This is a genomic window from Citreicella sp. C3M06, assembly GCF_018860705.1.
In the GTDB taxonomy this organism is placed as follows: domain Bacteria; phylum Pseudomonadota; class Alphaproteobacteria; order Rhodobacterales; family Rhodobacteraceae; genus Salipiger.
Window position 1 is genome coordinate 54,003 of record NZ_JAHKQA010000093.1, and the last position, 55,975, is coordinate 109,977.

58 protein-coding genes (2 of these 58 only partly in view) are annotated in these 55,975 nt (G+C 64.0%); 34 read left to right on the forward strand and 24 right to left on the reverse strand.

From position 1 onward, the window contains the following. The 5 genes from argS to KO516_RS21760 form a co-directional block, all read right to left on the reverse strand. Positions 1–755: the 5' end (the start) of an arginine--tRNA ligase gene (gene argS, locus KO516_RS21740; RefSeq protein WP_216005880.1), read on the reverse strand. It extends 988 nt beyond the left edge of the window; 755 of the gene's 1,743 nt are visible here — the first part of the coding sequence; it begins with the start codon at positions 753–755; its stop codon lies off the left edge, out of view. A gap of 81 nt (positions 756–836) precedes the next feature. After that, positions 837–1,583: a PEP_CTERM-anchored TLD domain-containing protein gene (locus KO516_RS21745; RefSeq protein WP_216005881.1), complete on the reverse strand. Its 747-nt coding sequence runs from the start codon at positions 1,581–1,583 to the stop codon at positions 837–839. A gap of 98 nt (positions 1,584–1,681) precedes the next feature. Then, positions 1,682–3,547, reverse strand: a complete 1,866-nt coding sequence (locus KO516_RS21750) for a sodium:proton antiporter (RefSeq protein ID WP_216005882.1) — start codon at positions 3,545–3,547, stop codon at positions 1,682–1,684. After that, positions 3,534–4,184 (reverse strand): SDR family NAD(P)-dependent oxidoreductase, encoded by a 651-nt coding sequence (locus tag KO516_RS21755; RefSeq protein ID WP_216005883.1) that lies wholly within the window; start codon positions 4,182–4,184, stop codon positions 3,534–3,536. Before KO516_RS21755 ends, KO516_RS21750 begins: the two co-directional genes overlap by 14 nt. A gap of 104 nt (positions 4,185–4,288) precedes the next feature. Beyond that, complete coding sequence (locus KO516_RS21760; RefSeq protein WP_216005884.1) at positions 4,289–5,461, reverse strand: deoxyguanosinetriphosphate triphosphohydrolase; 1,173 nt, start codon at positions 5,459–5,461, stop codon at positions 4,289–4,291. 109 nt (positions 5,462–5,570) lie between these two features. Between KO516_RS21760 and KO516_RS21765 the strand changes: the two genes are divergently transcribed. Continuing rightward, the gene (locus KO516_RS21765) at positions 5,571–5,894 is read left to right on the forward strand and encodes an iron-sulfur cluster assembly accessory protein (protein WP_216005885.1); all 324 of its coding nucleotides are present in this window, start codon (positions 5,571–5,573) and stop codon (positions 5,892–5,894) included. A 69-nt stretch (positions 5,895–5,963) separates the two neighbouring features. Here KO516_RS21765 and KO516_RS21770 read toward each other — a convergent pair whose 3' ends face one another. From KO516_RS21770 to KO516_RS21790, 5 genes are all read right to left on the reverse strand, one after another. Further along, positions 5,964–6,473: a CarD family transcriptional regulator gene (locus KO516_RS21770; protein WP_216005886.1), complete on the reverse strand. Its 510-nt coding sequence runs from the start codon at positions 6,471–6,473 to the stop codon at positions 5,964–5,966. Between the two features lie 299 nt (positions 6,474–6,772). After that, positions 6,773–7,111 (reverse strand): ferredoxin FdxA, encoded by a 339-nt coding sequence (fdxA, locus tag KO516_RS21775; RefSeq protein WP_216005887.1) that lies wholly within the window; start codon positions 7,109–7,111, stop codon positions 6,773–6,775. Positions 7,112–7,170: 59 nt separating this feature from the next. Continuing rightward, the gene (locus tag KO516_RS21780) at positions 7,171–7,545 is read right to left on the reverse strand and encodes an RNA-binding S4 domain-containing protein (RefSeq protein ID WP_216005888.1); all 375 of its coding nucleotides are present in this window, start codon (positions 7,543–7,545) and stop codon (positions 7,171–7,173) included. Beyond that, on the reverse strand, positions 7,546–10,542 hold the full coding sequence (locus KO516_RS21785) for a helicase-related protein (protein WP_216005889.1): 2,997 nt from the start codon (positions 10,540–10,542) through the stop codon (positions 7,546–7,548). It abuts the gene before it with no gap. Between the two features lie 54 nt (positions 10,543–10,596). Continuing rightward, entirely contained in the window at positions 10,597–11,106 is a 510-nt protein-coding gene (locus KO516_RS21790; RefSeq protein WP_216005890.1) for a tetratricopeptide repeat protein, read from the reverse strand. Positions 11,107–11,229: 123 nt separating this feature from the next. On the opposite strand from KO516_RS21790, the gene KO516_RS21795 reads away from it, so the two are divergent. From KO516_RS21795 to KO516_RS21820, 6 genes are all read left to right on the forward strand, one after another. Then, a complete protein-coding gene (locus KO516_RS21795; protein WP_216005941.1) occupies positions 11,230–11,520 on the forward strand; it encodes an SCP2 sterol-binding domain-containing protein in 291 nt (96 codons plus the stop codon). A 1-nt stretch (position 11,521) separates the two neighbouring features. Further along, a complete protein-coding gene (locus KO516_RS21800) occupies positions 11,522–12,487 on the forward strand; it encodes an alpha/beta fold hydrolase (RefSeq protein ID WP_216005891.1) in 966 nt (321 codons plus the stop codon). A gap of 37 nt (positions 12,488–12,524) precedes the next feature. Further along, positions 12,525–13,535 (forward strand): ligase-associated DNA damage response exonuclease, encoded by a 1,011-nt coding sequence (locus KO516_RS21805; protein WP_216005892.1) that lies wholly within the window; start codon positions 12,525–12,527, stop codon positions 13,533–13,535. Then, entirely contained in the window at positions 13,532–15,121 is a 1,590-nt protein-coding gene (locus KO516_RS21810) for an ATP-dependent DNA ligase (protein WP_216005893.1), read from the forward strand. The genes KO516_RS21805 and KO516_RS21810 overlap by 4 nt, the downstream gene beginning before the upstream one ends. Before the next feature lie 302 nt (positions 15,122–15,423). After that, positions 15,424–17,262, forward strand: a complete 1,839-nt coding sequence (locus KO516_RS21815) for a M3 family oligoendopeptidase (RefSeq protein ID WP_216005894.1) — start codon at positions 15,424–15,426, stop codon at positions 17,260–17,262. A 102-nt stretch (positions 17,263–17,364) separates the two neighbouring features. Continuing rightward, entirely contained in the window at positions 17,365–17,631 is a 267-nt protein-coding gene (locus KO516_RS21820; RefSeq protein ID WP_216005895.1) for a hypothetical protein, read from the forward strand. Here the strand turns inward: KO516_RS21820 and KO516_RS21825 are convergent, their stop codons facing one another. Beyond that, complete coding sequence (locus KO516_RS21825) at positions 17,632–17,901, reverse strand: DksA/TraR family C4-type zinc finger protein (RefSeq protein ID WP_216005896.1); 270 nt, start codon at positions 17,899–17,901, stop codon at positions 17,632–17,634. A gap of 108 nt (positions 17,902–18,009) precedes the next feature. On the opposite strand from KO516_RS21825, the gene KO516_RS21830 reads away from it, so the two are divergent. Then, entirely contained in the window at positions 18,010–18,522 is a 513-nt protein-coding gene (locus KO516_RS21830; protein WP_216005897.1) for a glutathione peroxidase, read from the forward strand. Positions 18,523–18,537: 15 nt separating this feature from the next. Here KO516_RS21830 and KO516_RS21835 read toward each other — a convergent pair whose 3' ends face one another. The 4 genes from KO516_RS21835 to KO516_RS21850 form a co-directional block, all read right to left on the reverse strand. After that, complete coding sequence (locus tag KO516_RS21835) at positions 18,538–19,200, reverse strand: thermonuclease family protein (RefSeq protein ID WP_216005898.1); 663 nt, start codon at positions 19,198–19,200, stop codon at positions 18,538–18,540. Positions 19,201–19,315: 115 nt separating this feature from the next. After that, positions 19,316–19,513 carry a hypothetical protein gene (locus tag KO516_RS21840; RefSeq protein ID WP_216005899.1) on the reverse strand — a complete coding sequence of 66 codons (198 nt, stop codon included), beginning with the start codon at positions 19,511–19,513 and terminating at the stop codon, positions 19,316–19,318. 117 nt (positions 19,514–19,630) lie between these two features. Next, positions 19,631–20,530, reverse strand: a complete 900-nt coding sequence (locus KO516_RS21845) for a DMT family transporter (RefSeq protein WP_252737792.1) — start codon at positions 20,528–20,530, stop codon at positions 19,631–19,633. Between the two features lie 48 nt (positions 20,531–20,578). After that, the gene (locus KO516_RS21850) at positions 20,579–21,175 is read right to left on the reverse strand and encodes a LysE/ArgO family amino acid transporter (RefSeq protein WP_216005900.1); all 597 of its coding nucleotides are present in this window, start codon (positions 21,173–21,175) and stop codon (positions 20,579–20,581) included. Between the two features lie 82 nt (positions 21,176–21,257). On the opposite strand from KO516_RS21850, the gene KO516_RS21855 reads away from it, so the two are divergent. Further along, complete coding sequence (locus KO516_RS21855; protein ID WP_216005901.1) at positions 21,258–22,124, forward strand: LysR family transcriptional regulator ArgP; 867 nt, start codon at positions 21,258–21,260, stop codon at positions 22,122–22,124. 452 nt (positions 22,125–22,576) lie between these two features. Here the strand turns inward: KO516_RS21855 and KO516_RS21860 are convergent, their stop codons facing one another. Further along, positions 22,577–22,846: a hypothetical protein gene (locus KO516_RS21860; RefSeq protein WP_216005902.1), complete on the reverse strand. Its 270-nt coding sequence runs from the start codon at positions 22,844–22,846 to the stop codon at positions 22,577–22,579. 118 nt (positions 22,847–22,964) lie between these two features. Here KO516_RS21860 and pepN point away from each other — a divergent pair, with 118 nt between their 5' ends. Next, a complete protein-coding gene (pepN, locus tag KO516_RS21865) occupies positions 22,965–25,514 on the forward strand; it encodes an aminopeptidase N (protein WP_216005903.1) in 2,550 nt (849 codons plus the stop codon). A gap of 138 nt (positions 25,515–25,652) precedes the next feature. On the opposite strand, the gene KO516_RS21870 is transcribed toward pepN, so the two are convergent. Beyond that, on the reverse strand, positions 25,653–26,471 hold the full coding sequence (locus KO516_RS21870) for a transglycosylase SLT domain-containing protein (RefSeq protein WP_216005904.1): 819 nt from the start codon (positions 26,469–26,471) through the stop codon (positions 25,653–25,655). 250 nt (positions 26,472–26,721) lie between these two features. Between KO516_RS21870 and KO516_RS21875 the strand changes: the two genes are divergently transcribed. The 18 genes from KO516_RS21875 to KO516_RS21960 all read left to right on the forward strand — a co-directional run bounded on the left by KO516_RS21875 (position 26,722) and on the right by KO516_RS21960 (position 45,780). Further along, complete coding sequence (locus tag KO516_RS21875) at positions 26,722–27,939, forward strand: hypothetical protein (RefSeq protein ID WP_252737794.1); 1,218 nt, start codon at positions 26,722–26,724, stop codon at positions 27,937–27,939. Positions 27,940–28,009: 70 nt separating this feature from the next. Then, entirely contained in the window at positions 28,010–29,524 is a 1,515-nt protein-coding gene (gatB, locus tag KO516_RS21880) for an Asp-tRNA(Asn)/Glu-tRNA(Gln) amidotransferase subunit GatB (RefSeq protein ID WP_216005905.1), read from the forward strand. Positions 29,525–29,992: 468 nt separating this feature from the next. Continuing rightward, positions 29,993–30,406 carry a response regulator gene (locus KO516_RS21885; protein WP_216005906.1) on the forward strand — a complete coding sequence of 138 codons (414 nt, stop codon included), beginning with the start codon at positions 29,993–29,995 and terminating at the stop codon, positions 30,404–30,406. Between the two features lie 31 nt (positions 30,407–30,437). Continuing rightward, complete coding sequence (locus KO516_RS21890; protein WP_216005907.1) at positions 30,438–32,996, forward strand: ATP-binding protein; 2,559 nt, start codon at positions 30,438–30,440, stop codon at positions 32,994–32,996. Positions 32,997–33,266: 270 nt separating this feature from the next. Beyond that, positions 33,267–33,803: a cytochrome b gene (locus KO516_RS21895; RefSeq protein ID WP_216005908.1), complete on the forward strand. Its 537-nt coding sequence runs from the start codon at positions 33,267–33,269 to the stop codon at positions 33,801–33,803. A 62-nt stretch (positions 33,804–33,865) separates the two neighbouring features. Further along, the gene (locus KO516_RS21900) at positions 33,866–35,041 is read left to right on the forward strand and encodes a DUF1566 domain-containing protein (protein WP_216005909.1); all 1,176 of its coding nucleotides are present in this window, start codon (positions 33,866–33,868) and stop codon (positions 35,039–35,041) included. Positions 35,042–35,065: 24 nt separating this feature from the next. Beyond that, positions 35,066–36,085 carry a YHYH protein gene (locus KO516_RS21905; protein ID WP_216005910.1) on the forward strand — a complete coding sequence of 340 codons (1,020 nt, stop codon included), beginning with the start codon at positions 35,066–35,068 and terminating at the stop codon, positions 36,083–36,085. Between the two features lie 25 nt (positions 36,086–36,110). Beyond that, complete coding sequence (locus tag KO516_RS21910) at positions 36,111–36,752, forward strand: PEBP family protein (protein ID WP_216005911.1); 642 nt, start codon at positions 36,111–36,113, stop codon at positions 36,750–36,752. Positions 36,753–36,938: 186 nt separating this feature from the next. Further along, positions 36,939–37,472: an RICIN domain-containing protein gene (locus KO516_RS21915; RefSeq protein WP_216005912.1), complete on the forward strand. Its 534-nt coding sequence runs from the start codon at positions 36,939–36,941 to the stop codon at positions 37,470–37,472. Positions 37,473–38,130: 658 nt separating this feature from the next. Continuing rightward, positions 38,131–38,946 carry a creatininase family protein gene (locus KO516_RS21920; protein ID WP_216005913.1) on the forward strand — a complete coding sequence of 272 codons (816 nt, stop codon included), beginning with the start codon at positions 38,131–38,133 and terminating at the stop codon, positions 38,944–38,946. Then, positions 38,943–39,716: an ABC transporter ATP-binding protein gene (locus KO516_RS21925; RefSeq protein WP_216005914.1), complete on the forward strand. Its 774-nt coding sequence runs from the start codon at positions 38,943–38,945 to the stop codon at positions 39,714–39,716. The genes KO516_RS21920 and KO516_RS21925 overlap by 4 nt, the downstream gene beginning before the upstream one ends. Continuing rightward, a complete protein-coding gene (locus tag KO516_RS21930) occupies positions 39,694–40,545 on the forward strand; it encodes an ABC transporter permease (RefSeq protein WP_216005915.1) in 852 nt (283 codons plus the stop codon). The genes KO516_RS21925 and KO516_RS21930 overlap by 23 nt, the downstream gene beginning before the upstream one ends. Further along, a complete protein-coding gene (locus KO516_RS21935) occupies positions 40,535–41,707 on the forward strand; it encodes an amidohydrolase family protein (RefSeq protein ID WP_216005916.1) in 1,173 nt (390 codons plus the stop codon). Before KO516_RS21930 ends, KO516_RS21935 begins: the two co-directional genes overlap by 11 nt. Continuing rightward, the gene (locus tag KO516_RS21940; RefSeq protein ID WP_216005917.1) at positions 41,704–43,071 is read left to right on the forward strand and encodes an FAD-binding oxidoreductase; all 1,368 of its coding nucleotides are present in this window, start codon (positions 41,704–41,706) and stop codon (positions 43,069–43,071) included. The genes KO516_RS21935 and KO516_RS21940 overlap by 4 nt, the downstream gene beginning before the upstream one ends. Before the next feature lie 20 nt (positions 43,072–43,091). Continuing rightward, positions 43,092–44,081: an ABC transporter substrate-binding protein gene (locus KO516_RS21945; protein WP_252737797.1), complete on the forward strand. Its 990-nt coding sequence runs from the start codon at positions 43,092–43,094 to the stop codon at positions 44,079–44,081. An 11-nt stretch (positions 44,082–44,092) separates the two neighbouring features. Then, positions 44,093–44,686 (forward strand): NAD(P)H-dependent oxidoreductase, encoded by a 594-nt coding sequence (locus KO516_RS21950; RefSeq protein ID WP_216005919.1) that lies wholly within the window; start codon positions 44,093–44,095, stop codon positions 44,684–44,686. A 9-nt stretch (positions 44,687–44,695) separates the two neighbouring features. Continuing rightward, on the forward strand, positions 44,696–45,148 hold the full coding sequence (locus KO516_RS21955) for a RidA family protein (protein ID WP_216005920.1): 453 nt from the start codon (positions 44,696–44,698) through the stop codon (positions 45,146–45,148). After that, positions 45,145–45,780 (forward strand): TetR family transcriptional regulator C-terminal domain-containing protein, encoded by a 636-nt coding sequence (locus KO516_RS21960; protein WP_216005921.1) that lies wholly within the window; start codon positions 45,145–45,147, stop codon positions 45,778–45,780. Before KO516_RS21955 ends, KO516_RS21960 begins: the two co-directional genes overlap by 4 nt. Positions 45,781–45,829: 49 nt before the next feature. Here the strand turns inward: KO516_RS21960 and KO516_RS21965 are convergent, their stop codons facing one another. The 4 genes from KO516_RS21965 to KO516_RS21980 form a co-directional block, all read right to left on the reverse strand. Beyond that, positions 45,830–46,474 carry a DsbA family protein gene (locus KO516_RS21965; protein ID WP_216005922.1) on the reverse strand — a complete coding sequence of 215 codons (645 nt, stop codon included), beginning with the start codon at positions 46,472–46,474 and terminating at the stop codon, positions 45,830–45,832. Continuing rightward, complete coding sequence (locus KO516_RS21970) at positions 46,471–46,617, reverse strand: hypothetical protein (RefSeq protein WP_216005923.1); 147 nt, start codon at positions 46,615–46,617, stop codon at positions 46,471–46,473. Before KO516_RS21970 ends, KO516_RS21965 begins: the two co-directional genes overlap by 4 nt. Positions 46,618–46,692: 75 nt before the next feature. After that, positions 46,693–47,898, reverse strand: a complete 1,206-nt coding sequence (locus KO516_RS21975) for a multidrug effflux MFS transporter (protein WP_216005924.1) — start codon at positions 47,896–47,898, stop codon at positions 46,693–46,695. Positions 47,899–48,236: 338 nt separating this feature from the next. Further along, positions 48,237–49,115, reverse strand: a complete 879-nt coding sequence (locus KO516_RS21980) for a LysR substrate-binding domain-containing protein (protein WP_216005925.1) — start codon at positions 49,113–49,115, stop codon at positions 48,237–48,239. Between the two features lie 97 nt (positions 49,116–49,212). Here KO516_RS21980 and KO516_RS21985 point away from each other — a divergent pair, with 97 nt between their 5' ends. Then, the gene (locus KO516_RS21985; protein WP_216005926.1) at positions 49,213–49,917 is read left to right on the forward strand and encodes an SDR family oxidoreductase; all 705 of its coding nucleotides are present in this window, start codon (positions 49,213–49,215) and stop codon (positions 49,915–49,917) included. After that, on the forward strand, positions 49,907–50,158 hold the full coding sequence (locus KO516_RS21990; protein ID WP_216005927.1) for a DUF6552 family protein: 252 nt from the start codon (positions 49,907–49,909) through the stop codon (positions 50,156–50,158). Before KO516_RS21985 ends, KO516_RS21990 begins: the two co-directional genes overlap by 11 nt. 116 nt (positions 50,159–50,274) lie before the next feature. Here KO516_RS21990 and KO516_RS21995 read toward each other — a convergent pair whose 3' ends face one another. Then, positions 50,275–51,165: an AraC family transcriptional regulator gene (locus tag KO516_RS21995; protein ID WP_216005928.1), complete on the reverse strand. Its 891-nt coding sequence runs from the start codon at positions 51,163–51,165 to the stop codon at positions 50,275–50,277. A gap of 165 nt (positions 51,166–51,330) precedes the next feature. On the opposite strand from KO516_RS21995, the gene KO516_RS22000 reads away from it, so the two are divergent. Further along, a complete protein-coding gene (locus KO516_RS22000) occupies positions 51,331–52,278 on the forward strand; it encodes an SDR family oxidoreductase (protein WP_216005929.1) in 948 nt (315 codons plus the stop codon). A 79-nt stretch (positions 52,279–52,357) separates the two neighbouring features. After that, a complete protein-coding gene (locus KO516_RS22005; RefSeq protein ID WP_216005930.1) occupies positions 52,358–52,864 on the forward strand; it encodes a hypothetical protein in 507 nt (168 codons plus the stop codon). Positions 52,865–53,181: 317 nt separating this feature from the next. Here the strand turns inward: KO516_RS22005 and KO516_RS22010 are convergent, their stop codons facing one another. Further along, positions 53,182–54,252 (reverse strand): alcohol dehydrogenase family protein, encoded by a 1,071-nt coding sequence (locus tag KO516_RS22010; RefSeq protein WP_216005931.1) that lies wholly within the window; start codon positions 54,250–54,252, stop codon positions 53,182–53,184. An 82-nt stretch (positions 54,253–54,334) separates the two neighbouring features. Here KO516_RS22010 and KO516_RS22015 point away from each other — a divergent pair, with 82 nt between their 5' ends. Then, complete coding sequence (locus tag KO516_RS22015; protein ID WP_252737799.1) at positions 54,335–54,844, forward strand: TetR/AcrR family transcriptional regulator; 510 nt, start codon at positions 54,335–54,337, stop codon at positions 54,842–54,844. A gap of 101 nt (positions 54,845–54,945) precedes the next feature. On the opposite strand, the gene KO516_RS22020 is transcribed toward KO516_RS22015, so the two are convergent. Further along, complete coding sequence (locus KO516_RS22020) at positions 54,946–55,527, reverse strand: TetR/AcrR family transcriptional regulator (RefSeq protein WP_216005933.1); 582 nt, start codon at positions 55,525–55,527, stop codon at positions 54,946–54,948. Between the two features lie 174 nt (positions 55,528–55,701). On the opposite strand from KO516_RS22020, the gene KO516_RS22025 reads away from it, so the two are divergent. After that, positions 55,702–55,975: the 5' portion of a hypothetical protein gene (locus KO516_RS22025; protein ID WP_216005934.1), read on the forward strand. 89 nt of this gene lie beyond the right edge of the window; 274 of the gene's 363 nt are visible here — the first part of the coding sequence; its start codon is at positions 55,702–55,704; its stop codon lies beyond the right edge, outside the window.

A 55,975-nucleotide genomic window follows, 5' to 3' on the forward strand; every position in this document is an offset into this window, starting at 1 on the left:
AGCATCGCCAGATCGGCGCGGATCAGCTCCATCATCTCGGCGGTGGCAAAGTTGCGCACCTCTTCAAGCCAGAATTGCTCGCCGGTGTCGAGGAACTTGTCACCGACCTGATCCTTGAGCTTTTCGCCAACCGCGATCAGGTACTCACCCGGATAGGTGCCATCGGGGAATTCCACCTCTTGCCCATGCGCTTCGAGATAGCGCAAGTAGACCGACCGTGCGAGCACATCGACCTGCGCCCCGCCGTCGTTGATGTAGTATTCGCGCGTGACATCATAGCCAGCAAAATCCAGCAGGCTGGCGAGCGCATCGCCAAACACCGCGCCGCGGGTGTGGCCCACGTGCATCGGGCCGGTGGGGTTGGCCGAGACGAATTCGACGTTGACGCGCGCGCCCTGCCCCATGTCCGAGCGGCCAAAGCCGGTGCCCTGCGACAGGATTGCGGCGGGCAGTTGCTGCCAGACGCCAGGGGCAAGCCGCAGGTTGAGAAACCCCGGCCCGGCCACTTCAGCGGCGGTAATGCGCGGATCGGCAGCGATCTGCGCCGCCAGCGCTTCGGCAATGTCGCGCGGCTTCAGCTTTGCGGGCTTGGCCAGCACCATCGCGGCATTGGTGGCCATGTCGCCGTGCAGTGCGTCTCGGGGAGGCTCCACCGTCACGGGCGCGGTGTTCAGATCGCCGGGCAGCATACCCGTGGCCTGAAGCGCTTCGATCGCGGAAATCACGAGCGCGCGAATGTCGGTGAAGAGGTTCATCTGTCTGGTCTCCTAACGGTCGAGCAGACCTGTACCACCTGTGCGCCCGACGTCAAATGGCCCGCGCACCGGGACAGGCCGCTACCGCCTGAGGCGCAGGGCGATGAGCGCCGCGAGCAGCAACGGCAGACCCGCAGGCAAAGGCACCGGCATCGGCGCGGGCACCGGATCGGGCTCGGGCGCGGCGTAGCTGTAAACCTCGAGCGCCTCGACCCGCCACGCATCGTAGCCATAGCCCGAATTGCCCCAGCCACCGCCGGAATCCCCATGGATGGCGATCTGCCCCTGCGCCGTATCGTAGCTATAGGAGGCGCTGTACCCGTCCTGCTGGATATTGCTGCCCGGATCGGCCACCCCAAGCGTGCCGATGCCGGCGAACAGATCGTGCCCGCCGCCAAAGGTCGAGAAATAGGCCGGATCAGTGTAAACGGCCTGAAGACCGCTCAGCGCAGCGGAAGGGCGCTGAATCTCGATCTCGGTCAGATTGAAGATGAAGGCTTGGGAATCGGCGTGAAACCCGCTTTCGGTGCCCCAGTCGATGGTGCTGTGCCCGCCGATCAGGGCAGAACTGCCATCGTAAAGCGTGATCTGGAAGATCGACACCGTCGGCCCCATGCCATCGACGCCGACATGAAACGACTCCGCACTCGCGCTGCCCGCGACACCGCGCCAGATACGGGTGAACCCCTGATCGCCAAGGCCGATCCAGCTTTGCAGCTGCGCCTGCCCCGCGGCATCAAGCAGCTGCGGCCCGGCCTCCACGGTCGATGATTGCGCCACCCCCGGCGCGGCAACGCAAAGCACAAAGGCCAGCCGGGCAAAATACATTCAAGCCTCTCCAATGTGCGGCGGGCCACACAACACCCGCCGGAAAAAACGCACATCTTGGGCTATCAGCAGAAGGTTAAGCGATCATTAACCTCGATTCAGCTCTTCGGGTTGGCGGCTTTCAACGTATCCTGCCCGTTCTCGTCGCGCCGATCATCCTTGCGCTCTTCGCGCTTGGGGCCAAAGAACAACAGACGCGTGCCATCGGTGGATTTGACCTTATCGTCGGGGCCCAGCAGACGCAGCGTGCCGCCCGGCCCCAGATCGGCCACCGGAACCGCATCGGGGTGGCGTGCGCGCCATTGTTCCAGCGTGAATTCCTCTGAAAGCTTGGTGACACGGAATTCCCAGCCCTCGGCAAGGCGGGCGTTGGCCTCGAAATAGGTCTCGTCGGCGGCGATCTTCTGGCCGCCCAGCGTGGCGGGCAGCGCATGGCGGGCAGACTGGCGCAACCGCTTGAGCTGAAAGACGTGCTCGCGGCCAAATTCCGGCGCGAGGTCGGTCGCGACCAGCGTATTATAGGCATCGTTGTCCGACGCCGCGATCACCTTGTCATAGGTCACAAGGTCAAGATTGTGCTCGGCGGCTTCGGACAGGATATCACCCCAGAAGGTTTCCAGCCCGGCATCGCGGGCGCGGCGCAGATGCGCGTGGTTGGGATCGGCGATCATCACCGGCAGTTCCAGCTTGCGAAACGCCAGCCCCAGCGCCGTCGACCAGCGCGAGCCACCGACGATCAGAACCCCCGGCGTTTCGGTCGCGGTCAGACCCAGCCAGCGCGCCATCGGGGTGAGGGTAAAGCCGTGCAACACCACCGTCGCCGCGACCAGAGCGAAGGCCAGCATTGTCACCTTGGAGCCGTCTTCGATCCCGACCTGAACCAGCAGGTCTCCGAACAGCCCTGCCACCGCGACCAGCACCACGCCGCGCGGGCCGGTGAAGGCGACAAGCAGGCGTTCCTTCCACGGGATATCCGAGAACGCCAGCGCCGCCAGCACCGGCAACGGCCGCGCCAGCAGGATCACCGACGCCACAAAAGCCAGCGTGCGCCAGTCCATCGCCAGCAGCGTGGCGCGATCCATGTTGGCGGCGAGCAGGATGAACACCCCCGACACCAGCAGAATCGTCGCGTGTTCCTTGAAGCGGCGCAGCTCGACATAGCTCGGCAGATTGGCATTGGCGATCCACAGCCCCATGACGGTGACCGCGAGCAGCCCGCTTTCGTGCAGGATCGCATCCGACACCGCAAACACCAGCAGCAGCAGCGCGAACAGCACCGGCACCTTCATGTATTCCGGCACCAGCGCATTGCGGAAGGCCTTGGCCAGCCCCCAGCCCGCGGCGACGCCGAACAATGTCGCAGCGCCGACGCCCACCAGCATCTCGACAATCGCGGCGCCCGCCGAGGCGCCATTGGCGAACACCACGACCACCTCGAACGCCAGCACAGCGGCCAGCGCGCCGACCGGATCGTTGACGATAGCCTCCCATTGCAGCAGCGCGGCGGGGCGCTTGCGCAGCCGTGCCTGCCGCAGCAGCGGCGCGATGACCGTCGGGCCGGTGACGATCATGATGCCCCCGAACACCGCCGAGCTCTGCCAGCTGAGCCCTGCCGCCCAGTGCAACGCGGCGCTGGACGCCGCCCAGCCCAGCGGGCCGCCGATGAACACCAGCCGCCGCACGCCAACGGCGGCATCCGACAGCGAGCGCATGTTCAGCGTCATGCCACCTTCGAACAGGATGATCGCGACGGCGATGGCCAGCATCGGCTGCATCAGATCGCCGAATTGCTCGGACGGGCTAAGCACACCAAGGCCCGGCCCGGCCACAAGCCCGGCGGCCAGCATCAGCACGATGGCCGGCATCCGCAGCCGCCACGCCAGCCACTGCGAGCCAACGCCAAGCGCGCCCACCAATGCAAATCCCAACACAGGGCCAAGCCCCGCGGTTTCAGCTACCGCCATCCTCGTCCTTTCCAGTGACCTCGGCCCATGACGTATCCTTTAGCACACCGCCCCCCGACAGGGCGCGGGTGATCGGATGCGACAGGGCCAGCATCAGATCACCAGATGAGGTGCATCGCGTCGCTGTCCAGTGCTTTGAGGCTTGAGGGATCATCACACCGTGCAATTTTGCCGGGGAAAGCGCCACATTCCACTGCCGCACCATCGCCCCGAGCATCCCGGACACCGCGCCGTCATCATCGCCCGGCAGCCCGACGATGGCGCGCCCCATGCCGACCCGAAGCCCCTGCGCGATCGACGACAGCAGCCCTTCGCTGCGTTCGGCCACCTTGCCGATGCTATCATTGCGCAGTGACAGCGCCGAGAAATCATAAACCAGATGCAGCGGCTCGACCCCCCAGCTTTCGCCGAGGATCAGGCAAGCTTCGGGATCGGCCAGATCCAGCGGCAGGGTTTCGATGCGATCCGGGCAATGGGCGGCGAGCCCGTGCATCGCCTTGGCCTCGGTGTCGATGGCCACAACCATCGCCCCAAAGCTGGCAAGACGTCGCACCAGCGCCCGGCCCAGCGGATGCCCTGCCCCGGACACGAGAACCACCTTGCCGGTGAATGCCGACACTCCGAATAGGCGCGTCATGCCTGCCCCTGCCTTTCCTCGAAGCCTGGTCCCGGCTCCTTGAGGCACAATGGCTGCATGTTTTTCCGCCCCGTGCAAGGGCGCTTCATGCCCGCGAGGCGAAATCAGTGCCGCTCGTGCAGCACATCCTTTCCGGTCAGCCGCGCATGCGCCTGAAGCGCGTAGCGGTCTGTCATGCCGGCGATGTAATCGGCGACGATGCGCGCCAGCGCCGCCTTGTCGACGCAAGCGGCGATCTCGGGTTGCCAGCGCTGAGGCAGCTGCGCCGGATCGTCCATATACAGCGGGAACAGCTCTTCGACGGCCTGTGTCACCATGGCCCGCACCTGCATCACAGAGGGGGCGCGATACATGCGGGTGAACAGGAAATGCCGGATTTCCCTGAGCATGGCCCACATCTCGTCGGAAAAGGCGATGATCGGGCGGCCAAGATGGCGGATGGCATCGGCACTGTCCGGCGCGGCGGCATCGATGCGCGCGCGGGACGTGTCGATCACATCGGACACCATATAGCCGAACACCCGCCGCAGCGCCTCGTGGCGACGCCGATAGCTGTCGAGGCCGGGATAGAGCCGATCGACCTCGACATAGGCGGGGCCGATCAGGGCCAGCTCGGCGATTTCGTCTTCGGAGAACAGCCCGGCGCGCAGCCCGTCCTGCAGATCGTGGTTGTTGTAGGCGATATCGTCCGACAGCGCCGCCACCTGCGCTTCGGCGCTGGCATGGGTGTGCAGTTCCAGATCGTGCCGCGCGTTGTATTCCGCCAGCGTGACCGGCAGCGCCTTGCCCGGTGCCAGCGGCAGCAGCGGGCCATTGTGCTTGGCGATGCCTTCCAGCGTGTCCCAAGTCAGGTTCAGCCCGTCAAATTCGGCGTAATGGCATTCCAGCGAAGTGACGATGCGCAGCGCCTGCGCATTGTGATCAAAGCCGCCATAGGGCGCCATCAGCGCGTGCAGCGCGTCCTCGCCCGTGTGGCCAAAGGGCGTGTGGCCCAGATCATGCGCCAGCGCCACCGCCTCGGTCAGGTCGGTGTTCAGCCCCAGCGCCCCGCACATGGTGCGGGCCACCTGCGCCACCTCGATGCTGTGGGTCAGGCGGGTGCGGTAGAAATCGCCCTCATGCTCGACAAACACCTGCGTCTTGTGCTTGAGACGCCGGAATGCCGAGGAATGGATGATCCTGTCCCGATCGCGCTGAAAGCACGAACGAAAGGCGCTTTCCTCTTCCGGAACCCGCCGCCCGCGCGATTGCTGCGGAATGCATGCGTAGATCTCCATGCCAAGCCCTTTCCAATTCCGGGCCAAGCGCCCTGAGCCCGGTTGCCGCCCGGTCCGACCCTTCCTATATTGGCAATACGCCCCAAGTGAAACACCTGCGAGACCCTTGATGAACCTGCCTCCCAAAGTAACCGACCGCGCCTTTGCCCGCCTCGAAGAGATCGGCGCAGCCTCGCAGGGCAAGGCCCTGCGCGTTGCGGTCGAAGGCGGCGGCTGTTCCGGCTTTCAATACGAGATCAAGCTGGACGACCCCGCCAGCGACGATCTGATCCTGTCGCATGGCAGCGAGCGCGTGGTGATCGACGAGATCTCGCTGCCGTTTCTGGCCGGCGCGACCATCGATTTCACCGAAGAGCTGATCGGCGCGCGCTTTGTCATCGAAAACCCCAATGCCAGCAGTTCCTGCGGCTGCGGCACCAGCTTTTCGATGTAACCGACCGATACGGCATGAAAAAAGGCGGGCTCCTCGCGGGGCCCGCCTTTTTCGTGGTCTGAAAACCGATCAGGCGGCGCGCAGGCCAAGCACCTCGTCGACCTGACGTGCGGCAGCAACCTCGTCTCCGCCAGCAACGGCGGCGACTTCACGGGTCAGACGCTCGAGCGCGGCTTCGTAGAGCTGACGCTCCGAATAGGATTGCTCGCGCTGATCGTCGGCGCGGTGCAGGTCGCGCACCACTTCGGCGATGGCGATCAGATCGCCCGAGTTGATCTTTTGTTCGTATTCCTGAGCACGGCGCGACCACATCGCCCGCTTGACCTTGGCCTTGCCCTTCAGGGTCTTCATCGCCTGGCTGACGACATCGGGGGTCGACAGCGAACGCATCCCGATTTCGGTCGCCTTGTGCGTGGGCACACGCAGGGTCATCTTGTCCTTTTCAAAGGAGATCACGAAGAGTTCCAGCTTGAGGCCGGCGATTTCCTGCTCTTCGATCGACATGATCTGGCCCACGCCATGCGCAGGGTAGACAACGTAATCGTTGGGGTGGAATTCGTTTTTCTTGGTCTTGGTCATACAACAGGGTCCTTAGCAGCCAAGCCCTATAGCAACAGGAAAACGGATCGATCAAAGACGACAAAGACGGACGGAAATGCAACGTGCATCCCGTACGTGAGAACTTTACCGTTCCTAGATCAACCTTTGGGGCGCAAAGAGGCCCTGATTTCTGTGCGTGGCTTCGTCATGTGGGGTGAGTATACCACAAGAATCGTGACTTTCCCACAACCTTGCTTACCCACCAATATGTCGCGACAAATCAGATGCTTGCGCAGGGCCGTCTGACCCTGTGTTCACACTGGATGGCGAATCAAGTCTCAGCCGCCCTCGCCCGGCGCTTCCGAGAAATACTTTTCCATCTTGCCGGACTCGCCGTCGCGCTCTTCGGCCTCGGGCATCGGATCTTTCTTCGAAATGATCACCGGCCAAAGCTCGGAATACTTGCGATTGAACTCGACCCATTTTTCCATGTCCGGCTCGGTGTCGGGCCGGATCGCATCGGCGGGGCATTCGGGTTCGCACACGCCGCAGTCGATGCATTCGTCGGGATGAATCACCAGCGTGTTCTCGCCCTCGTAAAAGCAATCCACGGGGCATACCTCGACGCAATCGGTGTATTTGCAGGCGATGCAGTTCTCAGTGACCACGTAAGTCATGGGCGTCCATCCGTCAGGGTGTCAATCTGTATCCTGCGCAACTAGACCAGCGCGCCGGATCATTCAAGCCTATCCCGCTGCCGATCCATGATCCGGCGGTCACGCTTTGTTGGCCGCCCGCCCGCCTCGGCCACGGGCAGCGACGGATCGGGCACGCGGGCCTTGGGCGGATCGAGGTCGGCGTAAAGCGCCTGCGCCTCTGGCGCCGGGCCGCGCCGCTCGCCCAAGGCGAGGATGCGGATCACCCGCACATCCCGGCCCTGCGCAAAGGTCAGCACGTCGCCCGGACCCACCGCAAAGGCCGGCTTGGCGATGGACTGCCCGTTCACGCGCAGCCCACCACCAATCACCTTGGCGGCAAGGCTGCGCGTTTTGAAGAACCGCGCCTGCCACAGCCACTTGTCGAGGCGCAGCTTTGACGGTGCCTCGCTCACTCAGGACTTGTTCTTGAAGCCCATGAGCGCGGCGGCAAAGGGGTTGTCCGGATCGATGCGGTCCGCCTTGCGGGGGCCCGATTCGTAGGACTTGGACTTGTTGCCCGGCCCGCCTTGCGGCTTGCCACCCTTGCCCTTGCGCGGACCCTTGCCCTGAGCGCCGCGGTCTCCCCGCTCGCCGCCCTGCCGTTCCCCGGCCTGACGTTCGCCCTGAGGCTTGCCCTTGCCGCGCGGTGCGCCGCTGCGGGCCCCGCCCTGCTCACGGCGGTTGCCACCGCGTGCGCCGCGGTTGCCACCCCATGTGAAGGTATAGATCACCTCGATCTCGGGGCCCGACAGCGCCTCGTCGGGCGCGGTGCCCGGAAGCAGCTCTTCCTCGGGGGTTTCGGCGATGTTGTCATCGTCCTTCACCGGTGCGGGGTCTTCATTGATCGGGGCATAGCCCGCATCGTCGATCGACTCGGTCCCTGCGACCACATCCGCAGCCGCCGGGGTTTGCGCCATGTCAGGCGCAGCGCCGGGGCTGGTTTCCTCGATCTGAGCGGCATCGAAGACGGGGATATCCTCGCCCGACTCGCCCTCGGGGGTGGCGCTTGTGGTAACGACCGTATCGGCGGCGCGCACCTTGCTGCGTTCGGCCTTTTCGGCCTTGTAGCCCAGCCCGCCCATCAGATCAGAGAACTGTTCCAGCGTCATGCCGGTGATCGACAGCATGTCGGGATTGGCCTCAAAGCCGCCCCGGCTGTCCTGCGCGCGCAGAAGATCGGCCAGCCGTTCCAGCATGTCGATGCGGATCGCCCGCTCGCCCGACGGACGATAGCCCGCCAGCGTATAGTGCTGCATCGGCACGTCGCGGATGTTGGGCACGGTCACCAGACCCGGCGGCGGTGCCTCGGGGAAATGATCGAGATCGTTGAACAGCGACCAAAGCACCAGCCGCAGCCGCGTCGGCGCCGGCTTGAGCAGCAGCGGCATGAAGATGGTGTACTGCCCGAAGCGGATGCCATGCTTGCGCAGCGCGCCGCGCGAGTCCTGATCCAGCTGCTTGACCTCGTCGGCGACCTGCGCCCGCGGCACGATGCCCATGGATTCGACCATGCGGAAGGCAAAGCCCCGCGCCAGCCCGGTCAGCGCCTCGTCATCGCGCAGGTTGAGCAGCGGCTCGAACAGCGCGGCGATCTTGCGGTCGATGAAATGCTGCAGGCGGCGTTCCACCTTTTGCACCACATCCGCGCCCGCCGTATCGTCGACAAACGCCACGATGCGCGGCTTGAGCGCGTCATCGCCCTTGGCCAGCCGACCCACTGCCTGGTCGCCCCACATGAGGCCCCCCTGCTCGGTGAAGTCGATCTCGGTATCCGGCGCGTTGTAGAAACGGTCCGCCCTGAGATGGAAATGCGGCGCGAGCGCCTGCAACGACGCCTGTTTCAGCGTCTTGGCTTCCTGCCCTGTCGCGCCCTGGTCCTGACGGAACCGGAACCCTTCAAGCCGACCGACGAATTCGCCTTCGACGGTCACTTCACCCTTGTCGTTCACATCGGCCAAGAGGGCCTCCTTCTGCTTCAACCGGCGAAGCAGCACTGATGTCCGCCGGTCAACAAATCTTTGAGTCAGTCGCTCGTGGAGCGCATCCGACAGTGCGTCTTCTACAGCGCGGGTCGCGTCGCGCCAATGCATTTCGTCATCGACCCATCCCTTGCGCTGCGCCACGTATGTCCATGTGCGGATATACGCCAGCCGTTTCGACAGCGCGTCGATGTCTCCGTCCGTCCGGTCGATGCGTTTGACCTGCCGGGCGAAGAAATCCGCCGGGATGCTGCCCCGCTCGTGCAGGTGCTGGAAGATAACTTGCAACAGCCCCGCATGTTCCGCATGAGAGATACCCCGGAAATCGGGCACCCGGCAGACATCCCACAAAAGCTGGACAGAGGCGGGATTGCTGGCGCGGGCAAAGACCTCTGCCTCTCTCGACAGCGACTTGAGCACCTGAAGGTCATCCGCCTCGCGCGCCTTCATCAGCCATTCGTTGTCGGGCGACATCTCGAGCGATTGCACCAGCGCGTCGATCGAACCAAACCGCAGATCGGAGTTGCGCCAGCCCAGCTTGCGGATCGGCGTGAAGCTGTGAGAGGTGATCGCCTCGACCCAGTCATCGGGGATCTGCCCCGCATCGCCGGTGGTGCCGAAAGTGCCGGGCTTCATGCCCCGCCCCGCGCGCCCGGCAATCTGCGCCAGCTCGTTGGGCTGCAACTCGCGCATCCGCCGCCCGTCGAACTTGGTCAGCGAGGAAAACGCCACATGGTCGATATCAAGGTTGAGCCCCATGCCGATGGCATCGGTGGCGACGAGGTAATCGACCTCGCCGTTCTGGTACAAATCGACCTGCGCGTTGCGCGTGCGCGGGCTGAGCGCGCCCATCACCACCGCCGCGCCGCCCTTGGTGCGGCGGATCAGCTCGGCGATGGCATAGACGTTGTCGACCGAAAACCCGACGATGGCCGAGCGCGCCGGCATCCGGCTGATTTTCTTAGAGCCGAGATAGCTCAGCTGGCTCATCCGCTCGCGGCGGATGAATTCGACGCCCTTGACCAGCTGCGAGATCGGGCCGCGCATGGTGTCGGCCCCCATGAACAGCGTCTCGTGCAAGCCGCGCATCCGCAGGAGACGGTCGGTAAACACATGGCCGCGTTCGGGATCGGCGCAAAGCTGGATCTCGTCGATACCGACAAAATCGGTGCCCATGCCTTCGGGCATCGCCTCGACGGTGCAGACCCAGTAGGCGGCACGCGGCGGCACGATGCGCTCCTCGCCGGTGACAAGCGCCACCACGCCGGGGCCGCGGGCGGCGACGATCTTGTCATAGACCTCGCGCGCGAGCAGCCGCAGCGGCAGGCCGATCATGCCTGTGCGATGGCCAAGCATCCGCTCGATCGCGTAGTGGGTCTTGCCGGTGTTGGTCGGGCCGAGAACGGCCGCGATCCTTGCGCGCTGGGGCATGTGGGCCCTGGTCCTTCTCGCCGTTCCTTGCCGTCGGGGGTTCCGGGGCCGGGCTCAGATCTCGATACCCTGAACGCGGCCCGCGAGCCGCTCCAGCGCATCTGTCACCGCTTCATCGAACGGCCTGAGCTCCAGTACCCGTGCATAGGCCTCATAGGCAAGCGCCTCGTTGCCGATCTGTTCATGGATCGCGGCGACTCCGCGCAGCGCCCCGAAATGCACCGGGTTGAGCGCAAGGGTGCGTTCCAGCGCATCCATCGACGGGCCAAGCATTTCCGCCTGAAAATAGGCCAGTGCCAGCACGTACCAGCCTTCGGCGAAATCCGGCGCATGGTCGGTCAGCGCGGTCAGATGCTGGATGGCCGGGCCGGTCTGCTGCAGCTCGAGCGCATCGCGCCCACGCTTGAGCAGAAGGTCCATCACCGCAGAGCCGCTTTTGGACCATTCCATGTCCAGCGCGCGTTCGGCCCGCGCCGCCGCCTCTGGGGACTGGGCCGCGCCCAGCTCTTCCAGCAGCTCGCCCGCGCGATCCTGCGCCTGCGCAAGACCGGGTATGGAAAACATGACTGTGGCACAAACTGCCGTCACGATAGAATTGCTTATGGGGACACGCATGCTCATACCTTCCGAGTGTAGACTGAAGATGCTGAATTGCCAGCACAGGATTTCGTGAAGGAAGAACAGGACATGAGCGACGTTATATCAGCAGCGGTGGATGCCCTGAACGCAAGGCTGGACGGAACAGGTTTTGACGGCATTGCCAAATTCGTCATCGAGGACGAAGGCAGCATCATCATCGACGAAAACGGCGCCCGCGCGGGCGACGACGAGGCCGATGTGACACTCACCGCCGAGACTGACACTTTCCAGCAGATCATTGAAGGAGATCTTAACCCAACCAAGGCATTCATGTCGGGTCGGCTGAAGATCGACGGAGACATGGGCGCGGCGATGCGTCTTGGAGGAGTATTGTCCTGAGATGATGTCAGACGCGCCTTTTTACGCCGAGCTTGCCGAGGGGCCAAAGGGCACGCGCGCCTTCTGGGTGACAACATCGGATGGCCTGCGCCTGCGCGTGGCGCATTACCCGTCCGCAGATGCCAAGGGCACCGTGCTGCTGTTTCCCGGCCGCACGGAATATGTCGAGAAATATGGCCGGGTTGCTGGCGATCTGACCGATCGCGGCTATTGTGTGCTGACCATCGACTGGCGCGGACAGGGGCTGGCCGACCGGATGCACACCGATCCGCGCACCGGGCATGTGATGCAGTTTCAGGACTACCAGCAAGACGTCGACGCGATGATGCACGCGGCGGCGGCGCTGGAGTTGCCAAAGCCGTACTACCTTTTGGGTCATTCCATGGGCAGTTGCATCGCCCTGCGGGCGCTGATGCGCGATCTGCCGGTGGTGGCGGCGGGCTTTACCGGCCCGATGTGGGGGATTCGCATGGCGGTGCCGCTGCGCCCCGCCGCGTGGGCGCTTGGCTGGGGCAGCTCGCGCGTCGGGATGGGGCATGTCTATGCGCCCACCACCGGCCCGCTGAGCTATGTGACCTCGGCCCCGTTCGAAGGCAACCTGCTGACCACGGACCGCGACGGCTGGGATTACATGCACCGTCAGGTGAGCGAGGTGCCCGAGCTGCAATTGGGCGGTCCGTCGCTGCAATGGCTGCATCAGGCGCTGATCGAATGCCTTGCGCTGGCCCGGATGCCCTCGCCGCAGGTGCCCGCCATAGTCTTTGTCGGCTCGAACGAGCGCATCGTCGATGTTCCCCGCATCGTCCAGCGCATGTCGATGTGGCCGGGCGGGCGGCTTGAAACGGTGAGCGGCGGTGAACACGAGGTGCTGATGGAAAGCGCCCCGGTGCGCCGCCGCATCCTGACAGAGATGCTGGATTTTTTCGAAACCGCCCGCGCCTCTGACACCCCTGCCCTCAGCGCCTGATCTGGTCGACATCACGGCGCGGGCTAACTCCGCAGGTATGAGCGAGCCGGTCCTGATCTTTACCGACAAGGGCATCTATTGCCCCGCGGGCGGTTTTTACATCGACCCATGGCGCCCGGTCGACCGGGCGCTGATCACCCATGGCCACGCCGATCATTCGCGCTGGGGCCACGCGCGCTACCTGTCGAGCGATGCCGCCGCCCCGGTGATCCGCCACCGGCTCGGCGAGATCGCCATCGAAACGCTTCCCTACGGCGAGGCGCGCCGCATTGGCGATGCACAGGTCAGCTTTCACCCCGCCGGGCACATCCCCGGCTCTGCGCAGATCCGCGTCGAGGTCGGCGGCGAGGTCTGGGTGGTGTCAGGCGATTACAAGGTCTCTCCCGACGGGCTGTGCGAAAGCTTCGAGCCGCTGCGCTGCCACGCCTTCATCACCGAATGCACCTTTGGGCTGCCGGTCTTTAACTGGGCCCCGCAGGCAAAGATCGCCGCACAGATCAACGCATGGTGGGGCGCCAATGCCGCCGAGGGCCGCCCCTCGCTGCTGGGGGCCTATTCGCTGGGCAAGGCGCAACGGCTGCTGGCACTGCTCGATCCAGCCATCGGCCCGATCCTGACCCACGGCGCGGTGGAAAACACCAACGAGGTGCTGCGGGCCCAAGGCTACGCGCTGCCCGACACCCTGCGCGTCACGCCGGATCTCGACGTCAAGGCTCATCCGGGCGCCATGGTCATCGCGCCGCCCTCGGCATTGGGGGCAAGCTGGGCGCGGCGGTTCCGGGGGGCGCAGGTCGGCATGGCGTCGGGCTGGATGGCGCTGCGCGGCGTGCGCCGTCGCCGAGGCGCCGACCGGGGCTTTGTGCTGTCGGACCACGCCGATTGGGGCGAATTGCACAGCGCCATCCGCGGTACCGGCGCGGAAAAAATCTTTGCCACCCATGGCTATACCGAGATCTTTGCCCGCTGGTTGACGGCGCAGGGCTATGACGCGCAGATCGTGCCGACCCAATTCGGCGGTGACGAAGACACCGACGGCGAGGCGCCATGAAAGCCTTTGCTGCGCTGTTCACCGCCATCGACCAAAGCACCAAGACCACCGTCAAGACCGCCGCGCTGGCCGAGTATTTCCGCACCGCCCCGGATGACGACCGGCTGTGGACGGTCGCGCTGTTCTCAGGCCGTCGGCCGAAACGCGCCGTCACCACCACGCAGCTGCGCGAATGGGCCGCCGAGCGCGCCGGGTTGCCGCTCTGGCTGCTCGAGGAAAGCTACCCCATCGTCGGCGATCTGGCCGAGACCATCGCGCTGATTCTGCCGCCGAACGAGCACACCTCCGACCGCCCGCTCAGCGCATGGCTGGGCGATCTGCTGAACTACCCCTCTCTCGATATCGAAGCGCGCAAGGTGCGAATCCTTGATGCGTGGAACCGGCTCGATGCCACTGAACGGTTCCTGTTCAACAAGCTGATCACCGGCGGCTTTCGCATCGGCGTGTCGCGCAAGCTGATGACCCGCGCGCTGGCGCAGGCCACCGGGCAGGACGAGGCCGCCATGGCGCTGCGCCTGATGGGCGACTGGACGCCACAAACCACCACGTGGCAGCGGCTGGTGGCCGCCCCCGAGCCCGAAGAAGACGACAGCCGCCCCTACCCGTTTTACCTAGCCTACCAGCTGGAAAGCGCGCCGCAGACGCTTGGCCCGGCGCAGGACTGGCTGGCGGAATGGAAATGGGATGGCATTCGCGGTCAGCTGATCCTGCGCGGCGGCGCGCATCATGTCTGGTCGCGCGGCGAAGAGCTGATGAGCGACCGCTTTCCCGAACTGGCCGCCGCAACGGATTTCCTGCCCGAGGGGTTGGTGTTTGACGGCGAGATTGTCGCGTGGGATGGCCGTCAGCCGCTGCCCTTCAACACGCTGCAACAACGCATCGGGCGCAAGAGCGTGCCGAAAAAGCTGCTGCGCGACGCGCCGGTGGTGATGCTAGCCTATGACCTGCTCGAAGACGGGCAAGACCTGCGCGACACCCCGCTGCATGCGCGCCGCGCCCGGCTGGAAACGCTGCTCGCGGGTCTGCCGCCCGAGGCCAACATCCGCCCCTCGCCCCGCATCCCGTTCGAAACATGGGAAGATCTGGCACAGACCCGCAACATGGCGCGTGATCACCGCGCCGAGGGGGTGATGCTGAAACGGCTCGATGCGCCCTATCTCGCAGGGCGCAAAAAGGGCGACTGGTGGAAGTGGAAGCTCGATCCGCTTTGCGTCGATGCGGTGATGATCTACGCCCAGCAGGGGCACGGGCGGCGCGCCAATCTGTTCACCGATTTCACCTTTGCCGCGTGGAACGGCAACGAGCTGGTGCCCTTTACCAAGGCCTATTCCGGCCTCACCGACGCGGAATTCGCCAAGATCACCGCATGGGTGCGCCGCAACACGCTGCAGCGCTTTGGCCCGGTGCGGCAAGTCAAACCAGAGCTGGTGTTCGAGATCGCCTTCGAAGGTATCCAGCCTTCGCCCCGGCACAAATCCGGCCTGTCGCTGCGGTTTCCCCGCATGGCGCGCTGGCGCCACGACAAGCCCGCGCAAGAGGCCAACACGCTGGACGATCTGCGCGAGATGCTGGCGCTTTACGGCTAGGACCAGTCTGGCTCGGGGTCAGCCCGGCTGCTCCGGCCAGCATGCGCGCAATAATGACCGGGCGCTCGATGCCTTCCGGGCCTCTTCCCGCTTACACACCCCGTCTTGGCAATGACAAAGCCCCCACGGGCCGCGGTACAAGGCCCATCGCGCCGCCGCCTCGCCAGCAGAGGATCACGCCAGAGCGCATCGGAAGCTCCGGGCGCGCCGGGGCGCTCGCCTTCAAAATCCGCGCTGAACCATTGCTTTCCGCAAGGCGCGCCCCCTATGTCTTGGGTCAAACCTTCACGACGAGGACCCCCATGCTTCCATTTTCCCTGCCCCGCCCCGGTCATGATCGCCGCACTTTCGATGCCCGCGTCTCCGGAGGCCGCGATCTGGGCGAGCTGCCGGAATGGGATCTGTCCGACCTGTATCCCGCCGTCGACGCGCCCGAGCTGAAGCGCGACATGGACTGGCTCGAAGATGCCTGCGCCCGCTTTGCCGAGGATTACGAAGGCAAGCTGGCGACGCTGGATGCCCCGGCCTTCCTCGACATGGTCAAGCGCCACGAGAAGATCGAGACCATCGGCGGGCGGCTGATGTCCTTTGCCGGGCTGCGCTATTACCAGCACACCACCGACGCCGAGCGCGCCAAGTTCCTGTCGGACCTTCAGGAAAAGGTGACGATCTACACCACGCCGCTGGTGTTCTTTTCGCTCGAGCTGAACACGCTGGAAGATGATGCCTATGCGGCGCTGTTCACCGCCAGCGATGATCTGGCCCGCTACAAGCCCGCCTTCGACCGGGTGCGCGCGATGAAGCCCTACCAGCTGTCTGACGAGCTGGAACGGTTTCTGCATGACATGGGCGTGGTCGGCGATGCGTGGATGAAGCTGTTCGATGAAACCATCGCCAGCCTCAGCTTTACCATCGACGGCGAAGAGATGGGCATCGAATCGACGCTGACCCAGATGACCGAACAGGATCGCGCGAAGCGCGAGGCCGCCGCGCGGGAACTCGCCCGCGTCTTTGGCGAGAACATCAAGACCTTTGCCCGCGTCCACAACACGCAGGCCAAGGAAAAGGAAATCATGGACCGTTGGCGCGGCATGCCCTCGGCGCAGATGGGCCGCCACCTGTCCAACGATGTTGAGCCCGAGGTGGTCGAGGCGCTGCGCAACGCCGTTGTCGCCGCCTACCCGCGCCTGTCGCACCGCTATTACGCGCTGAAGGCCAAGTGGCTTGGCCTCGACACCATGCAGATCTGGGACCGCAACGCGCCGCTGCCGATGGAGAGTGACCGCATCGTCGGCTGGGATGAGGCGCGCAAGACGGTGATGGAGGCTTATGCCGGGTTTGATCCGCGCATGGCCGAGATCGCCGAGCCGTTCTTTACCAAGGGCTGGATCGACGCCGCCGTGAAGCCGGGCAAGGCGCCGGGGGCCTTTGCCCATCCCACCGTCACCGAGGTGCACCCCTACGTGATGCTCAACTACCTCGGCAAGCCGCGCGACGTGATGACCCTCGCGCATGAACTGGGCCACGGCGTGCATCAGGTTCTGGCCGCCGGGCAAGGCGAGATGCTGGCATCAACCCCGCTGACCCTTGCCGAAACGGCCTCGGTCTTCGGCGAGATGCTGACCTTCCGCGCCATGCTTGACGGGGCAAAGACGCAGAAGGAACGCAAGGTCATGCTCGCCGGCAAGGTCGAGGACATGATCAACACCGTGGTCCGGCAGATCGCGTTCTACGATTTCGAATGCAAGCTGCACGAGGCGCGGCGCGGCGGGGAACTCACCCCCGATGACATCAACGCGCTATGGATGTCGGTTCAGGCGCAAAGCCTTGGCCCGGTGTTCGACTACATGCCGGGATACGAGACCTTCTGGGCCTATATCCCGCATTTCGTGCACTCGCCGTTCTATGTCTACGCCTATGCCTTTGGCGATGGCTTGGTGAACGCGCTGTATGCCGCGTTCCAAGAAAATCCCGAGGGCTTTCAGGACAAGTATTTCGACATGCTCAAGGCGGGCGGATCGAAGCACCACAAGGCGCTGCTCGCGCCCTTCGGCCTTGATGCGTCGGACCCCAGCTTCTGGGACAAGGGCCTGTCGATGATCGAAGGCTTCATCGACGAGCTGGAAGCCATGGAAGAGTGATCGCGCGGCGCGGCCTTAACGGGCCGCGCCACCTCGGCCGGGGAACCTGATCCCGGCTTGCCGCGTTTCGCTACAACACCCGACACAAGATTTCAGGAACAAATGCCCAACCCGCTAAAGCCCAATGGCCGCAGCCTGAAAGGCCGCCTCATGCGGTTTCAGGTGCATGTGCGCAGACGCGTGCCGCCCGGACTGCGGCTCTTGCTGGGCGCGCTGCTGATGGTCGGGGGCGTGCTGGGGTTTCTGCCCATCCTTGGCTTCTGGATGATCCCGCTGGGCGTGGCGGTGGCCGCGCTTGACGTTGTGCCGCTGTGGCGCGCCGGGCTGAAACATGCCGGGATCACGCCGCAAGACCGGCACAGCGACTGATCACTTCAGCTGCGAATCCTTGGAGCCGCGCCGGTTGATGCCACCGCGCGCCTTGAACGCGCCGTCGCGGTCCTGCTGACAATCGATACACAGCTTGACGCCGGGAATGGCGACTCGCCGCTTTTCGGGAATCTCTTCACCACATTCGGCGCATTCCGTCAGGCTCTCGCCCTGCGGCGCGCGCCGAGAGCGCAGGCGCTGCAACTCGTCGGAAATCGACGCTTCGATCTGTTCGCTCACCGCTCCGTCGCGGCTCCAGCCTCCGGCCATGGCGGCACCTCCTGATGGATCAAGGATAGCGCGGGAAATGCACTCTCGCCAGCCTCGTTGAAAAGCGGCGGGCCCACGCTACCCTGAGGAACCAGAGGAGAACCAGAGATGTTCCGCAGGATCGCCATCATCATCGCCCTGCTAGGCGCCGCTCCGGCCTTTGCAGACAGTTTTACCTTTGACAGCATCGACGGCAGCACCCTGTCGCTGGACGATTGGAAGGGCCAACCGGTGCTGGTGGTCAACACCGCCTCGCGCTGCGGATTCACCCCGCAATACGACGGGCTTCAGGCGCTGTATGATACCTATCGCGACAAGGGGCTGGTGGTGCTGGCGGTGCCATCCAATGATTTCCGGCAGGAACTGGCCAGCGAGGCCGAGGTCAAGGATTTCTGCGAGCTGAACTTCGATCTCGATATCCCGATGACCACCATCACCCGCGTTACCGGGCCGCAGGCGCATCCGCTGTACAAATGGCTGGCGACGCAAGGCTTTGCGCCGGGCTGGAATTTCAACAAGGCGCTGATCGCGCCCGATGGCCGCTTTGTCAAAGGCTGGGGGGCCACCACGCGGCCCATGTCGGCGCCGATCACCGCCCAGATCGATGCTGCGCTGAACTGAGCGGCCTTAGCGGCCTTAGCGGCGGGCGGGGCGCCAGCCGGCAGCGCGCGCCTCGGCTTCGGAACAGAACCAGCGCTCGCCCTTTTCCGGGGCAATCCGCGTGCCGTCGTACCATGCCTGCCCCGGCATGTGGTAGATGCGGCCGCTCTTCGAGATGTTGCCCTTGATCGTGCAGCCCTGCGGCGCTGTCGCAAGGTTAACCTGCGCCCGAGCCGCGCGCCCGGCGGCGCGGTATTCCGCTGGCGGCATTACCCCGGCCCCATGCAGGCCAACATCGTTCACCGCAGCGATCTTTTCATCCAGATCGTAGATCATGGAATATTTGCGATAGGCAAAGGCCAGCCCGTTTTGCACCAGATGGCGCCCGATATCCTCGCCGTCGACATCGCAGGTCGCCACCGTGCGCCCATAGCGATCGGTGTCATGCACGGTGCAATGCGCGGTGCGCCCCTCGTATCGCGCGCGCACGGTCTGGGTGACCCACGATCCGCAGGCCCACATCGGCACCCCGTCGCCGCCGCAGGACTGGTCGGCCTCGGGGGCATCAACGCCCAGCAGGCGCACGCGGATTGCGCCAACATCGATCGTGTCACCATCGATCACGCGGACACGCCCATCCGGCCCGGCAAGGGCAGAGGTCGCAACGCAGATCATCAGAACAGAACAGAGCTTGAACATGCCCTGTAGCTGAAGCGAAAATCGCGACTCATCAAGACGGAACGGGCCAAAAAGGTTAACAAATCGTTAATCTCTTGACGTCAGTTCAAAATAAATAGGCGCAGCCGGTCTTCGTTCAGATCTGGAAGACCCCAAGCATCTGGTTTTGCGGCAGACGCGCAACCTCGACCCCCGCGTCAGTGCGGCGCAGGTTGTAGCCGTAGCCGCGCATGCGGAAACGCCAATCGGAGTCGCTCAGCGACTTGGCCCGCTCGGCGCGCAGAAACTCCTGAATCTCGGTGATGTCGTCGGTCAGCTTGTTCTGGGCAAACATTGCGCTCTCCTGTTGGGCGGCGCCATGCCGCCACGCCAGGCTGCGGGCCAAATGCGGCAAAACCTTTCCGCCCCGGAGGAGTCTTCGCGAAGCCGAAACGATGCGTTTCCGATACCGCTAAAGGTGGGCTTCGTGCGCCCGTTGCGCGATGCGACGCTTCAGCACCACCTCGCGCCATGTGATGAACGCAACCGCGCCCATGATCACAAGGCCGCCCGCCACCACATAAGGATCGACCGGTTCGGCAAAGAACAGCGCCCCAAGCAACACCGACCACACCAGCTGCAGGAAGGTGACCGGCTGCGTCACCGTGACCGGCGCCGCGGCAAAGGCCAGCGTCATGGCGTAATGCCCGCCGGTGGCAAAGCAGGCCACCGCGAACAGGATGCCCAGATCGGTCAGTGACGGTGTGACCCAGACCGCTGCCGCAAAGGGAAACAGCCCGATAGTGACTGCAATCGACAGCAGGGCGACCACCATGGCCGGGCGCAGCTCTGCCGAGATGATCTTGGCGATCATGTACGAGATCGAGAACAGGAACGCCGTGCCGAGCATGGCGAAATGCCCCGGATCAAGGGTGCGAAATCCGGGCCGCAGGATGATCAGCGCCCCGATCAGCGCCGCGACAATGGCCAGCATGCGCCGCAGCGCCAGTGTTTCGCCCAGAAAGAACACCGCAAGGATCGTGACATAGACCGGCGTCAGATAATTCATCGCCGTCACCTCGGCGAGGGGAATGCGGGTCATCGCGAAGAACCAGCAGATGACCCCCAGCGTCTGGACCACCCCGCGCACTGCCGACAGCCCGATCTGGCGGCGCGTCAGGCGCAGCGCGACCAGCCCGCGCCAGCTGGGGATCAGGAAGGCCAACCCGAGAAAATAGCGCAGAAAGGCAGATTCCGCGGCAGGCACCCTCCCTGCCAGCATCTTGACCAGCGCCGTCACCGAAACGAAGCACAGCCCCGTCACCATCATCCACGCGATGCCCTTGCCCGGGCTTGAAACCGTCTGTGCCATGGCGCTGAGAGATAACGCGGCGCTCGCCCCGCGCAAGGGCAAAGCGCGCTATGCCCCCAGCAGCAGCTTTGCCGCGATGGCCCACATGGTCAGCCCGATGAACAGGTCAAGCCAGCGCCACGCCACCGGGCGCGCAAAGACCGGCGCCAGCGCCCGCGCGCCATAGCCCAGCGCAAAGAAGAACAGCACCGATGCGGTCATCGCCCCCAGCGCAAAGCCGCTGCGGTTGTCGTAAGACGACGACACCGCGCCCAGCAGCATCACCGTATCGAGATAGACATGCGGGTTGAGCCAAGTCAGCGCGAGGCAGGTCAGCACCGCCGTGCGCCGTGACCCAGCCGCCTGCCCGGCCGCAAGCGCCTCGCCGCCGCGCCAGGCCGACAGCAGCGTGCGCGCGCCGTACCAGCCAAGGAACGCCGCCCCGGCCAGGCGCATCGCCATCTCGACCCATGGCAGCGCGCTGCTTAATGCGCCAAAGCCCGCGACCCCGGCCGCGATCAGCAGCGCGTCCGACAGCGCACAAACCGCGCAGACTGCAAAGACATGGCTGCGCATCAGTCCCTGCCGCAGCACAAAGGCATTTTGCGCGCCGATCGCCAGAATCAGGGTCAGTCCAAGGGCGAATCCGGCGAGGGGTGCGTGCATCTGGGTCTCCTTCTGGCGCTGCGATACCGTAGGGCGCCGGATTTCCATAGCTCAATGATCTTCACCTTGTTAAGTTTTGCTAATGTCATTCGATCCCTCCCAGTTGACGGCGCTCGCAACCGTCCTGCGCCTTGGCAGCTTCGAGGCGGCGGCGCGGGCGCTGCATGTCACGCCCTCGGCGATCTCACAGCGGATCAAGGCGCTTGAGGAAAGCATCGGCGCGGCGCTGGTGATCCGCGCCAGCCCCTGTTCAGCCACGCCCACCGGTGCGCGTCTGGCGCGCCACGCCGCCGATGTGGCGCTGCTGGATGCGGCCTTGCTGCGCGAATTGTCCCTGCCCGCCCCGCCCGCGCGGCTGCGCATCGCCGTCAACGCCGACAGCCTTGCGACGTGGTTTCTGCCGGCGCTGAGCGGGCAGGATCTGCTCTATGACATCGTGCTGGATGACGAGGCGCATTCTGCTGCGTGGCTGCGGCGCGGCGAGGTGTCGGCGGCGATCACCGCCCATGCCCGCGCGGTACAGGGCTGCGATGCGACCCCGCTGGGCCATCTGCGCTATCTCGCCACCTGCGCCCCCGGCTTTTACGCCAGACATTTTGCGCAGGGCCTGACGCGGGCGGCCTTTGCCCACGCGCCCATGCTGCAATTCAACGAGAAGGACATGCACCAGCACGATTGGCTGCAGGCGCGCTGCGGCGAGGCGCTGTCGCCACCGGTGCACCGGGTGCCGTCATCGCAAGGGTTTGTCGATGCGGCACGGCTCGGGCTGGGCTGGGGCCTCAACCCCGAGCCGCTGGTGCGCAAGGCTTTGGCAGAGGGAACGCTGATCGCCATGGCACCAGAGGCCCCGCGCGACGTGCCACTGTACTGGCAGGTCAACCGGCTGGTCTCGGGCGCGATCCGCGAGCTAAGCGATGCGGTACGCGCGGCGGCGCGGGCGCTGCGCTAACGCTCGACCTCGCGCAGCCCTAGCGCCAGCAGCCCGCCGATACCGCTGAGAACGGCAAAGCCGTTCAGCGCCAAGTCCGCGATGGCCATGACCACCGCATCAAAGCCATGCCCCGGCGCGCCAAGAACTCAAGCCGATTTGCGATGCCGCATCTGCCGCACGCCCTCGGCCAGCGAAAGCTGCGGCAGCAGCGCCCCGCCTTCGCGGATCGGCACCCCCGATCAGCACGGCTTGCACGCCAATCGCCTGCGCCAGCCGCGCCAGGATTCATGACCATCGACGGCGCGTCGATTGACGCAGCCCGTTGCGGGCCTCGCGCCGCGAGGCGTCGCCGTCGCTCAACCTGCCGAACAGGCCCTGCCCCTGGGTCCTAGCCTTGATCTTGCCCACGTCAGGCCGCTACTGCCACAAGCCCCCCTAATGGCGACGCTCAGGAAAAAGCGCCGGGCAGGTCAGTCGGCGTCTGCCGCTGGGCTATTGATGGTAACATCATCCGACGTCGCCGCATCGGCCGGGCTCACCTGCTCGACCTGACCGCTGGCCCCGTCCATCTGCGTGACCGGGGTTTCAGACTCTGCACCATCCTCCGTGCCTGCGCCCACGGTCATGAACAACCAGCCAAGGAACAGGATGGCAACCAGGCCCAGCCCCGCCCACATGCCAAGCAAGGGGGGACGGTGGCGTTTCTTCTGGGTGGGAACGTCTGTGTCGGGAGCCGACATGGGGGTTCTCCTTTGAATCTGGGGCGCACGGTTGCCGCGCACCGATCTACGGCCTAACACTTGCGCAAAGGCGAAGGTTCCCAGCCGCGCCGCACACCCCCGGCCACAGGACCCCGTGATGAAAGACACAAGCCCCCAGACCATCTACCTGTCGGATTACACCGCCTTCGGCTGGACCATCGCCGAAATGCATCTGACCTTTCGACTCTCGCCCAGCGCCACCCGCGTGCTGTCGCGCATCCGCTTCGAGCCCAACCCCGATGCGCCGCAACAGCCGTTCTTCCTGCACGGCGAAGAGCTTAAACCGATCCGCGCCGCCATCGACGGCACCGAGATAACGCCTGAATACAGCGCGCAGGGCCTGACCTGCGCCGTTCCGAGCGGCGCCTTCACATGGGAGGCCGAAGTCGAAATCGCCCCAGCGGAAAACACCGCTCTCGAAGGGCTTTACATGTCGAACGGCATGTATTGCACCCAATGCGAGGCCGAGGGCTTTCGCAAGATCACCTTCTACCCCGACCGCCCCGACGTTATGGCAACCTTCACCGTGCGCATCGAAGGCGATGAGCCGGTGAAACTGTCCAACGGCAACCCCACCGCCAGCGGCGAGGGTTTTGCCGAATGGCACGATCCCTGGCCCAAACCGGCCTATCTGTTCGCGCTGGTCGCGGGCGATCTGGTCAACCACCCCGGCAGCTTCACCACCATGTCGGGCAAAGAGGTCGAGCTGAACATCTGGGTGCGCCCCGGCGACGAGGGCAAATGCGCCTGGGGCATGGAAAGCCTGATCGCGTCGATGGCCTGGGACGAAAAGGTCTACGGACGCGAATACGATCTCGATATCTTCAACATCGTCGCGGTCGATGATTTCAACATGGGCGCGATGGAAAACAAGGGGCTGAACGTGTTCAACTCCTCCGCCGTCCTCGCCTCGCCCGAAACCTCGACCGACGCCAATTTCGAACGCATCGAGGCGATCATCGCCCATGAATATTTCCACAACTGGACCGGCAACCGCATCACCTGCCGCGACTGGTTCCAGCTGTGCCTCAAGGAAGGGCTGACGGTGTTCCGCGACAGCCAGTTCACCTCCGACATGCGCTCGCCCGAGGTGAAACGCATCGGCGATGTGATCGATTTGCGCGCCCGCCAGTTCCCCGAGGATCAAGGCCCGCTCTCGCACCCGGTGCGCCCGGAGAGCTTTCAGGAAATCAACAACTTCTACACCGCCACCGTCTACGAAAAAGGCGCCGAGGTGATCGGGATGCTCAAACGGCTGGTGGGCGATGACGCTTACGCCAAGGCGCTCGATCTGTATTTCGAACGCCACGACGGGCAGGCCTGCACCATCGAAGACTGGCTGGCCGTGTTTCAGGACACCACCGGCCGCGATCTGACCCAGTTCAAGCGTTGGTATGCGCAGTCGGGCACGCCCCATCTATCCGTGAGCGAAAGCTTCGAAAACGGCACCTACACGCTTGATTTCACTCAAAGCACGCCGCCCACCCCCGGCCAGCCGGACAAGCTGCCGCAGGTGCTGCCGATTGCGGTCGGGCTGCTGAACCCCAACGGCGACGAAATCGTGCCGACCACCGTGCTGGAAATGACCGAGGCCACGCAAAGCTTTCGCTTCGAAGGGCTGTCCGCCCGCCCGGTGCCATCGATCCTGCGCGGGTTCTCAGCCCCCGTGGTGCTGGACCGCGACACCCCGCCCGAGGAAAAGCGTTTCCTGCTCGCGCATGACACCGACGCCTTCAACCGCTGGGAGGCCAGCCGCGATCTTGGCCGCGCCTGCCTGTCGGCGATGGTGACGCAGGGGACCGCCCCTGACACCGCATGGCTCGACGCGCTGGAACGGGTGATCCGCGACGAGGCGCTCGACCCGGCGTTCCGGGCGCTGATGCTGGCGCCGCCGACCCAAGCCGAAATGGCGCAGCAGCTGCACGCGCAGGGTATCACCCCCGATCCCGATGCGCTCTACGCGGCATCAGAAGCGCTGCGCGAGGCCATGGCGCAGCGCTGGTCGGGCTGGCTTGCCGACCTGCGCGCGACCTGCGCCGTCGATGCGCCCTACGATCCGGGCGCCGCGCAATCGGGCAAACGCGCGCTTGGCGGCGCGCTGCTGTCGCTGCTGACCCGCCTCGACGGCGGCGCGGCGGCGCAGGCGCAATACGACGCGGCCGACAACATGACGCTGCAACTCGGCGCGCTTGGCTGCCTCGTGCAGGCCGGCGCAGACACCGCCGCGCTGGCCAGCTTCGCCAAGCAATGGCAGGGCGACCGGCTGGTCATGGACAAATGGTTCGCGCTTCAGGTCGCGGCCATCGCCCCCGATGCCGCCGTCGCGCGCGCCGAGGCGCTCACCCGCCACCCGGATTTCGACTGGAAGAACCCCAACCGCTTCCGAGCCGTCTTTGGCGCGCTGGCAATGAACCATGCGGGCTTTCACACCAAAGACGGCAGCGGCTATGCCCTGCTCGCCGACTGGCTGATCAAGCTCGATGAAAAGAACCCGCAGACCACGGCGCGCATGTGCTCGGTCTTCCAGACATGGAAACGCTACGACGCAGATCGCCGCGCCCAAATGCAGACCCAGCTCGAACGCATCGCCGCCCGCCCCGGCCTGTCGCGCGATGTCACCGAAATGGTCACCCGCCTTCTGAGCTGATCCCGGACGAAAAACGCGCCGCCCCATCGAAGGGCGGCGCGCCTATGCTTCATCTTGCCGGATAAACTCCGGGGGTGAGGCCGCAAGGCCGAGGGGGCTGCCCCCCTGCCCCCTCAATCAAAAGCGCGTCGACCCCGCCTACTCGGGGCTGGCACCGGATGTGGCGATGACCGGATCAATGCCGCCGCGCAGGATCGCGCCGTCTACCGCAAAGGCAACGACCCCATCATACTCTGGCACCTGCGCACGCCCCCCGGCATCGGCCATCATCGCCCCCCAGTTCACCGGGCGTGCCACGGGCTTGAGCGATTTCGGCAGACCGGCGCAATACGGCTGAGCCCGGGTCCAGGCCATCATGTCTTCGCGCTTCTTGCGCGAATGAAACGGCCCCCAATCCGCGGCCACGCCGCGCATGTTGCGGCTCACCACCCCATCCCGCGCCACGGTGCGCGCCATGATGCGCAGCCCGCAGGCAAGGTTCAGCCGCGGATCCTTCAGCGCATCGCCGCTGCGGGCCTGACAATCATAGCTGCGCGCCGTCGCGGGCAGGATCTGCAACAGTCCGTACCAGCGCCCGCCGCCGCCAACCGCCGTCGGCCGGTAGGTGCTCTCGTGGCGCGCCAGTGCCGAGACCAGCCCGACCCAGAACGCCTCGCGATCCTGCCGCCCGGCGCCGGGATAGGCCGGGCACCATGAGGCAATGTCTTCGGGGACGATTTCGGGCAGCCGCTCTGCCGGGCCACGCAACGCCGAAAGCGCCGCAATGGACCATTGCTTGCGATTTCCGGAATTGCCCCAGCGGGCCTCGGGAAGCTTGTACTCGATGCGCCGCGCCTGCGGGCGGGGCGATTCAGACACGGCGTGCACCGACGTCGTTGCCGCAAGCGGCGCAGGATCGGCGAATGCGGTTCCGGCCATCAACAAGGCCGCGAGGATCGTGGAAAGACGCTGTACCATGGGTGCCAGATGCCACAGCCGGGCAAACCGGTAAAGCGCGCCGGTCCGCCGCGGATGTCCCGCTGTGGAACATTATCGCCGCGCATTGGGGTAAGCCGTTGGGATTCAATATGGCTTTGGCCAAAGTGATCTGCGCGGAATGCCGCCCATTCATCGCAGATGCGCCAAACCTGCGCCCGAATTGCCCACCATTCCTTGCCCAATGTCGAGCCCTGCCCTCCCTATTCCCATCCGTCCGAGACGCGCACCCATGTTCCAGCCCGTACGTTCCCTCAGACAGCGCGTTGCCTCGTTGCGCGCGGCGCTCACGTCGCGCAACGCTCCGGTGCCCGACGGCGCGCCGACGCTCGATCTGCGGCCATATGTCGACCTGCCGCAGCGCACCCCCTCCCCCGACGCCGCCGAGCGAGAACGCATCCGCGCCCAAGGGCGCTATCTTGCCCGGCAGGACGACTGGGAGACGCTGTCGCGCGGGCTGCGCGAGGCCGATGAAGACCGCGCGCGCACGCTTGGCGGCACCCCGATGGCATTGCTGCTGGCCGAGGGCGCGCATGTCGATGCGCTTTCCAGCGCCTGCGGCGCAATCGCGCGCGACGATCCGACCGCCGTGCGCGGCATTCTGTATACCCTGCGCGATTGCATCGAGCGCTCCGAAGAAGACCCGTGGCTTGGCTATACGCTGGCGCTGGCCCATGTCGCCGTCGCCGACGCATGGAACGCCGCGCCCACCCCCGGCCCGCTGCACCGCGATGCCCGCGCCCAGCATCTGGAAACCGCACATCATCTGATCACCCGCTTCGATCCCATCGAATGCAATTCCGCCGCCATCGCCGCGCTGCGCTGCACCCTGCTGGATGTGGCCGAACAGCCCTGCCGCCGGGTCTTTGACGATTACGAAGACCTGATCGACCTCGACCCGGGGTGCGAGCACCATCTGCGCGCCCTTGGCCGCGACCTGCGCCCCTCGCGCTTTGGCAGCTGGGACAAGCTCGACCGCGAGGCCCGCCGCACCGCCGCGCGGGTGGCGGACCTGTGGGGCATGGGCGGCTATAGCTGGGTCTGGTTCGACGTGCTGGCCGTGGGCGAGACGCGCGGCTTTGCCTATGTCGACCCCGAGCTGTTCGTCGAAGGTCTGCATGACATCCTTGCCCGCCGCCCCGATCAGCACATGGCCAACAGGCTTGCGGCCTATTGCGGGGTGACCCTCGCTGGTGCCGCATCGGCCCGCTCGCCCCGGCAGCGCATCGCGACCTGCCTTGACTGGATCGCACAGGACCACCTGCACGAGATTCATCCCGATATCTGGGCCCGCGCCCTGCCCGTTCCCCGTGCCGCCGATACGGCCGCCCCCCTGCGCAGCGGGCAGGCCCGCACGCTTGAAACGCTTGGCAAGCTGGTTGCCGATCCCGGTCGCGACCGCACCGTCCGGGTGAGCGAAGCAGCCGTCCACGACACGCCTGCCCCCTGAGCATCCTGTGCCCTTGCCCCCTGCGCCGCTCTGACGTATCCCCGTCCTGATCGCGAGACGAGGATACACCATGCTTGACCTGACCTACGAGTCCCCGAAACCCAAGGTTATCGCCGGGGCAAAGCACGACTGGGAACTGGTGATCGGCATGGAAATCCACGCCCAGATCGCCACCGAGGCAAAACTGTTCTCCGGTGCCTCGACCACCTTCGGCGCCGAGCCCAATTCCAACGTGTCCTTCGTGGATGCGGCAATGCCGGGGATGCTTCCGGTCATCAATGACTATTGCATCGCACAGGCAGTGCGCACCGGTCTGGGCCTGAAGGCCGAGATCAACCTGACCTCTGCCTTCGACCGCAAGAATTACTTCTACCCCGATCTGCCGCAGGGCTACCAGATCAGCCAGCTGTATCACCCGCTTGTGGGCGAGGGCGAAGTGCTGGTCGACATGGAACCGGGCATCGCGCGGCTGGTGCGCATCGAGCGCATCCACGTCGAACAAGACGCGGGCAAGTCGATCCATGACATGGATCCGAACATGTCCTTCGTCGATCTCAACCGCACCGGCGTGGCGCTGATGGAAATCGTCTCGCGCCCCGACATTCGCGGCCCCGAAGAGGCCGCCGCCTATGTCGCCAAGCTGCGGCAGATCCTGCGCTACCTCGGCACCTGCGATGGCAACATGCAGAACGGCAACCTGCGCGCCGATGTCAACGTGTCGGTCTGCCTGCCGGGCCAGTACGAGAAATATCAGGCCAGCCAGGATTTCGGCCATCTCGGCACGCGCTGCGAGATCAAGAACATGAACTCGATGCGCTTTATTCAGGCGGCGATCGACTATGAGGCCAAGCGCCAGATCGCCATCCTCGAGGCCGGCGGCAAGGTCGATCAGGAAACCCGGCTATACGATCCGGACAAGAACGAAACCCGTTCGATGCGGTCCAAGGAAGAGGCGCATGATTACCGCTACTTCCCCGACCCCGATCTGCTGCCGCTGGAAATCGAACAAGGCTGGGTCGACGACATCGCGGCCACGCTGCCGGAACTGCCCGACGCCAAGAAGGCGCGCTTCGTGGCCGATTTCGGCCTGTCGGAATACGATGCGGGCGTGCTGACCGCCGAAGTGGTGAACGCCGCCTATTTCGAAGAGGTCGCGGCCACGGCAGGCGATGGCAAGCTGGCCGCCAACTGGGTGATCAACGAGCTGTTCGGCCGTCTGAAAAAGGAAGGCCACGACATCACGCAAAGCCCGGTGTCGCCAGCGCAGCTTGCCGGCATCGTGCGGCTGATCAAGTCGGACGCGATCAGCGGCAAGATCGCCAAGGACCTGTTCGAGATCGTCTACACCGAAGGCGGCGACCCCGAAGCCATCGTCGAAGAGCGCGGCATGAAGCAGGTGACCGACACCGGCGCCATCGAAACCGCGGTGGACGAGATCATCGCCGCCAACCCGGCGCAGGTCGAAAAGGCCAAGGCCAACCCCAAGCTGGCTGGCTGGTTTGTCGGTCAGGTGATGAAGGCCACGGGCGGCAAGGCGAACCCGAAGGCCGTGAACCAACTGGTCGCGGCCAAGCTCGGTCTCTGACCTCGGGTTTGAATTGGCAGGGCGCCACAACGGCGCGCCCTGCCCGCCCCTGCGTGTTTTTGTTTGACTGACCGGCGCCGCAGTCTGCGCCTTTGGGTTCATGTGACCTGATCCCGGCGTCTCTGGTTGCCACTGTCCGGGTTTGAAACCGCTCTGGCATCCCCATCGCCCATCCCAAAGCGATTGTCTGTTCCAATCATTCGTTGACGCCTGCGGCGAAGGTCTATGGCCTGACAGCGCCATTGCCGGGGGCGGCCTTGGCCTGCCGTACCCCTTCGAATGTTCGAATGACCGGGTAGCGTTTCGATTCGCGGGCAGCGCAAGCGATTGCAACCCTGACGCGTTGCGGGACAATCACAGAACCGCATAACAGCAAGTCATTCTGCTATTAGATGATCTGAAACTGTACTCTTCGCCAAAGCTTGCTAGTCTGCAGGGCAGGATTGTTTCAGGATTGTCAGTTCAACCGTGCCCAGAGTCATCATCGCAGACGATAACCAAGCCCTGCTCGACCTGCTGTCGGAGTTTTCCCGCCGCGCTGGCTGGACCCCCGAAACCTGCCTGACCGGCGCGCAGATCAAGGACGCGATAGGTTCCGGAACAGAACCCGCCCTGCTGCTGATCGATATCATGATGCCGGTCATGGACGGGATCGAGGCCATCGACCAGATCAGCGAAATCGACCGCCCGCTTCGCATCCGCTTCATGACCGGCGGCAACAGCGCCTCGCTGATCGCGGCAAAGCTGATCGCATCGGCGCGCGGCTTGCAGGTCGGGCGCAATATCTTCAAACCGATCGGGCGGGAGAAATATCTGCAAATCCTCGAAGAAGAGGCCAGCCTGCTCGCCGAATTGGGTCATGTAAGAAGCGGCAGCACATGACGCGGGATCGGATTGCACCGGGGCACGTCAGATGATCCCGAACGCCGTTCAGAGCCTCGCCGATCTGGTGCTGGCCGGCGTGCTCTGCTATGTGATCTTTTCCCATGCGGCGACCCGGCGGCGCCCGCAGTTGCAGCAAAGCCTGATCGGCCTCGCTCTTGGCGGGCTGGTCATCTTGCTTGGCGTCGAGGCCCATCTTCATGGCGATCTTCAAATCCCGCTCGAAGCCGATCCCGGCCCGCTGCTGTTTGCAGGCTATCTCGGCGGGCCGATCGGCGGCGCAATTGCCGCCGCCATGAGCAGCCTGTTCCAGATCACCCTTCATAGCCCGCTGCCGGTGGTTCTGGCCGAGGTTTTCACCAACATCGCCCTTGTAGCATTGGGTATCTTGCTGCGCTTCGTGATGCCAACGCCGAACTGGCCGAGGATCCCGGCCCGGGTGATCTGGCCGATGCTGGCGGGATTCATCGTCTTCCAGTTTGTGCCGCCCTACATGATCGGCCTGTTCACCCTCAGCAATCAAAGCGCCGACACCATCATGTTCGACAACAGCGTCGTCTTCGCGGTGGGCATCGCCTCGATCCTGCTGACATGGCAGGTCCTGAACATGACGCATCATCTGGCGCAGCGCAGCACCGCATTCGCACAGATGGCCGATCGGCTCAAGCTGGCCCTTCATGCATCCGGGATGGGCTATGCCGAACGGGCCGCCGGTCAATCCAGCGTTCAACTGGATGCGCGGATGCTCGAAATAAACGGTCTGACAGACCGCGAGCCCGGCGAGGTCCCGCTGGAAGAGCTCTGGGCACTTACCCATCCGGACGACGTCGCCCCCCTCGACCAGACCATGGCGCAGGCGGCGCATATCCATGATACGCCGATGCATTTCGACATTCGCATCTACCGCAAATCTGACGGCGATCTGCGCTATCTTCGGGTCCATTGGATCAACAGCGAAGACCCCGAGACCGGCGCGAGCCGCACGATCTCGACCATTCAGGATCTCACCGACCTGCGCCGCGCCGAAGCCGACCGCGAAGAGGCGCTCGAGCGCCTGCGCATCGCCTCCGAGGGCTTTCCCGGCGTGATCTACCAAGGCCTCTGGGCCGAGGACCGAGTGGTGCGACACCTCTACATCAGTTCCAAATGCGAAAAATACTGGGGGATCACCGCGCAGCAAGCCTATGACAACCCCGATCTTCTGGGCGGTCGCAGGCACGCCAAAGAGATCAAGGCGGCAGCGCGGATGATGCTGGAAAGCGCGCAGGGCGGCGTACCGATACACATCCGGACAAAGGAGCTCGACGGCTGGATCGACTTTTACGGCAATGCCACCGATCTTGGCGATGGCACCTTCCGGGTCGATGGTGTCGCGGTGGACGTGACCGCCGAGGTTGCCGCGCAGGACGAGGCAAAGCATCAGGCCGACCTTGCGCAGCGGGCGCAGCGGATGGAAAGCATCGGCCGGCTGACGGGCGGGATCGCGCATGATTTCAACAACCTGCTGGCGGTGATCATGGGCAACCTCGAATTGCTCAAGGACGATCTGAGCGATTCCGATCAGCTGCGCATGATCGAGGCCGGTCTGGCCGCAACCCGCCGCGGCGCCGACCTGACGCGCAGCATGCTGGCCTTTGCCCGCCGCGCCCGGCTCGCCCCCGAGCCGCTGGACCTGAACGAGATCATTCGCCAGTCACAGATATGGATGTCCCGCACGCTGCCCGCGACGGTCGAGATCGAAACCTCGTTGCTGGCCGGGCTGTGGCAGGTGCGTCTCGATCAGACCTCGCTTGAAAGCGCGATCCTGAACCTGCTGCTCAATGCCCGCGACGCCATGGACGGTCACGGCAAACTGACCCTCGAGACCGCCAATGTGCGCATCGACGAGGCCTATATCGACAGCCGGGATCAGGAACTGACGCCGGGCCGTTACGCGATGCTGGCGATTTCGGATACCGGCACGGGCATTGCGCCCGAAACCCTGAAGCACATCTTTGATCCGTTCTACACCACAAAGGCACCGGGACAGGGGTCTGGCATCGGGTTGTCGATGGTCGAAGGGTTTGTCAAACAATCGGGCGGAACCGTTCAGGTTTACACCGAACCGGGACAGGGCACGACATTCAAGCTGTACTTCCCGGCGCAATGTACCAGCGCCGTCTCTGCGGTGGCCGACAGCGATCGCCCCGCGGCGCAGGCGACGACCGGTCAGCGCATTCTTCTGGCAGAAGACGAAGCCGCCGTGCGCAACGTCCTGTGCGCGACGCTGTCGGCGGCGGGCTATCACGTCACCCCTGCCGCGAGCGGCGATCAGGCCCTCGCGATCTTTGAGAACACGCCGGATTTCGATCTGCTGATCACCGATATCGTGATGCCGGGCAGTCTTCAGGGAACGGGCCTCGCACGCGCCTTGCGCCTGCTCGCGCCCGAGCTGCCGATGATCTTTATGTCCGGTTATGCCAGCGAGGCGACCGTGCATGGCAATGGCCTGCGCCCCGAAGACACACGCCTGATGAAGCCCGTGCCAAAGGATGATCTGCTGAAAGCCGTGGCGCGGGCGCTTGCGGGTACAAGGCCCGGCGCAAGCTGAAGCGCCGCGTGCTGCGCAAGGCACGGAGTCGCGGTCTGGCGAACCCAGGCAGCCTGCGCTGCCGCTGCTTTGCCGGGACAGGCCTGTCGGTCAGCGAGGAGTCACCCAAGCCAGCTGTTCTGTCTCGCAGCTTTTCAAACACAGCATGTGGCCGCCCGCCGCTGTCTGCCTGGTAATCGTCTCACCCGACGTCGCTTCGATTTTTTTTGCCAGAACCGCGACGGAAATCATTCCGCCAAACGTAAGAGCCGTAACGGCCCGGAGACAATCATGACAACCCTTGCAGACTCAGCCGACCGATACGGTCCTGTCAGCCGCGCGCTTCACTGGGGCATGGCGGCGCTTTTCGCGGTGCAATTCCTGTCCGCCGCGGCACATTGGGCGCTCCCCCGTGAAAACGCCCTGCGCGAAACCCTCTGGAGCTTCCACCCCGCGCTGGGGGCGACGCTGTTCCTGCTGGTCCTGCTGCGCGGGGTCTGGGGGCTGGCCAATCTGGCAAACCGCCCGCCCCATCCGGGCAGGACCGGGCGCGTTGCCGTTGCCGGGCATGTGGCGATCTACGCGCTTATGGTGATCGTGCCCGCGGTGCGGCTTCTGGCCGCCGCTGGCAGCACCCGGGGGCTTGATTATTTTGGCATTCAGATCTTTGCGGCCCGCGAGGTCGAGGTCGCGTGGATGCAGGCTGCGGCCCAATGGCATGACGAATTGGGCTGGTGTCTGGCAGGGCTGGTGCTGGGGCATATCGCCATGGCGACGCTCTGGCATCGCCTGATACAACGGGACGGCGTTCTGGAACGCATGGCCTGACAAATCTGATTTTCTCCGAAAGGAAAGGTATCCCGATGATCTGCGGCACCCGACTGTTCTCAATGACCGCACTGCTCGCACTCTGTATCCAGCCCGCCCACGCTCAGGGCCTTGCCTATCCGGTGGTCGACACGATGCAGGACAGCTGCTTTGATCTCGTTGGTGATGCGATCCCCTGCCCCGCCGAGGGCGAGCCCCTTCATGGACAGGATGCCCAATACACGCTGACCCCGGCCTCCTATACCGATCTGGGCGACGGCACGGTTCTGGACAACAACACCGCGCTTGTCTGGCAGCAGACCCCGCAAAAGGACCGCCTTCAGTACGCCGACGCGCTTGGCTATTGCGCCGCTCTGGAACTGGGCGGGCGCACGGACTGGCGCGTGCCGTCGATCAAGGAGCTCTATTCGCTTGCCGACAATCGCGGCGAGCTGCTGACCCCCGAGCAAGGCGAGCCGACCCCCTACATCGACACCAGCGTCTTTGATTTTTCCTATCCCGACGGGCGGATGGCCTTTGCCGGCCAGTACTGGAGCTCGACGCTTTATATCAAGGGGCCGGTTCAGAATGGCCGCAATCAGGCCGCTTTCGGGTACAACTTTGCCGACGGGCACATCAAGGCCTATGGCACCGGGCTTGATTTCTACACCGGCGCGGCGGCCAGCGGCGGATTGCCCGGACAAGACGGCAAGACACCGGGCAATTTCGTGCGCTGCGTCAGCGGCGATGAAGGCGTCTACGGTGTGAACGCCTTTACCCCCAACGGCGACGGCACGGTCAGCGACGAGGCCACCGGCCTGATGTGGCAGCAGGCCGATGACGGTATCCGCCGCGAATGGGCCGAGGCGCTCGCCTATTGCGAGGCGCTTGATCTGGCCGGCCATGACGACTGGCGCCTGCCGTCATCCAAGGCGTTGCAAAGCATCGTCGATTATCGCCGCACCGGATTTCCCGCGATCGACCAGAGCGTGTTCGACATCACCGAGGATTCCGAGACGCTGGATTACTGGACCAGCACCACCTTTGGCGACTGGAAGAACTACGCCAATGTCATCGCCTTCGGCAAAGCGCTTAGCAAGTCGGGCAATCAGACGGACTATACCGACTGGCACGGCGCAGGGGCGCAACGCTCGTCGATCAAGACCATCATCGATCAGGAAATGACCGAAGACACCACCTGCTCGGTCAATGCCTGCGATTACAATCGCTCCGACAACCTCGTGCGCTGTGTGCGCTGACAGTCCTTCAGGAAAGGTTGATAGATGATCCCCGGCCCCCGCATGATCGCAAGATCCGTTCTGCCCGCCCTGATGCTGACCGCCACGGCGGCGCAGGCGCAAACCGAGGCCGAAACCGCAAGGTTCGACCAGCTTGTCGCCCGGTTTCAGACAGCAACCATCGTCGGCGTGCCAAGCATCGCCGATTGCACCCTGTCCGGCGGAACCGAAAGCCTGTGCTTCAAGATCACCACCGTGGCGGCACCGTCTGACCATATCACCGGCCCCTTCTGCCCGCGCACGATCAGTGACACCGCCGAACAGGGCGGGACATGGTTCGTCGATGGCAAGGTGCGGGATGTCGACGGCGCGTTCATTGCCAATCTCGCCGAGATATATGGCGACGATGCCTGGCAGATGTATGACCCGGAAACCGGCGAGATCTATCGGCGCGGCGAAGAGATCGGCTGCATCGTCGCGGGCGATCCGCACAACGAGACCGGCCAGCCCGACAATATCTGCGTCGATTGCGAGCTCGGCTATATCGGCACCACCGTCACCCAGACCTATTTCATCCCGCTGACGCCTGTCGCCGCGACCGACATCAGCGGGCGCATCGGCCCGGACTCCGGGATCGGGCTGGCGTTCAACGGGGTGAAGTTCGATGCCCCCGCCCCGATGGACCTGATCCTTGGCGGGCACACGCTTGGGCCGTTCGATGATTGCACCGGGCATATCAACCCGCATACCGGCTATCACTACCACGGCGTCACCGACGGCTGCGGCGTGCGGATTCCGGCAGATGTCGATGGGCATGCCGAGATGATCGGCGTCGCCATGGACGGCTTTGACATTTATGCCCGCCTTGGCGCGGATGGCGCAGAACCGGACGATCTTGATGCCTGCCGGGGCCATGATGTGGATGGGCTGGGCTATCATTACCACGTGAGCGCAGCGGCGGAAAATCAGGTGATCGGGTGCTTCACCGGGCAGACCGGATGCAGCACCGGCGATCCGGATGCGATTTGCGATGCCTCCGCCCGGCGCGGCCCGCCGAGACCATGAACAATCCCCCGTCAGGAGTCCCCCGATGAAACACAGCCTCACCGCAGCAGCAGCGCTTTGCCTCACCGCCAGCGCCCTGAGCGCCGAGACCTATTCCGCCGATGTCTGGGCCGACAACTGGTTCGAGATGCGCGTCAACGGGGCGCAGGTCGCCGAAGACAGCGTGCCGATCACCACCGAGCGCTCGTTCAACGCCGAAAGCTTCACCTTCGAGGCCGAGCGCCCCTTTACCATCGGCCTCGTCGCCAAGGACTTCATCGAGAACGACACCGGCCTCGAATACATTGGCACGCGGCGCCAGCAGATGGGCGACGGCGGCGTGATCCTGCAGATCACCGACGCGCAAGGCACCCACGTCGCGCTCAGCAATGCCGACTGGCGATGCCACGTCATCCACACCGCCCCGCTCGACAAATCCTGCGAGAACGAGGCCAGCCCGGTCGCGGGCGAAGGCGTCTGCACGTTCGACATCTCGGCAGAACCCGAAGGCTGGGACGAGGCCAGCTTCGATGCGTCGGATTGGCCGCAGGCCGATGTCTATTCCGCGGCGCAGGTGGACCCCAAAATGGGGTATAACGATGTGGCGTGGGCCAAGGATGCGGATTTCATCTGGGGGCCGGATCTAGAGCAAAGCAACACGGTTCTGTGTCGCCTGACGGTCGAATGAGCCTGCCGATACACGCCGCCGCGCGGGGCGCATTCGCGATTGATGCGGGCTTTCGTGCCGAACGCCGCTTCGGTCAGCATGCGCCATCACCGGCGGCGGGCTGTCACACCGCCGAAACGCAGGACCGCCGATGCCACCTGTAGGCGCGGCCCGCCAATCAAAGACCCCATCGCAAGGACATACGCCATGATCAGACACGCCGCTCCTTCCGCCGCAATCGCCGCCCTGCTCAGTGCCGGAATGGCGCAAGCCAACACTGTCGAGGTCTATCTCGTCGACCCGCTCGACAATCTTCAGAACGGCTATTGCGTCGATATTTCCGGGGGTCAGGGCCCGCTGGCAGACCCTTCTGCCGGATTGCAGGGCCACACCTGCTACAGCCCGTCCGGCAATATTTTCGTCGATCAGGGCTTTGGGCCAGACCGGTTTGCCGATGGCATCTTTTATATGCCGGAGTTCGACGTCTGCATGCAGGCGCCCTCGACAGAGCCCGGCACGGCGCTGGAGCTTGTGAGCTGCGACGGCTCTGAGGCGCAAAACTTCATCTTTTCCGGCGCGGGCACGATCACACCCGCCTCCGCTCCGCAGCTCTGCGTGACCGTCGGCGCAGACACACGCTTTGGTCGCAGCGAGGAAAACCAGATCAAGGCCTTGACGCTTGAGCCCTGCACCGATGCGCGGGCCGCCTATCAGATCTGGGGCAACCGCAGCGCCGAATGAACCGCAAGCCCTGCGGGTCGCATCCGAAGGCTCTACAAGCGGCCTATGGCGAGGCCTCTGCGCAAGACGATAGCGCAGGCCCCGCCGGGCGCGCCGGGGGATTGATCCGTCGCAGCCTGTCAGGGCCGCCTCGACGGGGCTCCACCACGTTGATCTCCAAGCTTTGCAACTGGCGGGGGCAGTCCCCGCCAAACGGGCACTTGCGAACTGGTTCAGGCCGCGCCCAACGGGGCGCTCGCTTTGCGGGGCGGCGCCGAAAAAGAGCCCTCCAATGTGAAATGTTTCGGTCCGAGCTTGGCACATTGATGCCGACGCAGGCGGCTTCGGCATCACCGCGCTGCCTATTCTGAATGGCGCGGCGTCGTGGGGAAGACCGTTCCGGCTCGGGACTCACATGGCGTGATCCGGGCGCCTGAAAACAGCCCTCGCCCCCGGTGTTGCGCTTAAATACCAAGCACTCAGGCGAACCAATCCACATGAACAAACCAATTGGTTTGACTATTCACACCACCCCATTGCTTTCTATGACCGACCAGCGAGGGTCTGATGCCGGATTCGTTCACCAGCAAGCGTGTTCGGCGGGTGCCAGCGCCAGTTTACAGGGTTTCCGTGGGCCTCATCGCTCGGCGTGACCGATCCATGACGAGCGAGGACTGACATGCAGCACCGATTTTGGACGCATTATACGGCACGTGATTTTGCAGCCCTCGACCGCGAGAGCCTGATTGCGGTGCTTCCCATCGGCGCGATCGAACAGCACGGGCCGCATTTGCCCCTGTCGGTGGATCAGGCGATTGTCGATGGCATCGTCGCGGCGAGCGCACCGTTGATCCCTGATGACGTTCCGGCGCTGTTCCTGCCGACCATGCCGGTCGGCAAATCGACCGAGCATTCCGCATGGCCCGGAACGCTGACCTTTTCCACGCAAACGCTGATCTCGATCTATACCGAGATCGGAGACAGCGTCGCGGCCGCCGGGGTGCGCAAGCTGGTGTTCCTGAACTCTCACGGCGGGCAGATCGCGGTGATGGATATCGTGGCGCGCGATCTGCGGATCAAACACAACATGCTGACCGTCGGGGCGAACTGGTTCGCCATGGGCCTGCCCGAAGGCCTGCTGACGCCCGAAGAAGAGCGCTTTGGCATTCATGCGGGGGATATGGAAACCTCGGTGATGCGGGCCTTGCACCCCGATCACGTGCAGATGGAACATGCCCGCGATTTCCCGGCGAAGGCGGCGGAACTGGCGGGCAAGTTCAAACATCTGGGATTGTCGGCGGCAGGCAAACTGGGCTGGCAGGCGCAGGACATGAACGCCGCAGGCGCTTGCGGCGACGCGAGCAAAGCGACAGCCGAAAAGGGCGAAGCGTTCATTCAGCACGCCGCCGAGCAGATCGTCACCCTGCTGCAGGAAGTGCACGCAACGCCGCTGTCGTTCCTTGAGACCGAGGCAAACCCGGAGGCCCACGCATGAGCACTCCCATCATACGGATGGATCGCGTCACGCGGCGCTTCGGCAAGGATGTTCTTGCTGTCGACAATATGTCGATGGACATCGAGGCCGGCGAGTTCATCAGCTTTCTCGGCCCGTCGGGGTGCGGCAAGTCCACCGCGCTCAAGATGATCGCCGGCTTGCTGCCGGTCAGCGCGGGCACGATTGACATCGAAAGGCCGTCGGGCGCCTCGGAACAGGACCTCGCCTTCGTGTTTCAGGAACCAACCCTGATGCCTTGGGCCACGGTGTTCGACAATGTCTACCTGCCGCTGCGCTTGGCCGGTGTGAAACGCGCCGAGGCCATGCCGCGGGTGATGGCGATTCTGGCCGAGGTCGGGCTGACGAAATTCGCCAAAACCTATCCGCGCGCCCTGTCCGGGGGCATGAAGATGCGGGTGTCGATCGCGCGGGCCATGGTCACGCACCCCCGCATCCTGCTGATGGATGAACCCTTCGCGGCGCTCGATGAAATGACGCGCTCGAAGCTGAACAATGATGTGGTGCGACTGGCCAAAGAACACGGGCTGACGGTGATCTTTGTCACCCACTCGGTGTTCGAAGCCGTCTACCTGTCGAGCCGCATCATCGTCATGGCGGCCCGCCCGGGGCGCGTTGCCGCCGATATCCCGATGCAAACGCCATGGCCGCGCGACGAAAGCTGGCGCACCAGCGTCGAATTCTCTGCCGTCGCGCAAAGCGTTTCGGAAACGTTGAAAGGGACATTGCATGTCGACGACCTTGATCACTGAAGACACGGATGCGCCGATCAACACCGAACAGCAAAGCCGCGAGAAACGGGACCGTCTGCTGTCATGGCTGATGCCGATTGTCATGCTTGGGGCAGCCATCGGCTATTGGGAATGGGCGGTCTGGTATTTCGAAGTGCCCCACTACCTGATCCCCGCGCCCAGCCGCATCGGGCAAACCCTGATCACCGATGGCCCGTCCCTGATGGTCTCGGCGTGGTTCACCGTGAAGCTGACGCTCTTGTCGCTGCTGCTGGCGGTGGTCGGCGGCGTGGCGCTTGGCGCGCTCTTTGCCCTGTCGCGCACCGTCGAGATGAGCCTGTTTCCCTTTGCCGTCATCTTGCAAGTGACGCCGGTGGTGGCGATTGCGCCGCTGATCCTGATCTATGTGCATTCCACCTTTGCCGCCCTGCTGATCTGCGCGTGGATCGTGGCCTTCTTCCCGATCCTGTCGGGCACCGTGATCGGGTTGCGCTCGGCGGATCACAACCTGCGCGATCTGTTCACGCTGTATCGCGCCACGCCGTGGCAACGGTTGCGGTTCCTGCTGGCCCCGTCCGCCTTGCCGCAGTTCATGTCGGCGCTCAAGGTCGCCGGTGGTCTGGCATTGATCGGCGCCGTGGTGGCGGAATTCGTCGCCGGGGCTGCGGGGCAGAACACCGGGCTTGCCAGCCGGATCATCGAATCGTCGTTCCGAAGCGAGATCCCGCGCATGTTCGCGGCCCTCGTTCTGGTGTCGCTGCTGGGCATCGTGATCTTCCTGCTGACCTCGTGGGCCTCTCGCCGCGTGCTTGGCCACTGGCATGAAAGCGAGCTGCGCCGTGAGCATTGATCTTTCTTGCATCCGGCTGAACGGTGAGACGGTCAGCCTGACCCTGCGAGATGGCCGGATCGCGGCGATAACGCCAACGCAAGGCCCGGCCACCGCCGTTGCCATGCCTCTGCCGGTCGATCCGCATGTCCATCTCGACAAGACCTTTACGATCAGCCGCTGCAGCGACATCAAGCCCGGCCTGTTCGGAGCAATCGAGGCCTGCCACGCCGACGCGGATCACTGGACCGAAGACGATCTGCACAGCCGCGCGTCCAAGGGCCTCGCAGAGGCCTACGACAATGGCCTGAGCGCGCTGCGCAGCCATGTGGACTGGGTGCAGCCCGAGCCCCCGCTGGCCTGGTCCGTGCTCAACCAGCTTGCCGGCGACTGGCAGGGCAAACTCAGCTTGCAGCTTGCCGCGCTTGTCCCGCTGGATCTGCTCAGCGACGAAGAGTCGGGGCGCCGGATCGCCCGTCGGGTTGCCGCGGATGGCGGTGTTCTGGGCTGCTTTGCCTATTGCAACGAAGACCTCGACGCCAAGCTCGAAAAGGTCTTTCGCCTTGCCGAACATCACGGGCTACCACTGGATTTCCATGTCGATGAGGGCCTGTCCATCGACGCCTGCGGGTTCGATACGATTGTCGCCCTGACGGCGAAATACGCCATGTCGGGCCGTGTGCTTTGCGGGCATGCCTGTTCGCTGTCGATCCGCCCAGAGGAGGACGTGGCCCGCGTGATGGAGGCGGCCGCGAGGGCGGGCACCGCCCTGACCGTTTTGCCGACGACCAATCTTTATCTGCAGGACATGCAACAGGGGCGCAGCCCGCGGCTGCGCGGGCTGGCTCCGATGCAAGAGCTGCGCAATGCCGGGGTGAATGTCGTGCTCGGGGCGGACAACGTCGCGGACCCGTTCTATCCGCGCGGCTGTTACGACGCGATCGACACGCTTCGTCTGGCCTGCCTTGCCAGCCACCTTGACCCGGCTGACTGGGTGGGCGCGATTTCATCCAATGCCGCGCGGGCCATGGGGCTTGCCAGCCGTGAGCTGACCGTGGGGGCACCCGCCGATTTCCTGCTGATTGGCGGCACCGACTGGGGCGATGCCCTGCGCAACCCCCGCGCTGCCCGCCGGGTGATCCGCGCCGGGCAAACTCATTCCACAGAAAAGGACGCAGCATGAGCGTTTCCGCAGAGCGCATCGCCGCATTCCGCGCCGATATTGGCGACATCGCCTGTCAGGATCAGCAGCGGGTGCTCGAGGTAAAGTCGAAGGACTATTACTGGTACTCGCAGATCCTGACCGAACAGCTGGACGGCAAGCTGGGGCAGATCGTGGTCTTGCCGACCACCGAAGAGCAGGTGATCACCGTCGCCGCCGCCGCCGCGAAACACCGTATTCCCGTCACCGTGCGCGGCGGCGGCACCGGCAACTACGGGCAATGCGTTCCGATGCAAGGCGGCATCATCCTTGATGTGACCAAGCTCAACCGGGTGCTGGAAATCTCGCAGGGTCGCGTGATCTGTCAGGCCGGCGCGCGGATCGAAGCGGTGGAAACCGCTGTGGCCGAGACCGGCCAGATGCTCACCATGTTCCCGTCGACCAAGCGGCTGGCGACGATTGGCGGCTTCATGTCGGGCGGCTCTGGCGGCATCGGATCGTTGCGCAACGGCATGCTGCGCGATGGTGGCAACGTCAGCTATGTGCGGGTCGTTACGGTCGAGGAAACCCCGCAGGTGATCGAACTGCGCGGCCCCGATATCCTCAAGGTGCAGCACGCCTATGGCACCAACGGCATCATCACCGCGATGGATTATGCGCTGATGCCTGCGGTTGACTGGCAGCACACCATTGCCCTGTTCGATGGCTATGACACCGCGCTGGCCTGTGCCACCGATGCGCAGGAAGATGGGATTGATGCCTATCTGATGACCGTGGTCGAGCGCCGTTTCGCACGTTTCTACAAGCGGCTCGAAGGGGTTTTCCCGTCTGATCGCGACGCGGTGTTCGCGATGGTCGCACCATCGGATGCCGAAGCCTTTGCCGCCAAGGTCGCGGCGCATGGCGGCACGGTGACGGTGTCCAAATCGCTGCATGATCTTGAAGCGGCAGGGCTTCCCGCCACGTGGGAATGCGGCTGGAACCACACCACCTTGCAGGCGCTGAAACACGAGCGCGGCGAGTGGACCTATCTGCAGGTGGCCTACCCGCGCCCGTTTGACCCCGCGCTCGCGCTGCGCCAGCAGGAACGTTACGGTGAAGAGCTGTATTTTCACCATGAGATGGCGCGGATGGATGGCGATATCCAGATTTTCGCCCTGCCCATCCTGCGCTGGACCAGCCGCGCGCGCACCTACGCGATCATCGACGAACTGGAGCGTCTGGATGGCTGCACGGTGTTCGATCCGCATGTCATCACCATCGAGGATGGCGGCATGAAGGAAATCGATAGCGCGCAGATCGACTTCAAGAAACGCGCGGACCCGCACGGATTGATGAACCCCGGAAAAACACGGGGATGGACCGCCGACATGGCACAAGACTGACCCGGATTAGGACAATGGACATGATGAAGAACTGGCTCCTCGCGGCTCTGAGCGCGACCCTCGCCACAGGCGCTGCCGCGCAAGACAAGGTCGTTTTCGCGACGAACTGGCTGGCTCAGGGCGGCCATGGCGGGTTTTATCAGGCGCTGGCCGATGGCACCTACGAGGAATTCGGCCTCGACGTTGAAATTCAGCAGGGCGGGCCGCAGGTCAACAACCGCCCGATGCTCGCCGCCGGGCGCATCGATTTCCTGCTGACCGGAAACCTGCTGCTGTCTTTCGACAACGTGCGCAATGGCATTCCGACGGTGGTGGTTGCGGCCTATTACGAAAAGGACCCGCAGGTTCTGATCGCCCATGAAGGCCAGTACGAAGGCTGGGACGATCTGGCGAGCGCCCCCGAAGTGCTGATCGGCAAGGATGGCCAGTTCAGCTTCTGGCAGTGGATGACCGCCTCGCAGGGCTTTAGCGACGAACAGCTGCGCCCCTATGGCTACAACCTTGCCGGCTTCCTCAATGATGAAAAGATGGTGCAGCAGGGCTACGCCACCTCCGAGCCGCTTTATGCCGCGAAACAGGGCGCGCCGGTCGATACCTTCCTTCTGGCGGATCAAGGGTGGAGCACCTATGCCTCGACGATCGAAGCCCGCGTCGAGATGGTCGAGGACAACCCCGATCTGGTGCAGCGCTTCATCGATGCCTCGACCATCGGTTGGTACAACTACCTTTACAATGATCCCTCGCTTGGCAACGCGGCGATCATGGAAGCCAACCCCGAGATGACCGCCGAAGGGCTGGCCGCCGAGGTCGAGCAGCTGCTGGCTCTGGGCATCATCGGCTCGGGCCTTCAATCCGAGCTCGGCATCGGTGCCATCGATCTGGACCGGGTGCAGGCCTTTTATGACACCGTGGTCGATGCGGGCATCCTCGAAGAGGGGTCAGTCGATCTGTCCAAGGTCGCCACCGATCAATTCGTCAACCACAAGGTTGGCATGGACCTTTTGAAGTAAAGGATCGGCAGATGCGCCTGCTCGTTGTCTTTTCGCACCCAAGCCAGGAAAGCTATGGCGCTGCCCTTTATGAAACCGCCTGTCGCACGTTGCGTGCGGCGGGCCACGACTTGCGCTGCCATGATCTCTACCGCGAGGGGTTCAACCCCGTCCTGTCCACAGATGAGTGGCATGGATACCTCGACAAGACCGATCAGATCATCGCCCGGCACCCTGACCATGTCGCGGATCTGCTCTGGGCCGAAGGCATCGTGGTGATCTATCCAACATGGTACTACGGCCCGCCCGCGATGCTGAAAGGCTGGCTTGAACGGGTCTGGCTGCCCGGCATCACCTTCGAGGTGTCCGACGCCAAGCAACGCCGCCCAAAACCGAAGATGTCGCATATCCGCCTGTTCGTCGGAATCACCACATCGGGCAGCCCATGGTGGTGGATCAAATTGATCCGCGATCCGGGCCGCAGCCTCTGGACCCGCGGGTTGCGCGTGCTGTTCAACCGCCAGTGCAAGACGGTCTGGCAGCAGCTATACAACATGAACCACACCAGCGATGCCGACCGCGCGGCATTTCTGAGGAAAGTCGAACGCCGCTTGGCGTCATTGTAGGAAAGCGTCATGTCAGACACCGCAAAACCCCTTGCCCGTTATTCCGCATGGACCCGGCGCGGCGATTTCATCTTTCTGTCCGGGGTGATTGCCGTCGACCCGCAGGCGGGAAAGATCATCACCGGCTTTCAGGATCTGCCCCCGGAAATCGGCCCGATGATCGGGCAGACGGGCGAGTTTTCGGTGGATGCCAAGGACGGCCCCATCCTAGCGCAAAGCTGGTTCGTGTTCGACCGCATCCGCGCCACGATGGAGGACGCGGGCGGCACCATGGCGGATGTCTTCAAACTGGTGCAGTATTTCCGCAATCTTGGTGATTTCCCGCGCTACAACACGGTGCGCCGGATGTTCTTTCCCGAGACGCCTCCGGTGTCGACGGTGGTCGAGGTGTCGGCGATGATGCCCTCGGAAACGATCGTCATCGAGGTCGAAGCAACCGCTTATTTGCCGGAAAAACCGTGACCCGCCCCGATCTCGCGCAGAAACGCGCTGACCTGAAGCTTCAGATCCGGGAGGCCGCGATCAAGGAGTTTGCCGAGCATGGTCTTGCGGGCACCTCGACACAAGGGATCGCCGATCGCGCGGGCATCACCAAGAACAAGCTGCATTATCACATCGAGAGCAAAGAAGAGCTTTATCAACAGGCTCTGGACCATGTGCTGACGATCTGGGCAGAGATGTTCAGCGGCATCGATTTGAATCAGGGCCCCGAGATCTTCTTGGCCGATTATATCGCCCGCAAGATCAGGTTTTCGCTGACCCACCCGGCCGAGGTGAAGATGTTCACCGGCGAAGTGATGCGCGGCGCTCCGTTCCTGCGCGAACATTGGGCCGGATCGCGCGACGTTACCCATGCCGCCGCCGCGCAGATCCAGAAATGGGTGGCGGATGGGTCGATCCGCCCCGTCGACCCGATGCTGTTGCAATTCAACATCTGGGCCATGACAGAGGCCTATGCCGTGCTTGGCCCCGAGCTGCGGTTCATGCTGGATCTCGACGAGGGCGCGGCTCTGGACGAAGACGCCATATGCGCCGAGGTTACGGCGCTGGTTGTACGGGGGCTGAGGCCTGACAGAGAAACGGCGCGAGCGTAGCGCTGATCCGGCGGGGTCGAAACCTTCGCCCCCGGTTCAAGGCACCCCCTCAGCTCCTCATCTCGGCAAGTTGCGACAGGATGCTGGTGTAATTGTCCACGCCCTGCGCGCCGGTCACGAGGTGCTTTTTGTCAAACACCACAGCGGGCACGCCGGTGATACCCTGCTGTTGCCAGAACTGTTCGATGCCGCGCACGTCATTGGCAAAGCGTTGATCGTCAAGCACGGCGGCGGCCTCGGCCCGGTCCAGCCCGATTTCGCCAGCAATATCGGCCAGCACGGCATCGTCCGACAGGTTGCGCTGCTCGGTGAAATGCGCGGCGAACAGCGCCAGCTTCAGATCGTGTTTGCGCCCCTGCGTGCCGGCCCAATGCAAAAGCTGATGGGTGTTGAACGTGTTGTGCATGCGCGAGTCTTTGGTCCACCGGAAATCAAATCCCAGATCATCGCCCAGCGCCTTCATCTGCTGTCGCGATTGTTCGGATTGCTCCGGCGTGCTGCCATATTTCTCAATGATATGTTCGCGGGTGTTCTGGCCTTCGGGGGGCATTTGCGGGTTCAGCTCGAACGGATGCCAGTGGATTTCATGCTCGGTGCCAGCGGCCTCCAGCGCTTGCGACAACTGCCGGTAACCGATGATGCACCACGGGCACATCACATCGGAAACGATATCGATACGTAGAGGAGTGGTCATTTTTGCACGTTCCGTTCTTGGCAGCTGACATGGCGGCTGACCGGCCCGCTGCCGGTTCGTAGATCATTGATTTCAAGCGGCAGCGCGCAGGGCTTCGCCACCAGACCTGTGGTCAGATAGGTCCCCTGTTCGCCATTTTCCATAGGTTGCGCCAAGATCGGCAGTGGAACTGGCAAGACCGAAAGGATGACCGGGCCGCGGGGCGTTGTTGGGACGCGTCAGGCCTGTTGTGGCAGTTTCCCTGCAACGAAAGGTCGATGCCGGACCATCAGCCAGAGCAGGCTGCAGGTGGTGCCGATGACAATCAGCAGGATGCCGTAGTTGCGGATCAGATCGTGGGAATTGGCCGACACGATCTGCACGCCTGCCGCCCCCATCAGGGTTCCGCTGAACTGGATCAGGGCCGCAGCCGATCCGGTATCCCTTGTTTGCTGATCCAGCAGCAGGTTCGCGCCCGGAACCCGCATGACGATCACTGAAATGGTGATCATCGCCGCCAGCGCTGCAAAGATCCACGGGGATTGCCCGCCAAGGAACAGCATCGCCGCCCCCCCGGAAAACACCACCGCAAAACAGGTCGTGATGATCGTCTGAACCGGAATGAACCGGGACAGCCGCAGGTACAGAACCGGCCCAAGCGTGGCGCAAGCGGCGTTGAAGGCGAAGATAAAGCTGAACGCCTGCTCTGACATGCCAAAACCGTCGATATAGACGTAGGCCGCGATCCCAAGGAAGGACAGCAGGCACATTGGCATCAGCGAGAACACCAGCAGCAGGTAGGCGAAACGCGGGTTCGCCAGCACCACGCCAAGGCGGTTCCATGATTTCAGCACCGGGGCGGTGGATCTCTCCACCATGGTTTCACGAAACAGCGCGACAAGCCCGCCCGCGAGGCACCCGAACACCGCCAGAACGACAAACATCGCCCGCCAGGTCGCCACCTTCAGCAGGAATGCCCCCAGAACCGGGGCGACCATCGGCGCAATGATCACCAGTGACATGACCGTCGCCATGACCTTTTCGCGTTCACGCCCGTCGAACAGATCCTTCACGATCGAAGTACCGACAACCGTGACCCCGCCGCCCGCAAGCCCTTGCAGGATGCGAAAGACAATCAGGCTTTCGACATTGAAGGCGAAGGCGCAGAGCAGGCTGGCCGAAATGTAGATCGCCAGCGCCGTGAACAGGATCGGCTTGCGCCCTGTCCGCTCGCTCAACGGCCCCCAGAACAGCATGCCAATGGCAAACGAGACCATATATGCGCCAAGCGTCAGATTGATCATCGCGTGGCTGGTCGCAAAGATCTCTGCCATGCGCGGCAACGCCGGAAGATACAGGTCCATGGTCAAAGGGGGAAACGCCCCCAGAACGATCAGCAAAAGAAGTGTTCCGCGTTTGCCCAGTTTTGGCTGATCAACGTTCATTTCAATACGTCCTGTCATGCATTGCCGGTTGTTCGGCGCGCTGTCGCCGGCCCTGTTTCCGGGGCTAGCGACGGCAAGGGTCTGTGCGGCGTCACCCGCCTGACGATTTCAGTGTCACGCACCAGCCGGGCGTGATTTGTGATCCGGATCGCAACGCCCTGCGGGCCGAATCCCTTTGGGACATCGGCTGCCACGCCGCCCCTAGAGCCGCTGGGTTGCGCAGCTGCGCCATGCACGTCAACCCATTGATCCTGCATGCCGCCCATGGCACGGCCAAAATTGACACAGGGGTGGCGCCTGCCCAAGATGATGGCTGCCACCCGCAATCAAAGCGGCACTCAGCGCTGTTTTCCGGTTTCAGATGTCAGCCAGTCGATTGCCTCTTTCACGGCTCCCTTCGAAGCCATGTTTCGCGGTGACAGCAGGTAGAACCCCTGCGCGTCATTGGCAATAGCGTGCCCAAGCTCGATGAGCTTGGCGTCGTGAATTTCCCTCAGCACCAGAAAACGACTGACCAGCGCAACCCCTTGTCCGGACACGGCAGCATCGACCGCCAGCGCCGTCTGGCTGAGTTGCAGGCCGCGTTTGCTCTGATCGGGCACGCCGATCTGGGCCAGCAGCTTGGGCCAGAGATCATGGCTGTCGTGTATCTTGGGCAAGCGCGACAGGATCTCCGGGTCGAGCGGCAGCGCCTGCCCCTTGACCAGTGTCGGCGCGGCGACTGCGATCACCTCTTGCCGAAACAGCAATGTCGCGTCGAGCGCGGCTCCGAACGGGGGTTTGCCCTGTCGGATCGCCAGATCGATGCCATCGCTGTGAAAGCTGGAAACCCGTTCCGTCGCAAGGATGCGCAAATCAATATCCGGGTGCTTTTGCGCAAAATCCGGAAGGTTGGGGATCAGCCATTTGGCGGCAAAGGTCGGCGTGACGCTGATCAGAACCTTGCCCGGCTCTGGCTTTATCTGCGCCGTGGCAGCGCGTAATTCCTCGAACGCTGCGGAAATCCTGCCGTGGTAGCGCCGCCCCGCGGGCGTCAGGGCCAGACCTTTGGGCAGCCTGTCAAAAAGCATGGTGCCCAGATGCGCTTCGAGCTGGCGCACATGTTGCGCCACGGCGCCTTGCGTGACGCCCATCTCGTCGGCGGCCGCCCGGAAGCTGAGACGGCGCCCGGCGACATCAAAGGCACGCAGCCCGTTGAGAGGAGGAAGGTTCGGCATCTCTCGATAGTATTTCTATCGCCAGAGGAGATCAATTCTCGTTCGCGCGGCACGTATATGTCGCCTATCTCTGCTTCCAGAGATGATGGAGATGGACATGTCAGTAGAAAAAGTAGCACTGGTGACGGCTGGTGGCAGCGGCATGGGCGCCGATGCCGCGCGCAGGCTTGCGGCGGACGGGTTCAAGGTCGGGGTCCTGTCGTCCTCGGGCAAAGGCGAAGCGCTTGGCAAAGATCTCGGCGGCTTCGGCGTCACCGGCTCCAATCTGGACATCAGCGCCCTCACCGAACTGGTCGAGGGCGCGCAGAACCGCTGGGGCCGCGTGGATGTGCTGGTCAACTCGGCAGGCCATGGCCCCAAAGGCCCGGTGCTAGAGATCAGCGACGAAGACTGGCACCGGGGCATGGAAACCTATCTGCTGAACGTGATCCGCCCGACCCGTCTGGTCACGCCGCTGATGCAAGAGCAGAACGGCGGCGCGATCATCAACATCTCGACCTTCGCGGCCTTTGAACCTGACCCGTTGTTCCCGACATCCGGCGTATTTCGGGCCGGGCTGGCGGCTTTCACCAAGCTTTATGCCGACAAATACGCCGCGCAGAACATCCGCATGAACAATGTCCTGCCCGGCTTCATCGACAGCCTGCCCGAAACCGAGGACCGCAAGGCGCGCATTCCGATGGGGCGCTATGGTCACGCCAGCGAAGTCTCGTCGCTGATCGCCTTTCTTGCATCCGACGGTGCTGGCTACATGACGGGCCAGAACCTGCGCGTTGATGGAGGGCTGACCCGTGCCGTTTGATGCCGTGGCGGCGATACCATCGCGCGAACGCATGGTGTTCGCAGTCAAATGGGGCGCGTCGGTGCTTCAGATCCTCGGCTACGCAGCGACAGGGTTCGGCTGGACCCCGTGGAACCTGTATTTCTTCATTGTCGGTGTGCTTGGCTGGTTTGCGGTCGGGGTATTGTGGAAGGACAACGCCTTGATGCTGGTCCATATCGTCGCCTTGGGCGGTATGATTGCGGGCATGGCGAGCGGTTGAGGCAAACCGATGCTACGGCCCGACGGGCGCTGCCGCCTTGGCCCCTGCCGACTGCCAACGGTGTCAGCGTTTCACATATCGTGCGGCTTAAGCCCCCCGGAAATGAGACGGATGTGTCACCCCATGCCGACCGACAGATGCTGCGCGTGGCTCCATTGCCTTGGGGATTGCCCGTACAGGCGTTTGAATTCCCGACTGAACTGCGAAGGGCTTACATAGCCGACATCCAGCGCCGCCTCGCTCACACTCATGCCAGCGGCGATCTTCATGGCGGCCTTGTTCAGCCGCATGGATTTGACGAACTGGATCGGCGACATGGTGGTGGCCTGCTTGAACTTGCGGTGAAGCACCGCGCGGCTCATGCCGACCTGCACGGCCATGTCATCGATGGTGACAGGCTCGTTCAGCCGCGTGGACAGGTAGGCGATCGCCCGCGCCACTTCGTTGCCGACGCCATAGGCGCGCCGCGCCGACCGTCCCGCCTCGCCCGTCAGGACGGCGTAGCAGAGTTCCCGTAGCCGCCCAGCGCCCAGCACCGCCAGATCAGTCGGTGTTTCAAGCTGCAAGAGCCGCAGCAGCGCCTCGGTAAAGGCGTCGTCCCACTGCGCAAGAGCAAATCCCTGCGGCAGCGCCCCACCCTCTGGCCTGCGGATCGCCCCGGACGCGCTTTCCATCTCGATGGCCATTTCGGTCATGACGCGCGCATCCAGCGCGATATAGACCCCGAGCAGCGGATTATCGGCTGAGGCTTGCGGGATGCCCGCCTCGATTGGCATCGACATCGGGCAACACATGTACCGGCTGGCATCGTAGACATGCGAATTGCCATCCAGAATGGCTTCCTTGACGCCGCCAAGGATCGCCACGACGCAGGGCTCGACCACCGCCGGAGCGCAGCGCATCGGCTCGCTATAGCGGAAAAGCTGCACGCCTTTCACCCCGGTTTCCACCATGCCATCGCCGCTGATCCGGGCTTGGACGATTTGCGTGATCTGATGCTTGCTCATGGCGCCCACCAAGCACCGGAAAAAGCGACATTGCAACAGGGACGATACAATCAGGCAAGTATACGCGAGGATCGCGCCTATTTCCGCCCCTGCCAACTATCTATCTGTCAGGTCAAGACGAAGGGCGACCCTTCGCACAGCCACATTTTTAGAAGGACCCACGACATGGCAGATACCACATTCGGACCGAAAGGCTGGACGCCCGAGCGCCTCGGCCCGCAGGCAGGCAAGACCTATCTCATCACCGGCGCCAATGCCGGAGCCGGGTTTCAGGCGGCGCGGATTCTTCTGTCGAAGGGGGCGCGGATCGTGATGCTGAACCGCAGCGCCGAGCGATCGACTGCGGCCATCGCCAAGCTGAAACAAGACTTCGGCGCCGGGGCCGAGGTGAGCTTTGTGCGCATGGACCTGTCCGATCTTGCCAGCGTGCGCGCGGCGGCGACAGAGCTGCTCAACACCGTGCCGCGGATCGACGCGCTGATCTGCAACGCCGCCATTGCGCAGGTGCCGACGCGGAAACTGACCGTGGACGGTTTTGAAAGCCAGCTTGGCACCAACCATTACGGCCATTTCTTGCTGTGCGGGATGCTGTTCGATCGCATCGAAGACTCGAAAGGTCGGATCGTGGTCGTGGCCAGCCTTGGCTACAAGATGGGGCTGCGGACGATCCGCTTCGATGACATGAACTGGGACAAGGGTTACAGCGCCAATCCTGCCTACAGCCAGAGCAAGCTGGCGCAGATGATGTTTGCCTACGAGTTGCAGGACCGGGTAAAATCCGCCGGCAAACACGTCGATATCCACGTCTGCCACCCCGGTTCGTCGGCGACCTCGTTGATCAGCACCAGCGGTGGGCTGATGACGCGGGTCACCTGGTGGCTGATGACCAAGACGCCCCTGGTGCAAAGCGCCGAACAGGGTGCCTATCCCGAAGTCATGTGCGCAACCGAAACCGGGCTGGAACAGCGCGCGCTGTATGGCCCCACGGGCCGTATGGGATTCACGGGCCCGGTCGGCAAAGCCCCGCTGGAACCCTACGCCCATGACAAGCCCGTCATGGTCAGGCTATGGGAGCGCTCGGAACAGGACACCGGGTTCAACTGGAACCTGTAAGGCTGTCATGACCGGGCAAAGACGGGGCCAAGCGTCGCCCATCATCCCCAGCGCCACACCTGCTGAAGAGAGGAAACCCATGGATATCTTGAAAACAGCGACGGACTGGACAAAGGCCGAGACACTCTCTTCCGTTGTCTTCATCCTTTTCGGCCTGTCCTTTCTTCTGGCAAGCTGGGGGTTCTGGCACTGGGGAAAAACCGATGTGGCCAAAGCCTATGTCATCCCGATGCTGGTTGCGGGCGGGCTGCTGCTGATCCTCGGGCTTGGGCTGTTCATCCCCAACCAAGCCCGGCTGACCAGCGTTCCACTGGCCCACAGCACCGACGCCTCGGGCTTCATCGCATCCGAGATCGCCCGCGCCGACAAGGTGTTGAACGATTACCGCATCGCCGTTTTCAGGGTATTTCCGCTGATCATCGCGCTTTGCGCGCTGTTGATCCCCGTCCTGACGTTTGCGCACTGGCGGGCGAGCCTCATCACGACCATCGCCATGCTGGCGATCATCCTGATCGTCGACACCAACGCCAACGCAAGACTGGAAGCCTACAAAGCGCAGCTGTCCCTCGCCGCCCGATCAGGGTGATGGGACCGACGATGCAAGAACCGCAAGGATGCGCGATCAGAGCGTTTCGCGGACTGAGATGTTTAGGCAGGCGCTCGGCAAGCCTCTGAGATCTTGTGCCCCCTGCCCTTTTGCGGCCAATCAACTGCCAGAGATGGGAAAGCGTACCCTGTTCCGGGCGCGGCCTTCGCCCCCTGCGCGGCGGCACTTCTGACGGCTCATCGCGCACCGCCCAGACCTGTTCCTTACCCCTCGGGATTACCATTTGCCGGAAACGATGCCGGACTGCGGGGCGAGGACATGGCGCGGCGTCGCCCCCCTCTGCGCGTGCAATCGCGTTAGCCCGTGATCTCGATGCCGATCTTGCCCATGTGGGTTTTCCCGAGAAACGCCTCCTGCGCCGCCCGCATCTCGCGCAGCGGGTAGGTATCGGCAAGGATGGGCCGGATTTCGCCGCGTTCGATATAGTCCACGAGATCGGTGAAGACCTCCGGCGCCTGCCGGGTACTGCCGACCAGCGTCAGATCCTTGAGGTAGAACGTGCGCAGGTCCAGCTCGACAATCGGCCCTGCGATCGCCCCCGACGCCGCGTAGCGCCCGCCAACCGCCAGCGCGTCAAGCAGCGCAGGCCAGCGCGGGCCGCCAACGAGGTCCAGCACGACATCGAAGGCCTCGGCAGGCAAGGCACCATCCCGGCTGAGAACGACATCGGCACCGAGCGCCTCAAGCGCCGATGCCTTGCCCGGGCTGGTCACCGCCGTCACATGGGCACCGCGCCGCTTGGCAAGCTGCACCGCCGCCGAACCGACCCCGCCAGACGCGCCGGTGATCAGCACCCGCTCGGCCGTCAGCTCTGCCCGCTGGATCATGCCCTCGGCGGTCGAGAAGGCGCAGGGAAACGACGCCAGTTCGACATCCGACAGCGGGCTGTCGATGCGCAATGCATGAGCGCTGTCCACCGTGGTGAATTGCGCGAACCCACCGTCGCGCTCTGAGCCGAAAGTCACCAGCGCCTTTGCGTCCCCGCCCGCAGGCCGGTGCATCGGACGCACCAGCACTCGCGCGCCGATGCGAGCCTTGTCCACCGCCTCGCCCACCGCGACGATCTTGCCGCAGCAATCGGCGCCCTGAATGCGCGGAAAGCTGAGCGCGCCGGACCATGCGCCATCGGCATCCGAGGCTCCGTCATAGCCCGTGGTCCCGGCAGCGTTGGTATCGCCGCGCACCGCCTTGGAATACCAGCCGGTGCGGGTGTTCACATCGGTATTGTTGAGCGCTGAAGCGCCGACCCGGATCAGCACCTCGCCCACGCCGGGGCGCGGCACCGGCACGTCTTCGCGCCACTCAAGCTTGTCGAGGCCACCATGGCCGGTCAGAACCATCGCCTTCATCGTGTTGGGGAGTGTCATGGCATCGCTCCGTCAGGTAGAATGTTTACTCTACTTGCGTGGGTAGAGAGATCACTCTACACCGTCAAGCATGACCGATACGATGATCAAGATTGCCGCCGGGCTCGAGCGCGCCTTTGCCGCCCGGGGGTTTGCCGAACCCAGCGTCGAGCATCTGCGCGACGCGGCGGGCGTCAGCCTGCGCACGCTTTACAAATACCTGCCATCGCGCGCCGACATGGTGCTGGCGGCGCTGGAACATCGCCACACCCGTTACCTCGCGCGGCTGTTCGACGATCTGCCAGAGGCGCCAGACGCGGCACTGGATGCGCTGATCGACCGTATCGGGGCGTGGATGGCGCGCGAAACCTCGCATGGCTGCCTGTTTCACGGCGCTGTGGCGGCCGATCCGGGCAGCTCCCGACTGCGCGAGATGCTCCAGCGCCACAAGGGCGAGGTGGCTCATCGCGCCGCCGCCGCGACCGGTCTGCCCGGGCATGAGACCGAGCTGCTGATCATTATGGAGGGCCTCACACAAACTTGGTCGCTACAAGGCGACGCGGTGACCGGCGCGAAGCGGTTGGCGCACAGCCTGCGCAGGCGTGACGGTTAAGGGCTTGGCCAAACTGCAAACGGTCTGGGCGCGTCGAACGACAGCTGACGCGCCATGACGCGGCTTCGCCGCTGAAGGACGATCCGCGCGATGGGCAACCGTCAGCCGGTTGATCGGATGATTTCCCCCCATTCCGTCGGCACGTTCGCGGTAAGCCGGGCGATGACCCTGCTCATGGTTTCGGCATCGGGGGTACATCCCGCCTCGGTCCAATGCAGAAGCACCGCAGCAACGGCCCCCGCATAGAAGCTCGCGACAAAGCCCTGAAGATCTGCCGGAACATGTTCAAGCGGATCATTGGGGGCATCACTGCGCAAGGCGACAAGCTGCGCGCGCATGGACGCCAGCGCATCTTGCCCCGCCTCTCCGCTCAGGATTGCGCGCGAGATATGGGGCTGCGCGGCGACGCGCTCGCAGGCAACAAGGGCGACCTGTTGCATCCAGTCTGCCTCGTTTCCTTCGCTGGAACGGGCGAGCTCGATCTGTTCGGCCATGCCAAACTGCATGCGTGCGTCGACCATGGCCCCGATGCTGTCGAAATGCCTGTACAGGGTCTGCCGACCAACGTTCGCACGTTTGGCAAGGGCGCTGACGCTGATCTCGCCAAAAGGCATTTCGGCAAGCAGCTCATCCAGCGCAGAAAACAGTGCCTGCCGGGTTCGTTCGACGCGCGGATCTGTCATGGGGCTCCTGACCAATGCTGGCTGTTCGAAAACCCTACCAATGGAACACTTGTTCCACAAGTTGCGTCACACTATATACTAAGCTAACTTCATCACCCTCCCGCAGCGGGCCCAGCGCCACTGCACGCTCCTCGAGATCGCAAAAGCAGGGCAAGTTACGAAAGGGACCGCTCCATGACCCCCACCGGACGCCCAGACCGCGCTGGCGATCTGCGCAACGATCCTATCGTGGCGGCCATCGGCGACATCGCCGGGCGGGCCTATGGGTCGTGGCCGGTTCCGCTCTGTCTTGCGGCCAACAACGGCACTGTCATGGCCGAAGATGGAACCGAAGGCCGCATGGCGAGCCAAGGCATTTTCACCGACAAGATGCCCGAGCCCCGGCGCAGCGCCGCAATATCGTCCGGCATGGGCCCCGCCCATCGACGTTTTGAGACCCCTGCCCCAC

Excerpts from the sequence above, each read along its gene's own strand:
- KO516_RS21965 (WP_216005922.1), bottom strand. The coding sequence starts at position 46,474 with ATGACCACTCCTCTACGTATCGATATCGTTTCCGATGTGATGTGCCCG.
- KO516_RS21835 (WP_216005898.1), bottom strand. The coding sequence starts at position 19,200 with ATGTTCAAGCTCTGTTCTGTTCTGATGATCTGCGTTGCGACCTCTGCC.
- KO516_RS21995 (WP_216005928.1), bottom strand. The coding sequence starts at position 51,165 with ATGAGCAAGCATCAGATCACGCAAATCGTCCAAGCCCGGATCAGCGGC.
- KO516_RS21760 (WP_216005884.1), bottom strand. The coding sequence starts at position 5,461 with ATGGAGATCTACGCATGCATTCCGCAGCAATCGCGCGGGCGGCGGGTT.
- KO516_RS21905 (WP_216005910.1), top strand. The coding sequence starts at position 35,066 with ATGATCCCCGGCCCCCGCATGATCGCAAGATCCGTTCTGCCCGCCCTG.
- KO516_RS21755 (WP_216005883.1), bottom strand. The coding sequence starts at position 4,184 with ATGACGCGCCTATTCGGAGTGTCGGCATTCACCGGCAAGGTGGTTCTC.
- KO516_RS21980 (WP_216005925.1), bottom strand. The coding sequence starts at position 49,115 with ATGCCGAACCTTCCTCCTCTCAACGGGCTGCGTGCCTTTGATGTCGCC.
- KO516_RS21975 (WP_216005924.1), bottom strand. The coding sequence starts at position 47,898 with ATGAACGTTGATCAGCCAAAACTGGGCAAACGCGGAACACTTCTTTTG.
- KO516_RS21795 (WP_216005941.1), top strand. The coding sequence starts at position 11,230 with ATGAGCGACGTTATATCAGCAGCGGTGGATGCCCTGAACGCAAGGCTG.
- KO516_RS21895 (WP_216005908.1), top strand. The coding sequence starts at position 33,267 with ATGACAACCCTTGCAGACTCAGCCGACCGATACGGTCCTGTCAGCCGC.
- KO516_RS21890 (WP_216005907.1), top strand. The coding sequence starts at position 30,438 with ATGATCCCGAACGCCGTTCAGAGCCTCGCCGATCTGGTGCTGGCCGGC.
- KO516_RS21785 (WP_216005889.1), bottom strand. The coding sequence starts at position 10,542 with ATGCCCCAGCGCGCAAGGATCGCGGCCGTTCTCGGCCCGACCAACACC.
- KO516_RS21745 (WP_216005881.1), bottom strand. The coding sequence starts at position 1,583 with ATGTATTTTGCCCGGCTGGCCTTTGTGCTTTGCGTTGCCGCGCCGGGG.
- KO516_RS21915 (WP_216005912.1), top strand. The coding sequence starts at position 36,939 with ATGATCAGACACGCCGCTCCTTCCGCCGCAATCGCCGCCCTGCTCAGT.
- KO516_RS21855 (WP_216005901.1), top strand. The coding sequence starts at position 21,258 with ATGTCATTCGATCCCTCCCAGTTGACGGCGCTCGCAACCGTCCTGCGC.
- KO516_RS21940 (WP_216005917.1), top strand. The coding sequence starts at position 41,704 with ATGAGCGTTTCCGCAGAGCGCATCGCCGCATTCCGCGCCGATATTGGC.
- KO516_RS21970 (WP_216005923.1), bottom strand. The coding sequence starts at position 46,617 with ATGGAAAATGGCGAACAGGGGACCTATCTGACCACAGGTCTGGTGGCG.
- KO516_RS21765 (WP_216005885.1), top strand. The coding sequence starts at position 5,571 with ATGAACCTGCCTCCCAAAGTAACCGACCGCGCCTTTGCCCGCCTCGAA.
- KO516_RS22015 (WP_252737799.1), top strand. The coding sequence starts at position 54,335 with ATGATCAAGATTGCCGCCGGGCTCGAGCGCGCCTTTGCCGCCCGGGGG.
- KO516_RS21850 (WP_216005900.1), bottom strand. The coding sequence starts at position 21,175 with ATGCACGCACCCCTCGCCGGATTCGCCCTTGGACTGACCCTGATTCTG.
- KO516_RS21985 (WP_216005926.1), top strand. The coding sequence starts at position 49,213 with ATGTCAGTAGAAAAAGTAGCACTGGTGACGGCTGGTGGCAGCGGCATG.
- KO516_RS21805 (WP_216005892.1), top strand. The coding sequence starts at position 12,525 with ATGAGCGAGCCGGTCCTGATCTTTACCGACAAGGGCATCTATTGCCCC.
- KO516_RS22000 (WP_216005929.1), top strand. The coding sequence starts at position 51,331 with ATGGCAGATACCACATTCGGACCGAAAGGCTGGACGCCCGAGCGCCTC.
- pepN (WP_216005903.1), top strand. The coding sequence starts at position 22,965 with ATGAAAGACACAAGCCCCCAGACCATCTACCTGTCGGATTACACCGCC.
- KO516_RS21810 (WP_216005893.1), top strand. The coding sequence starts at position 13,532 with ATGAAAGCCTTTGCTGCGCTGTTCACCGCCATCGACCAAAGCACCAAG.
- KO516_RS21820 (WP_216005895.1), top strand. The coding sequence starts at position 17,365 with ATGCCCAACCCGCTAAAGCCCAATGGCCGCAGCCTGAAAGGCCGCCTC.
- KO516_RS21910 (WP_216005911.1), top strand. The coding sequence starts at position 36,111 with ATGAAACACAGCCTCACCGCAGCAGCAGCGCTTTGCCTCACCGCCAGC.
- KO516_RS21955 (WP_216005920.1), top strand. The coding sequence starts at position 44,696 with ATGTCAGACACCGCAAAACCCCTTGCCCGTTATTCCGCATGGACCCGG.
- KO516_RS21790 (WP_216005890.1), bottom strand. The coding sequence starts at position 11,106 with ATGTTTTCCATACCCGGTCTTGCGCAGGCGCAGGATCGCGCGGGCGAG.
- KO516_RS22010 (WP_216005931.1), bottom strand. The coding sequence starts at position 54,252 with ATGACACTCCCCAACACGATGAAGGCGATGGTTCTGACCGGCCATGGT.
- KO516_RS21830 (WP_216005897.1), top strand. The coding sequence starts at position 18,010 with ATGTTCCGCAGGATCGCCATCATCATCGCCCTGCTAGGCGCCGCTCCG.
- KO516_RS22020 (WP_216005933.1), bottom strand. The coding sequence starts at position 55,527 with ATGACAGATCCGCGCGTCGAACGAACCCGGCAGGCACTGTTTTCTGCG.
- fdxA (WP_216005887.1), bottom strand. The coding sequence starts at position 7,111 with ATGACTTACGTGGTCACTGAGAACTGCATCGCCTGCAAATACACCGAT.
- gatB (WP_216005905.1), top strand. The coding sequence starts at position 28,010 with ATGCTTGACCTGACCTACGAGTCCCCGAAACCCAAGGTTATCGCCGGG.
- KO516_RS21770 (WP_216005886.1), bottom strand. The coding sequence starts at position 6,473 with ATGACCAAGACCAAGAAAAACGAATTCCACCCCAACGATTACGTTGTC.
- KO516_RS21945 (WP_252737797.1), top strand. The coding sequence starts at position 43,092 with ATGATGAAGAACTGGCTCCTCGCGGCTCTGAGCGCGACCCTCGCCACA.
- KO516_RS21925 (WP_216005914.1), top strand. The coding sequence starts at position 38,943 with ATGAGCACTCCCATCATACGGATGGATCGCGTCACGCGGCGCTTCGGC.
- KO516_RS21920 (WP_216005913.1), top strand. The coding sequence starts at position 38,131 with ATGCAGCACCGATTTTGGACGCATTATACGGCACGTGATTTTGCAGCC.
- KO516_RS21815 (WP_216005894.1), top strand. The coding sequence starts at position 15,424 with ATGCTTCCATTTTCCCTGCCCCGCCCCGGTCATGATCGCCGCACTTTC.
- KO516_RS21750 (WP_216005882.1), bottom strand. The coding sequence starts at position 3,547 with ATGGCGGTAGCTGAAACCGCGGGGCTTGGCCCTGTGTTGGGATTTGCA.
- KO516_RS21845 (WP_252737792.1), bottom strand. The coding sequence starts at position 20,530 with ATGGCACAGACGGTTTCAAGCCCGGGCAAGGGCATCGCGTGGATGATG.
- KO516_RS21875 (WP_252737794.1), top strand. The coding sequence starts at position 26,722 with ATGTTCCAGCCCGTACGTTCCCTCAGACAGCGCGTTGCCTCGTTGCGC.
- KO516_RS21930 (WP_216005915.1), top strand. The coding sequence starts at position 39,694 with ATGTCGACGACCTTGATCACTGAAGACACGGATGCGCCGATCAACACC.
- KO516_RS21860 (WP_216005902.1), bottom strand. The coding sequence starts at position 22,846 with ATGTCGGCTCCCGACACAGACGTTCCCACCCAGAAGAAACGCCACCGT.
- KO516_RS21825 (WP_216005896.1), bottom strand. The coding sequence starts at position 17,901 with ATGGCCGGAGGCTGGAGCCGCGACGGAGCGGTGAGCGAACAGATCGAA.
- KO516_RS21900 (WP_216005909.1), top strand. The coding sequence starts at position 33,866 with ATGACCGCACTGCTCGCACTCTGTATCCAGCCCGCCCACGCTCAGGGC.
- KO516_RS21950 (WP_216005919.1), top strand. The coding sequence starts at position 44,093 with ATGCGCCTGCTCGTTGTCTTTTCGCACCCAAGCCAGGAAAGCTATGGC.
- KO516_RS21840 (WP_216005899.1), bottom strand. The coding sequence starts at position 19,513 with ATGTTTGCCCAGAACAAGCTGACCGACGACATCACCGAGATTCAGGAG.
- KO516_RS22005 (WP_216005930.1), top strand. The coding sequence starts at position 52,358 with ATGGATATCTTGAAAACAGCGACGGACTGGACAAAGGCCGAGACACTC.
- KO516_RS21870 (WP_216005904.1), bottom strand. The coding sequence starts at position 26,471 with ATGGTACAGCGTCTTTCCACGATCCTCGCGGCCTTGTTGATGGCCGGA.
- KO516_RS21800 (WP_216005891.1), top strand. The coding sequence starts at position 11,522 with ATGATGTCAGACGCGCCTTTTTACGCCGAGCTTGCCGAGGGGCCAAAG.